This window comes from Azospirillum ramasamyi (assembly GCF_003233655.1).
In the GTDB taxonomy this organism is placed as follows: Bacteria; Pseudomonadota; Alphaproteobacteria; order Azospirillales; family Azospirillaceae; genus Azospirillum; species Azospirillum ramasamyi.
This window is the reverse complement of record NZ_CP029829.1, coordinates 2,592,501-2,650,171: the sequence shown is the minus strand read 5'-3', so window position 1 is coordinate 2,650,171 and position 57,671 is coordinate 2,592,501. Positions and strand designations below refer to the sequence as shown.

The window sequence follows — 57,671 nt, the reverse complement described above, 5'->3', positions numbered from 1 at the left end:
TCCCGGCCACCTGCAGCGGCGAGGCGGAGGCGAACCGGCTGGCCGACATCCTGCTGGACGCGACGGAGCAGCTGCGCGACCGCTGCGGCGACGATCTGGCGAACCTGCTGCCGCTGTCCGTGCTGACGGTGAAGCGCAATTATCCGGTCGCGGCGCTCCATATCCGGCAGAGCGGCGTCGATCCCGGCCGCGGCGATGCGATGACCGCGGCGCTGACCGGCCATTTCGTCGGCGTCACCCGCGCGCTGACCGCGGCGCTGACCGTCATCCTGAAGCTGAACGACCGGGTGCCCGGCTCCGCCATCCGGCCCAGCGCCAAGGAGAAGGCGCGGCTGGAGGCGCTGGTGCAGCGGCTCGACCAGCTGATCCACGCCGCCATCACCGCCGGGCTGATGGAGGACCGGCGCAGCGAGCCGGCCTTCCGCAACGCCTGGACCCAGGCGGCCAGGATCATCGGGGCGCGCGTGGCCGCGGTGGCGATGGAACGTTCCGCCCAGGCCGCCGCCGCCAGGCGCCAGCCGGTGATCGACCATGCCGACGTCGTCTGGCTCGACCGGCTGCTGTGGCGCTGGCAGGCGATGTCGCGCGACTTCGGGTTCGAGACCTACGATCTGGTGAAATGGCGCGAAAACCTGCTGGAGGAGCTGCGCGCCAATGTCGAGAAGGCGATGAAGTTCGAGGATGCCGACCCGCTGGACGAGCGGATGGAGCATCTTCTGCGCATCAACGCCATCGCCGGGGTGTTCGGCCAGCGCGTCAGCGCCTGGATCCCAACCTTCAGCCACAACATGACCCGCCTGCTGTCGCATCGGCTGGAGCGCGGCGGCGAACTGGGCGCGGAAGAGCAGGCGATCATCGACGACCTCGTCGCCACGGCGCGCACCGAGGTGGGCAAGTCCCGCTACTGGAAAAGCAACGAACTGATGGACCTGATCGAGCTGTCGGAGCGGACGCGGCCGGTGGGGTGAGCGGGGGCAGCATTCCTTGCGACGTCAGACCCCCACCTCACCTCCCCCCGCCGACTACATCATCCCCGAAGACCGGTGCCGCGGGTCGAGCCAGTCGCGCAGCCCATCCCCCAGCATCGTCAGCCCCATCACGCTGAGCGCAATGGCGACACCCGGGAACACCGCCTGCAAGGGCGCGGTGAACAGGTAGGTCTGGGCGTCGCCCAGCATCTTGCCCCAGCTGGGGCTGGGCGGCTGGATGCCGAGACCGAGATAGCTCAGCGCCGCCTCGTTGACGATGGCGATGGCGAACAGGACGGTGGCCTGGACCACGACGATGCCGGCGATGTTGGGCAGCACATGCACCAGCGTCACTGACAGCGGCCCCCGCCCCAGCGCCAGCGCCGCACCGACGAAGGGCCGCCGCCACACCGCCAGCGCCGCGCCACGGGTGACGCGGGCCAGCACCGCGGCGTTGAACAGGGCCAGCGCCACCACGACGTTGATGGCCCCGGCCCCCAGCGCCGCGGTCAGCAGGATCGCCGTCAGCACGGCGGGGAAGGCGAAGACCAGATCGCCCAGCCGCGCCATCACCTCGTCCCCCCAGCGCCCCAGCCCGGCGGCCAGCAGCCCGAGCGGCACCCCGCCCAGCAGCCCGAGCCCGACCGCCGCCGCCCCCACCGCCAGCGAGTTGCGGGCGCCGACCATGATCATCGACAGCACGTCGCGCCCGAAATGGTCGGTGCCCAGCCAATGGGCGGCGCTCGGCGGCTTCAGCCGGGCCAGCACGCGCACCTGCTCCGCCGGGTAGGGCGTCCACAGCAGAGACAGCAGCGCCATGGCGACCAGCAGCAGGGTCAGGACGGCGCCGAGATGGAGGGAGAGGGGAAGGCGCCTCATGCGGACTGCCATCGGCGATGCCCCCTCAACTCCTCTTGCGCCCCGATCACGACGCCCCTCCCTTCGGCCGCGGGTCGGCCAGCGCGCAGGCGATGTCGACCAGCGCGCTGACCAGCACGACGAACAGCGCAAGCAGCACGACCACGCCCTGCACGACGATCAGGTCGCGCTGGCCGATGGCCTGATAGAGCAGCCGGCCGAGCCCCGGCAGGGTGAAGACATTCTCCACCACCACCGCGCCGGCGACGAGGAAGGAGATCTGCAGCCCCAGCACCGTCGCCACCGGGATCAGCGCATTGGGCAGGGCATGGCGCAGCAGGACCGCCGTGCGGCCCACCCCCTTGGCGCGGGCGGTGCGGATATGGTCCTCGCCCAGCGTGTCGAGCACGGCGGTGCGGGTGACGCGGGCGAGAATGGCGGCCTCCGGTACGGCCAGCGCCACGGCCGGCAGCACCAGCGCATGCAGCGCCGGACCGATGCCGCCGTCCCAACCCGGAAATCCGCCGGCCGGGAACCAGTGCAGGGTCAGCGAGAACAGCAGGATCAGCAGGATGGCGATCCAGAAGCTGGGCATCGACACGCCGAGCTGAGCGAAGCCCAGCACCGCCCAGTCGCCGCCCCTGCCCCGCCTGGCCGCGGCATAGAGGCCGAGCGGCAGGGCAACCACCGTGCTGATGGCCAGGGACAGCAGGGACAGCGGCAGGGTCACCGTCAGCCGTTCCGCCACCAGCTCCGCCACCGGGCGGCCGTAGGTCAGGCTGACGCCGAGGTCGCCGCGCGCCAGCCCGCCGACCCAGTCGAGGTAACGGGTAAGGATCGGCTGGTCGAGACCCATCTGGCTGCGCAATGCCGCCAGCGTATCGGGCTGGGCATTGACGCCCAGCATCAGCAGCGCCGGGTCACCGGGAACCAGCTGCAGCACGGTGAAGACCACGATTGTGGCCAGCCAGACGGTGACGATCAGGCTGACCAGCCGTCGCAGCAGGAAAGCGGGCACGCGGGGTCTATCCTTACTTGCCTTACTTGCTCGACGCTATTTCCAGGCGGCGTTGGTGACGTCGTTGGCCTGGACCGGGCGGTTGACCCACATGCCGGTCAGGCCGGCTTTCTGCACCGTCACCGACGGCAGCATGAAAAGGAAGCCGTTGACCGCATCCTCGGCCAGAATTTTCTGCTGTTCGCCATAGAGCGCGTTGCGCTTGACCGGATCCTGGGTGCGGTTCAGCTCCTCGTTCAGGGCGTTGAAGCGCTCGCTCTTGTAATTGAAGTAGTAGTCGGGCCGGGCGTAGATGTCGATGTCCAGCGGCTCGGTGTGGGCGATCATCGTCAGGTCGTAGTCCTTGCCCCTGAACGTCTTTTCCAGCCAGGCCGCCCATTCCACCGGCTCGATCTTCGCGCGGATGCCGACCTCGGCCAGCATGGCGGCGACCAGTTCGCCGCCGCGGCGCGCATAGGGCGGCGGCGGCAGGCGCAGGGTGGTGTCGAAGCCGTTGGGATAGCCCGCCTCGGCCAGCAGCGCCTTCGCCTTGACCGGGTCGTAGGGATACATCCCGGTCAGGTCGACATAGCCCTCGCGGTGCGGCGGGAAATGGCTGCCGATGGCGGCGCCGTTGCCGTACAGCACGCCCTCGATCAGCGTCTTGCGGTCGATGGCATGGGCCATGGCGCGGCGGACGCGGACATCGTCGAAGGGTTTGCGGGCGTTGTTGGTGGACAGGACCGTCTCGCCCTCCGTCGAGCCGACCGTCACGGTGAATCGCGGATCGTTGCGGAACTCCGGCAGCGCCTCATAGGTGCTGAACAGGGTGAAGGCGTCGATCTCGCCGGCCTTCAGCGCCGCCACCTGGGCGGCGGGGTCGCTGATGAAGCGGAAGGTGACGCGGTCCAGCTTGGGCTGCGCGCCGTCATAATCGGGGTTGCGGACCAGCACGACGCGGTCGCCGGCGACCCAGCGGTCGAACTTGAAGGGGCCGGTGCCGACGGGCTTCTGCTTGTTGGTCGGCGCCGATTCCGGGGCGACGATGGCGGCGTCGCCGCTCGCCATGTGGAACAGGAACAGGCCGTCGGGGCGCGACAGGGTGACGACCACCGTCTGCGGGTCCGGCGTTTCCACATTGGCGATCGGGGCGAAATAGGCCTTCTGCGCATTCACCGAATCCGCGGCGCGGGCGCGGTCCAGGGTGAACTTCACGTCGGCGGAATCGGCGGTGGTGCCGTCGTGGAACTTCGCGTTGGGCCGCAGGGTGAAGCGGTAGGTCAGCCCGTCATCCGAAACGGTCCAGCGCTCCGCCAGGCCGGGGATCAGCTTGCCCTCGCCATCGACGCGCAGCAGCGGTTCGAACAGGTTGGCGTAGGTGACTTCCTTGATGGCGCCCGCCGCCCCGGCGGTGGGATCGAGATGCGGCGGCTCCAGCGCCATGCCGACGACGAGGTCGGTGCGCGGCTGGGCCAGAGCCGTTTGGGATGCGGCGGCCAGCGCCAGTCCGGCGATGGCGGCCAGGGTGAAGCGCTGCTTGGCGGTCGACATGATGGCAAACTCCCCCGTCTCGTCGTTGGCGACGTTTTCGTTGCCGCGATGATGCGGTGCGGCGGGGGAGAGCGCAAGCGAAGCCCCACCCGCTTTCCGCTCGGCCCATGGGTGGGACGCCTAAAGCGAATTTGCATTCGCTTTGGATTCACATGACCTCATGCGCCGGTCGGGCTTCGGCACATGACCTCTTTCGCCGGTCGGGCTTCGGCCGCATGAGCGGCCGGAGCCGCCGTCGCGGCCCAAAGCGGATTGCAATCCGCGTTAAGGATCAGGCCGCGCCGGGCACGCCCTTGGACGTGGAATACTCGAAATGCAGCGCCTCGCCCGGATAGACCAGCGGGCGGATGGAGTGGGCGGCCTGGGCGGCTTCGGCGAAACCGCAGAGGATCAGTTTCAGCTTGCCCGGATAGGTCGCGATGTCGCCGATGGCGAAGACGCCCGGCACGTTGGTGGCGCAGCCGGGCTGGGCCACCGAAATGTGGCTGCGCTCCAGGTCCAGGCCCCAGTCGGCGATCGGGCCGAGATTCATCGACAGGCCGAAGAAGGCGAGCAGCGCGTCGGCCGGCAGCGCCTTTTCCTCGCCGTCCAGCGTGGCGACGCGCACGGCGGTCAGCTGGCCGTTCTCGCCGTCCAGGCCGGAGAGCTGGTAGGGCACCACCATCTCGATCCGCCCCTCGCGCACCAGCGCGTCCATGCGGGCGACGCTTTCGGGGGCCGCGCGGAATTTGGGGCGGCGGTGGACGACATAGACGCGGTCGGCGACGTCGGCCAGCGACAGCGCCCAATCCACCGCGCTGTCGCCGCCGCCGGCGATCACCACCTTCTTGCCGGCGAAGTCCTGGCGGCGGCGCACCATGTAGAAGACCGACTTGCCCTCATACGCTTCCAGCCCGTCGAGCGGCGGGCGGTTGGGGCCGAAGGCGCCGCTGCCGGCGGCGATGATCACCGCCTGGGTGTCGATCTTCGTGCCGATGCTCGTCTCCACCAGCCAGCGCCCGCTGTCCTGGCGGGTCAGCTTTTCCACCTGCTGGCCCAGGTGATAGGTGGGCGCGAAGGGAGCGGCCTGTTCAGCCAGCCGGTCGATCAGGTCGGCCGCGTCGATCGAGGGGTGGGCCGGGATGTCGTAGATCGGCTTTTCCGGGTAGAGCGCGGTGCATTGGCCGCCGACCATGTCCAGCGCATCCACCACATGGCAGCGCATCTTCAGCATGCCGCATTCGAACACGGCGAACAGGCCGACGGGGCCGGCGCCGACGATGACGACATCGGTGGTGAGGACGTCGTGGCTGGATGCGGTCTGCGACATGGAAGCCAATTCCTTGAGACGGGGTGCCGGGTGGAGGATGCCGGATGAAAGATAAAGGTGGACGAACGGTCTTTCCATTGTCCGCATTTCCCGGCCGGGTCAACCCCCCGCAAGGGGATGGCGGTGCTGTGTCGCGCATGGGTCCGGGTATTGGGCCGGCATGGCAGCGCGGATTTCGCATAAATTCGCTTAAATTTGTCGATTGCGCGCCGGAGAGTGCAAGGCGGACAGTAGGGGTATGCGGCGGATGGCCGGTCCGGACGCCAGTCGGGTGGAGGCCCGGAATGAAGGAACTTCGCTGTCTGGTCTTCACCGACCAGGAGGTTGTGCGGGCCGTGCTCGACCGCCGGCGCCGGGTGAAGGATCCGTTGCCGGTCGGCACCGTGTCCAGGATCGTCTGCCACCGCAGCGAGGGGCCGGAGCAGGAGGGCATCGAGACCCGCCTGTCCATCACCGACGACAATGGCGCGGTGACCGAACTGGTGCTGGCCGAAGCCGAAGTGACGGCGGCGCTGGTCGGCTATTGCATGGGCCGGCGCATTCCCCTGCCGGTGGCATCGGACAAGATGCTGCACCTGATCAACGGCGCGCTGACGCTGATGATCACCATGAACTTCAACAAGGCGCCGCGGCTGGTGGTGGCCGGTGCGGCAGAGGGAGCGGGGGTGGGGGACCGGCTGTCGCCGAAGCGGCGGGTCGGCCGCTGACCCACCCTTCTTTACGGCTTGCGGGCGGATGCCGGCTTCGCACAGTATCCTCGCCATGTCGGACATCCCTCCCTACACCGTCGCCGTATCGCTGCCGGACGAGGCCGCCACCGCGGCGCTGGGCCGCCGGCTGGGCGCCATCCTGCGGCCGGGCGACCTCGTGGCGCTGCGCGGCGATCTCGGCGCCGGCAAGTCGGCGCTGTCGCGGGCATTGATCCGCAGCGTCACCCATGAGGACGCCGAGGTGCCGTCCCCCACCTTCACCCTGGTGCAGACCTACGACACCGAAATCGGCCCGGTCTGGCATTTCGACCTCTACCGCCTGTCGGGACCGGACGAGGTGTATGAACTGGGTTGGGACGATGCGCGGGCCGAGACCGTTTCGCTGGTGGAATGGCCGGACCGGCTGGGTCCGCTGCTGCCTCCCGACCGGGTGGAGGTGACGATGGAGCATGACGGGCCGGATGCCCGCCGCGCCACGCTGACCGGCCTTGGCGCGCTGGCGGCGCGGGTGGCCGCCACCGACTGGACGCTGTGATGACTGCTGCTACCTCCACGCGGGAAGACGAGATCGCCGCCTTCCTGGCGGCCAACGGCCTGTCCGATGCCCTGCGCGAACCGCTGGCCGGCGATGCCTCCGCCCGTCGCTACGAGCGGCTTCGCAAGGCTGATGGCGGAACTCTGATCCTGGTGGACACCCCGACCCCGGCCGACGACCTCCTTCCCTTCATCGCCATCGGTGCCGAACTGGCGGCCATTGGGCTATCGGTTCCCGCCGTAATCGCCTCCGACGCAGAACGAGGCCTGGCGATCCAGGATGATTTCGGAAGCGAAACATTCTCTCGCCTGCTGGCCGACGGTGCCGATCCGCAGCATCTCTACGAGTTGGCGACCGACGCGCTGATCGTCCTCCATCGCGGCTGGCCGGAGGGGGCGGCGGAGCGCCTCGCCCTGCCCGTCTACGATCCGGCGCTGTTCATCGCGCAGACGAGGCTGTTCACCGATGCCTATGTGCCGGTGGCGCTGGGCCGCCCCTTGAGCGATGAGGATCGTTCGGACTTCGATATGGCTTGGCGGAAGGTGCTGGAGCCGGTCTGCGCCGGTGCGCCGTCGCTTCTGCTGCGCGACTATCATGTCGACAACCTGATGCGGCTGCCGCGGCCGGGCGTAGGGGCGGCCGGGCTGATCGACTTCCAGAGCGCGGGCTGGGGGCCTCGGGCCTACGACCTCGTCTCGCTGCTGGAGGATGCGCGGCGCGACGTGGCGCCCGATCTGGCCGAGGCGATGGTCGCCCGCTATCTCGCCGCCTTCCCCGACACCGATGCCGCCGCCTTCCGCCGCGCCATGGCGGTTCTGGGGGCGGCGCGCCACACGCGGATCGTCGCCATCTTCGTCCGTCTGGCGCTGAGCCAGGGGCGGCGGTCCTACCTTGTCCATCTGCCGCGGGTTTGGCGCCTGCTGGAGGCCCAGCTGGCGAAGCCGGAACTTGCGCCGGTCGCCGCCTGGTTCGACCGCCATCTGCCGCCGAATGCCCGCGCCGCCTTCGTCGTTCCGGAGACGATCTGAGATGACCGTGACCATTCCCGATACAGCGCCCCAGATTGCGATGGTGCTGGCCGCCGGCCAGGGCCTGCGGATGCGCCCGCTGACCAACCACATGCCGAAGCCGCTGATCCCGGTGCTGGGCAAGCCGATGCTGGACCATGCGCTGGACCGGCTGGCCGAGGCCGGCGTCGGCCGGGCGGTGGTCAACAACCACTATCTGGGCGCGATGATCGGCGAGCACCTGAAGGACCGGACGGCGCCCGCCATCACCCTGTCGCCGGAGGACACGCTGCTGGAGACCGGCGGCGGGGTGAGGAAGGCCCTGCCCCATCTGGGCAAGGCGCCGGTCTATACGGTGAATGCCGACATCTTCTGGCTGGACGGCCCGGTGCCGGCGCTGCGCCGCCTCGCGGCCCATTGGAACCCGGCGGAGATGGACGCGCTGCTGCTGCTGATGGCGACGACCAAGGCGGTCGGCTATGACGGGCTCGGCGACTATCATATGGACCCGCTGGGCCGCCTGACCCGCAGGGCCGAGCGCGAACTGGCGCCCTTCGTCTATGCCGGGGTGCAGATCGTGAAGCCGGAACTGTTCGCGGCCGATACGCCGGACGGCGCCTTTTCCACCAACCTGATCTGGGACCGCGCGCAGGAGGCCGGGCGGCTGTTCGGCCTTGCCCATGACGGGCTGTGGTTCCACATCGGCACGCCCGCCGGATTGAAGGAGGCCGAGGATCTGCTCGCCATCGGCGGCGTGCGGGCGGTAGCGCATTGAGGGCGGTATTGGGGTATCATCCATTCTGTCGAATGAGTTGCTGCTGAATGCCCCCTCCCCACCCCTCCCCCGCTAGCGCGGGAGAGGGTGCCTTCCGCGAAACGGCGGCAGTCCCCTCCACCGCCAAGGGCGGGGGAGGGTTAGGGAGGGGGCAACCGGCACCAGCACCATCAAGCACCAGTCCGGACACTCCATGACCCACCCCAACGTCTACAGCATCCCCGCGGGTGCGCCCTTCGTCGACATGCTGGCGGCGGGGATCATGGAGCGGGTCGGCGGCGACCCGATGGCATTGGCCGGGGTCACCGTGCTGCTGCCGACGCGGCGCGCCTGCCGGGCGCTGCAGGCGGCCTTCCTGCGCCGTTCGGGCGGACAACCGACCCTGCTGCCGCGGATGGCGCCGCTGGGCGAACTCGACGCCGGCGACCTCAGCCTGACCGAGGAGGAGCTGCCCGACGTCCCGCTCGACCTGCCGGAAGCGATCTCGCCGCTCAACCGGCAGATGACGCTGGCGCGGCTGATCCTGGGCGCCGACGGGCTGTCGGCGACCACGGCGCAGGCGGTGCGGCTGGGCGCCGACCTGGGCCGGCTGATCGACGCGGTGTGGACCGAGCGCGCCGGCTTCGAGAAACTCGAATCTCTGGTGCCGGAGGATTATGCCGAGCACTGGCAGGTCACCCTGAAATTCCTGCGCATCATCACCGAGGTCTGGCCCGCCATCCTCGAGTCGACCGGGGAGACCGACCCGGCCAAGCGCCGCAATCTGGCGTTGGAGACGCAGGCGGCACTCTGGCAGGCCGCCCCGCCGCCGGGCATGGTGATCGCCGCCGGCTCCACCGGCTCCATCGCCGCGACGACGGAACTGCTGGCGGTCATCGCCCGGCTTCCGCAGGGAGCGGTGGTGCTGCCCGGCCTCGACACCGGCGCCGACGACACCATCTGGGACGCCATCGCGGAGGACGAGTCCCACCCGCAGCATGGCCTGTCGCAGTTGATCCGTCTGCTGGGCGTCGAACGCGCCGAGGTACAGCCCTGGACCGACGCGACGGAGCCGCGCGGCGCCCGCGCCCGCCTGATCGCCGAGGCGATGCGCCCGGCGGCGACCACCGAGGGCTGGCGCGAGTTGTCGGGCGTGGACGCCTCGGCGCTGGACGGGCTGACCCGCATCGACGCCGCCACGTCGGAGGAAGAGGCGCAGGTCATCGCGCTGCTGATGCGCCATGCGCTGGAGACGCCGACGAAGACTGCCGCCCTCATCACCCCCGACCGCAACCTGGGGCGCCGGGTCGCCATGGCGCTGGCGCGCTGGGGCATCCTGGTCAACGACTCCGGCGGCCAGCCGCTCGCCCACACCGCTGTCGGCACCTATCTGCGGCTGACGGCGGAACTGGCGGCGAGCCGCGTCCATCCGCTGGCCCTGCTGGCGCTGGCCAAGCACCCGATGGCGGCCGGCGGTCGCGACTCGGCGGATTTCCGCGCCGCCGCCCGCGCGCTGGAGCGTGTGGTGCTGCGCGGCCCGCGCCCGGCGGAAGGCTTCGACGGCGTGCTGGCGGCGCTGGAACAGGCCGAGCGCTTCGATCATGAGGAGCAGCAGGAATTCCTGCGCGACTGGCTGGTCGACATCGGCCGGCGCACCGCCCCCTTCCTGGAGGCGCTGAACGGCGAAACCCCGCTGGCCGACCTCGTGCGCGCCCATGTCGCCTTCTGCGAGGCGCTGGCCGCCGATGATGAGCTCACCGGGGCGGAGCGGCTTTGGCGCCAGGACGACGGCGAGGAGGCGGCGCGCTTCGTCCACGACCTGCTGGACGCGGCGGCGGGCTTCCCGCCGATCCCGGCCAAGGATTACCCGGCGCTGCTCGACGCGCTGATGAGCGCGCGGGCGGTGCGCCCCCGCTACGGCCTGCATCCGCGCCTGTTCATCCTGGGTCCGATGGAAGCGCGTCTCCAGCATCTCGACCTGACCATCCTGGGCGGGCTGAACGAGGGGACCTGGCCACCGACCGCAGCCGCCGATCCCTGGATGTCGCGACCGATGCGGCGCGATTTCGGCCTGCCCAGCCCGGAACGGCTGGTCGGCATGTCGGCCCATGACTTCGCCCATGCCTGCGGCGCGCCCGAAGTGGTGCTGACCCGCGCCGCGCGGGTGGAGGGCACGCCGACCGTGCCGTCGCGCTGGCTGCTGCGGCTGGAAACCGTGCTGAAGGCGGTGAATCTGGACGGCCTGATCGAGGAGCGCGGGGCCTGCTGGCTCGCCTGGGCGCGCGGGCTGGACGAGCCGGACCGGGTGCAGCCGGTGGCGGCGCCGGAACCGCGCCCGCCGCTGACCGCCCGGCCGCGCAAGCTGTCGGTGACGGAGATCGAGGCCTGGATGCGCGATCCCTACGCCATCTACGCCCGGCACGCCCTGCGGCTGCGGGCGCTCGACCCCATCGCCGCCGATCCGGGGGCGTCGGACCGCGGCCAGATCATCCACGACACGCTGGACGCCTTCGTCCGCGAGTATCCCGGACCGCTGCCCCATGATGCGCTCGACCGGCTGATCGCGCTGGGGCGCGAGCGCTTCGGCCCGCTGCTGCGCAGCCATCCCGACGTCTGGGCCTTCTGGTGGCCGCGGTTCGAGCGGGTGGCCGGCTGGTTCGTCGATCTGGAGCGCGAACGCCGCCCCCGCATCCGCCCGCTGGCGACCGAGGTTCCGGGCCGGCTGGAACTGTCCGGTCCCGGCGGCCCCTTCACCCTGACCGCCAAGGCCGACCGCATCGACCGCGGCCCGGACGGGCTGGTGGTGATCGATTACAAGACCGGCACCCCGCCGAGCGCGCGGGAGATCGAGCTGGGCTTCGCTCCGCAGTTGCCGCTGGAGGCCGCCATCGCGGCGGCGGGCGGGTTCAGCGGCGTGGACAAGGGCGCGGTGGCCGAGCTGACCTTCTGGCGCCTGTCCGGCGGCGATCCGGCCGGCGAGGAAAAACCGGTGAAGGGCGACCCGGCGGCATTGGGCGAGGAGGCGCGGACCGGGCTGGAGGCGCTGATCGCGCAGTTCGACAACCCGAACACCCCCTACCGCTCCCGCCCCCGTCCGGCGATGGCGCCGCGTTACACCGACTACGCGCATCTCGCCCGCGTCCAGGAATGGTCGTCGGGCGGCGGGGAGGGCGAGTGATGGGGGGTGGAGTTGGCGTGAAACCGCCTTCTCCCACCCCGGGAGAGGGAGGGGACCCGCGCCGCAGGCGCGGGGAGGGTGAGGGGTGGCCCAAGCCTCCCAAACCGCACGGCTTCTTGCCTCCCCCCTCACCCTTCCCATGCTCCGCATGGGCCCCTTCCCTCTCCCGGGACGGGAGAGGGAGCATTTCGCCCCGGCACCGGAAGCCCCGCCCATGACCATGACCGAACTGCCCCCCCGCAGCCTGCCGCTCGATCCCAACGTGGCGCAGCGGCGGGCGTCCGATCCGACCGCGTCGGTGTGGGTCGGCGCCTCGGCCGGGTCGGGCAAGACAAAGGTCCTGACCGACCGGGTGCTGCGGCTGATGCTGTCCGGCACGCCGCCGGCCCGCATCCTGTGCCTGACCTTCACCAAGGCCGCCGCGGCGGAAATGGCGATCCGCATCAACCGGACGCTCGGCCTGTGGGCCACCCTGCCCGACGAGGCGCTGGAGGACCGGCTGGCCGACCTGTGCGGCGAGCGGCCGTCGATGGAGGCGCGGCTGAACGCGCGGCGGCTGTTCGCCCAGGTGGTGGACTGCCCCGGCGGCATGAAGATCCAGACCATCCACGCCTTCTGCCAGTCGCTGCTGCGCCGCTTCCCGCTGGAAGCCGAGCTGGCGCCGCATTTCGACGTGATGGACGAGCGCACCGCCGACGGGCTGCTGACCGAGGCGCGCGACGCCGTGCTGCATGCCGGCCGCACCGAACCGGACAGCCCGCTCGGCCGCGCCATGGGCCGGCTGACCGGCGACCTGAATCCTGAGGATTTCGCCGAGCTGCTGGCGGAGCTGGCCAGCCAGCGCGGGCAGGTGGAGAAGCTGTTCGAACGCTTCCACGGTTTGGATGGGCTGATCGACGCCATCCACGATACCCTCCAGGTGCCGCCGGGCGTGACCGAGGAATCGATCCTGACCCGGGCCTGCCACGACGATCACTGCGACCCGCCGGCCCTGCGCGAGGCCTGCCGGGCATTGGCGGGCGGCAGCGCCGGCGACCAGGAGCGCGGCATCGCCATCCAGCACTGGCTGGACGCCGCCGACCGCCGGGTGCGGGCGTTCGAGGCCTACAAGCGCCTGTTCCTGACCGCCGAGGGCAGCCCGCGCAAGACGCTGATGACCAAGAAGCCGGCCACCGCCAACCCGCAGGCTCTGCTGTCCCTGCAGAAGGAGGCGGAGCGGCTCGTGGAGATTTCGGAACGGGTGAAGGCCGCCGGCGTCGCCGCCTCGACCACCGCCCTGCTGACGCTGGCGCAGGCGATGCTGGACGCCTACCGCGAGCGCAAGGCGGCGCGCGCCCTGCTGGACTACGACGACCTGATCCTGGCGGCCAACCGGCTGCTCAGCGGCAAGGACGGAACGCCGCGGGTGCCCTGGGTGCTGTACAAGCTGGACGGCGGTCTGGACCATATCCTGATCGACGAGGCGCAGGACACCAACCCCGACCAGTGGGCGATCGTCGCGTCGCTGGCCGGCGAGTTCTTCGCAGAGCTGGAGGCCGCCGCCCCCGACGGCAAGATCCGCACCGTCTTCGCGGTGGGCGACGAGAAGCAGTCGATCTTCAGCTTCCAGCGCGCCGACCCGGCCGAATTCGCCCGCATGCGGCGCCATTTCCAGGACAAGGCGGAGGTGGCGCAACGGACATGGGCGGGGGTGGACCTCGACATCTCCTTCCGCTCCACCGCCGCGGTGCTGGAGACGGTGGATGCCGTCTTCGCGCTGGACCGTGCCCGCGACGGCGTGGCGTCCGAGGCCAGCCCGGTGATCCGCCACCGCGCCTTCCGCCGCGGACAGGCCGGACTGGTCGAGCTTTGGCCGCCGGTGAAGCCGGCCGAGGCGACCGAGACGCCGGCCTGGGCGCCGCCGGTGGCGCGCGAGTCCGCCGACTCGCCGTCCGCCCGCCTCGCCTCGGTCATCGCGGCGACGGTGCATCGCTGGATCGACAGCGGCGAAAGGCTGGAGGCCAAGGGACGGCCGGTGCAGCCCGGCGACGTCATGGTTCTGGTCCGCCGCCGCACCGCCTTCGTCACCGAACTGGTCCGCGCGCTGAAGGACCGCGGCGTGCCGGTGGCCGGCGTCGACCGCATGGTGCTGACCGAACAGCTGGCCGTCATGGATCTGGTGGCGCTGGCCGATTTCCTGCTGCTGCCCGACGACGATCTGACGCTCGCCACCGTGCTGAAGGGGCCGCTGATCGGGCTGAGCGAGGAGGAGCTGTTCCGCGTCGCCCATGGCCGGCGCGGCACGCTGTGGCGCTCGCTGGTGGCGCTGGCGGAAACCGAACCGGAGTTCCGGCCGGCCCGGCGCTATCTGGGCGACCTGCTGGCGCGCACCGACTTCTCGGCGCCGTACGAGCTGTTCGCCGGGCTGCTCAACCGGCCCTGCCCGGCCGACGGGCGGTCGGGGCGGCGCGCGATCCTGAAGCGGCTCGGCCCCGACGCCCAGGATCCGCTCGAGGAGTTCCTCGCCGTCTGCCTAGCCTTCGAGAAGACCGAGCCGCCGTCGCTGCAGAATTTCCTCGCCTGGCTGGCGGCCAGCGACGCGGAGATCAAGCGCGAGCTGGAACAGGGCGGCGGCACCGTGCGGATCATGACCGTCCACGGCTCCAAGGGGTTGCAGGCGCCGATCGTCTTCCTGCCCGACACGCTGGGCAGCCCGACCCAGAGCCCGCCGATCCTGTGGCCGGACGAGGACTGCCCGGTGCCGCTGTTCGCCGCCCGCCGGTCCCAGGAGGACGCGCTGTGCGCCGAGGCGCGGGCGCGGGCCAACCGGCGGCGCGACCAGGAATACCGCCGGCTGCTGTATGTCGCGCTGACGCGGGCGGAGGACCGGCTCTACATCTGCGGCCATCAGGGCAAGCGCGAACCGTCCGACGACTGCTGGTACCGGCTGGTCGAGGAGGCGATGCGCGAGAACGGCGTGCCGCACCCCTTCGACTTCACCGGCCTGTGTGCCGGCGGCTGGGCCGGCGAGGGCTGGCGGCTGGTCGGCGCCCAGACCGCGGCGGTGCCGCGCCATGTCGAAACGGAGGAGAGCGCGTCCGCCGAGCCGCCGCCGCCCTGGATCGCCGAACCGGCCCCGGGCGAGCCGGAGCCGTCGCGCCCGCTGACCCCGTCGCGGCCGGACGGCGAGGAACCGGCTGTGCGCTCCCCGCTGGGCAACGACGACGGCCAGCGCTTCCGACGCGGCCTGCTGGTGCACAGGCTGTTGCAGACGCTGCCCAATCTGGCGGAGAAGGCGCGGGAGACCGCCTGCCGCCGCTTCCTCGCCCGCCCGGCGCACAAGCTGACGCCGGAGCAGCAGGACGCCATCGCGCGCGAGACGCTGGCGGTGCTGAGCCATGCGGAGTTCGCGCATCTGTTCGGCCCGGACTCGCGGGCGGAGGTGCCCCTGGTCGGCGTGGTGGCGCTGGGCGACGGCAGCCGGGCGCTGGCCGGCCGCATCGACCGGCTGGCTCTGACCGGGGATACGGTGTGGATCGTCGACTATAAGACCAACCGTCCGCCGCCAAGGGATCTGGAAGACGTGCCAATGGTTTACCGGAGGCAGATGGCGGCCTACCGCGAGGCGTTGCGTGCGGTTTACCCCGGCCGCCGGGTGCGCTGCGTGCTGCTGTGGACCGATGGTCCCTATACTATGGAGTTGCCGCCATCGGTGCTGGACGCGGCGGCTGCGGGACTGGCCCCGCGGGCGGGGTGAGGGGCGGCCGGCGGGTCCACCGAAAGATGGGGTGACTTGACCGGCCGGGCGCCTCCGCCCTACATTTTGCTCAATTCCACTGACGGGGCGATGGCCGCCGGCCTTCCACAACCGGTCCGCGGCGCTTCCGAATCCAGGCTAGAGGTCACATGAGCACCACCATCAAGGTTACCGACGACAGCTTCGAGCAGGACGTCCTGAAGGCCACCGGCCCGGTCCTGGTCGATTTCTGGGCGGAATGGTGCGGCCCCTGCAAGATGATCGCCCCGGCGCTCGACGAGCTGGCCCGCGAGTATGAGGGCAAGGTCACCGTCGCCAAGCTGAACATTGACGAGAACCCGCTCACCCCGGGCAAGTACGGCGTTCGCGGCATCCCGACGCTGATGGTGTTCAAGGAGGGCAGCGTGGCCGCCACCAAGATCGGCGCCCTGCCCAAGGGTGCGCTGTTCCAGTGGGTCGAGTCGGCGCTGTAAGCGGCCGGACAGCTCCAGGTAAGGAAAAGCCCCGCCCGCGGTTGCCGCGGCGGGGCTTTTTCGTTGAAAACGCTGGCGTTCAGCGCCGACACACCCTACTGCGCCTTCTTCTCCTGCGCCTTATCCTTACCCGCAGCCCCCGCGGCCTCCGCCGTGCGGGCGAGATTGTCGGCGGCGGCGCGGCCCCATTCGCTGTCGGGAGCGACGCGGCGGGCCAGCGCCCAGTCGTCGCGCGCGGCCGGCAGGTTGCCGCCCATCGCCTTGACGTTGCCGCGCAGCAGGATCGCCTCGGGATCGCCGGGCTTCAGTTCAAGCGCATGGTCGATGTCGGCCAGCGCCTGCCGGTAGTTGGACAGCGCCTTGTGGGCGGTGGCGCGGTAGAGATAGGCGTCGGCCCGCCGCGGGTCGCGCGACAGCGCCGCGTCCAGGTCGGCGATGGCGTCCCAGAAGCGTTCGCCCTCGGCGCGGGCGAAGGCGCGGTCGATCAGCAGATCCACGTCGCCCGGCGTCTTGTCGAGCGCGGCGCCGTAAAGCCGCTCCGCCCGGCCCTGGTCGCCGGCCCGCAGCCACGCCCAGCCCGCCCGGCCGAGCAGAGAGGCGGCGGCCTTGGGGTCGTCCCTGCCCAGCGTCGGCACCAGCGCCTCCATCTTGGTGCCGGCCGCCTTGAAGTCGCCGCCATGGAACAGCGCCAGCGCTTCGCAGAGCCTGGCGTAGTCGCCGCCGCCCTGCTCCTGCCAGCGTCTTGCGTCGGCCTTGGCGCCGTCGGGATTCGCCTCCGCCTTGGCGGCGCAGGCCTGAAGCTCGCGGTTGCGGTCCAGGGCGGACGGGGAGCCGGATGCGGCGTGCGCCGCCGGCAGGGCTGCGAACAGCCCGAGGGCCAGCGCGCCGAAAAGGTAAGGATTGCGTCGGGTCATGGTGCCTTTACACTCCGCCATCGCCGGGCGGGGCGCAAGCCCGCAAGCCAAGCCCATAAGCCCACGCCCAGAAGCCGAGCCCCCGGCATTACGCCCCCCTCCTGCCCCAACGGGAACCGCCCGCGATGACCGATCCCCGCCTGTTCGTCTTCGGCCCCGGCTACAGCGCCCGCGTCTTCGCCGACGCGCTGCGCGCCGACGGATGGCGCATCGCCGCCACCTGCCGCAGCGAGGAGAAGAAGGCGGAGCTGGAGGCCCAGGGGATCGAAGCCTTCCTGTTCGACCGCGGCCGGCCGCTGGCCGATGCCAAGGCGGCGCTGGCCGGCACCACCCATCTGCTGGTCAGCATCCCGCCGGATGCCAAGGGCGACCCGGTGCTGGACCAGCATGCCCGCGATCTGGCCGACCTGCGCACGCTGGATTGGGCCGGCTACCTGTCCACCACCGGCGTCTACGGCGATACCGGCGGCGAGTGGGTGAGCGAAGCCGCGTGGCTGAAGCCGACCGGGGAACGTCAGAAGCGGCGGGTGGAGGCGGAACGCGGCTGGCTGAACCTGTACCGCCAGTATGGCGTGCCGATGCATCTGTTCCGGCTGGCCGGCATCTACGGGCCCGGCCGGAGCGCCATCGATTCCGTGCGCGACGGCACCGCCCGGCGGGTCGACAAGCCGGGTCAGGTGTTCTGCCGCATCCATGTCGAGGACATCGCCAGGACGTTGCGCGCGTCGATGGCGCGGCCGACGCTGGGCGCGGTCTACAATGTGGCCGACGATCTGCCGAGCCCCTCGCACGAGGTTGTGGAGTATGCCTGCCGCCTGCTGGGGGTGGAGCCGCCGCCGCTGATCCCCTTCGATCAGGCGGAGATGTCGCCGATGGCCGCCAGCTTCTACGCCGATTGCCGCCGGGTGAAGAACGACCGGATCAAGCGCCAGCTCGGCGTCACGCTGGCCTATCCCGATTACCGCGCCGGGCTGGAGGCACAGCTGACGGCCGGGCTATGACCGGAAATTGGGGAAAGATAAAACTAAGGTTCCAAAGCAAATAATTGGCATATACCGGTAATCATAACATTTAGCCAAAGACACGCATGGAAAAGGCAAAACTTATTTAATAATCTCGCTGGATCATGAGCGTCCGGGTGACGACTATCCCGCGAGGTGTTGGGCGCATGAACAGCACGCCGACGGTCACGACCTTACTCCCCTCCGCCACCCCCGCGGCGGGCGTGGACGGCATCGACTCCAGCGCCTTCCGCCGGCAGATGGACGAGGTCGTCTCCCGCATCCCGATGCATGCCATCCGCTCCGTCCTGGACGCGGTGGAGGGGGCGGCCAGCCCGAACGGCGAGCGGGCGCGGCATCTGCGCGACGCGCTGGTCGAGCATTTCAACCGGCTGAGGCCGATGAAGGCGCGCCGCCTGTTCACCAGCCTGTTCGAACCCTTCCTGGTCGACGACCCCATCCTGTACCGCTCGCCCGAGTCGGTGCCGGCGCTGATCCAGCGGGTCGACATGGGCGGCATCTGGGCGGCGCTGGCGCGCTACGCCTTTCCCGGCCTCGCGGCGGAGGTGCAGAGCCGGTTGGACGCCATGGCGCGCGAGTCGATGCTGGACGCCGTGCTGTCCAGCCCCGACGCGATGGTGATGCGCGAGCTGATGCGCCGGGAAGCGCTGGACTTCCTCTACGCCATGGCCGGCGACCGCAAGCTGACCGACCGCTTCCTGGCGCTGGCGAATGACGAGGCGCGGCACGATGCCGGGCTCCGCACCCAGTATCTCGGCCGCAAGGCGCCGATCGACGGCGATCTGCTGGGCTTCGTCCGCGCCCTGCTGGAGCACAACGAAGCGCTGGTGCCGCTGACCGAGCGGATGCGCCGCGACATCGAGGAGATGCGTCTGGGAGAGACGCAGGGCCCCGGCGACCCCCGCTCCGCCGAGGTGGATTGCCAGTCGGCGCTGATGGTCGGCTTCGTCCGCCGGCTGCGCGATCTCGGCCTGCCCTTCCGCGACCAGTCGCAGGTGCTGGCCTGGTTCGCCCCGCTCTACGGGCTGAACGTCAAGCGGCGCTACGACGTGTTCCTGCGCCATGTGCGCGAGCATGGCGGTCCGGCGGCGGTGCGCGAGTCGCACCCGCTGCTGCGCGCCCTTCTCTGCCATTTCCAGGCCGCCTGCGCCACCATCCGCGAGGTGGTGGACGGCATGTTCGGGGATATGGAGATCCAGCAAGGCGGCGTCCTCTCCGCCCCCGCCCCGACCCGCGCCCTGCTGGGCGAGGCGGTGGAGCGGCTCGACCGCGCGCTGACCGCGCTGTCCGGCACCGGCTTCCTCGCCAGCCGCTCCACCGGCCCGGCGCTGCGGGCGGAGCTGGCGGCGGTCAGCCGCGACCTGACCGGCACGGTGATGCCGGCGCTGGCCGCCCGGCTGCAGGCGGCGATGAACGCCCGCCACGCCCCGGAGCCCGACCATGAGGACATCGTCTGGCTGATCGAACTGGTCTGGCGCTGGGGCCGCTATCTCGGCAATGCCGGCTACGCCAACCCGGAGCTGAAGTCCCTGCGCCTCTACGCGGTGGAAAGCGGCCGCATCGCCTTCCTCCAGGCCATGAAGGCCGAACCGCAGGAGAAGCCGGCCCACCGTATGGCCCACATGCTGCGCATCCGCAGGCTGATGGCGGCGATGGGCGAGACGGTGGACGGCTGGATCAGCCCGGTCAGCCAGGGCCTGCACCGGGTGGTGCACAGCTATCTGGAGGCGGCGGGCGAGATTTCCGACGACGAATGGGCGGTGATCGACGCCTTCGTCGGCAGCGTGCGCGGCGAACTCAGCCGGTCGAGGAATTGGCAGAGCGCGGATTTCGTCGACATTCTGCGGCTGCATGAGGCGCGGCGGCGGGGGGAGTGATCGCTGCGGATGCCCCCATTGGCCAAAGGCCTTAACCGCAACAATTTGGTTCGACGCAACCATCGATGTGGTATGATGCGCGCCCGCTCGGGGCGGGACGGCCGGACAACGGCCCGCAACCCCGGTGGACCCGTTTTCCAGTCACTCCTCCCGCCGAGACGACGCCAGCATGAACATCACCATCGAACGCGCCGCCCTTCTCCGTTCCCTGGGTCACGTGCAGAGTGTGGTCGAGCGGCGGAACACCATTCCGATCCTGTCCAACGTCCTGCTGCGCGCGGGCGACGGCGAGTTGTCGCTGGCCGCCACCGATATGGACCTGGAGATCGTCGAGACGGTCCCGGCCACGGTCGGGCGCCCCGGCGGCACCACGGCGCCGGCCCACACCCTGTTCGACATCGTCCGCAAGCTGCCCGACGGCAGCCAGGTGGAACTGGACATCGGTGGCGACGGCACCATCCTGACGCTGCGTTCCGGCCGGTCGCAGTTCAAGCTGTCCTGCCTGCCGGTGGAGGATTTCCCGCAGCTGTCCAGCGGCGAACTGAAGCACAATTTCTCGGTCGCCGCCGCCGACCTGCGCGCGCTGATCGACCGCACCCGCTTCGCGATCTCCACCGAGGAGACGCGCTATTACCTGAACGGCATCTACCTGCACGCCACCAAGAGCAAGTCGGGCAGCCTGGAGACCTCCGTCCTGCGCGCGGTCGCCACCGACGGCCACCGGCTGGCCCGGGTCGAGATGCCGCTGCCCGACGGCGCCGAGGGCATCCCCGGCGTCATCATCCCGCGCAAGACCGTCACCGAAATCCGCAAGCTGGTCGACGAGGCCGCCGACCGCATCGAGCTGTCGCTGTCCGACAACAAGATCCGCTTCGGCTTCGACAGCGTCGTCGTCACCTCCAAGCTGATCGACGGCACCTTCCCCGACTATGAGCGGGTGATCCCGGTCGGCAACGACAAGGTGATGGAGGTGGACGCCAAGCTGTTCGCCGCCGCCGTCGACCGCGTCGCCACCATCTCCACCGAAAAGAGCCGGGCGGTGAAGCTGTCGCTGGTCCGCGGCGCGCTCACCCTGTCCGCCACCAGCCCCGAATCCGGCAGCGCCACCGAGGAGTTGGAGGTCAATTACGCCGAGTCCCCGCTGGAAATCGGCTTCAACTCTCGCTATCTGCTGGACATCACGCAGCAGATCGAGGGCGAGGGCGCCCAGTTCACGCTGGCCGACGCCGCGTCGCCGACCATCATCCGCGACGTCGCCGACTCCACCGCGCTCTACGTCCTGATGCCGATGCGTGTGTGATGGGGCTGCGGGGATCCTCCCCGCCCCAGGCGGAACGGACCAGTTGCAGCACACGGCAGTTTCGATGAGCGGCGGCGCTTCGGTGCCCGCCGCACCCCTGACGCCGGCCTTGGCCGTGCGACGGATGACGCTGACGCGTTTCCGCGGCTACGAGTCCGCGCGGCTGGAGCCCGACCGCCGCCCCGTCGCCCTGATCGGCCCGAACGGCGCCGGCAAGACCAACCTGCTTGAGGCCGTCAGCTTCCTCGCCCCCGGCCGCGGCATCCGCGGCGCCCGGCTGGCCGAGGTGGAGAAGCTGGGATCGCCCCCCGGCGCCGGCTGGGCGGTGGCGGCGACGCTCGACACCCCCTTCGGTCCGGTGGAAATCGGCACCGGCCGCGAGCCGCATGACGGAAGCCGCGCCTCCGACCGCGACCGCCGGCTGGTCCGCATCGACGGCCACCCGGCCAAGGGCCAGACCGCGCTTGCCGACCACGTCGCCATGGTCTGGCTGACCCCGCAGATGGACCGCCTGTTCCTCGAAGGATCGAGCGGACGGCGCCGCTTCCTCGACCGGCTGGTCTTCGGCTTCGATCCCGCCCATGCCGGCCGGCTGTCGCGCTACGAGCATGCCCTGCGCGAACGCGCCCGGTTGCTGCGTGACGGCCGCTTCGACGAAGGCTGGCTCGGGGCGCTGGAGGACCAGATGGCGACCACCGGCATCGCCGTCGCCGCGGCCCGGCGCGAGGTGGTGCAGCGGCTGCGCGCCGCCTGCGCCCGGTCGGTCGGTCCCTTCCCAGGCGCCGACCTCGCCGTCGCCGGCACGGTGGAACGCTGGCTGGACGAGGGTCCGGCGCTGGCGGCGGAAGATATGCTGCGCGACAGCCTGCGCTCCGGCCGCCGGGCCGATGCCGATGCGGGCGGCGCCACGGTGGGACCGCACAAGAGCGACCTCGCCGTCCGCCATGCGCCCAAGGACATGCCGGCCGCCTTCTGCTCCACCGGCGAACAGAAGGCCCTGCTGATCGCCATCGTGCTCGCCAACGCCCGGCTGCTGGCGGCCGAGCGTGGGGCCGCGCCGATCCTGCTGCTGGACGAGGTGGCCGCCCATCTCGACCCCGACCGGCGCGCGGCGCTGTTCGGCGAAATCCTTGCATTGGGCGCCCAAGCCTGGATGACCGGCACCGACGAGGGGGTTTTCGACCCGCTTGGGGAGGATGCACGCCGGTTCCACATCGAAGACGCCCGAATCCGCCCCGGATAGGGCTGGAAATACGGGCCGAGACCCAGAAAAAAAGCGTGTTCACGCACGCTAAACCGCCGAATCCGCAACCGAATCTGTTATAGTCGACGCATGGCACAGGAAGCACTGAAGAACGACCTCCCGCAGTCGGAGCCCCAGCAGGCGGACTATGGGGCGGAGTCGATCACCGTTCTGCGCGGGCTCGATGCCGTGCGCAAACGCCCCGGCATGTACATCGGCGACACCGACGACGGGTCCGGCCTGCACCATATGGTGTACGAGGTGGTCGACAACGCCATCGACGAGGCGCTGGCCGGCTATTGCGACAAGGTCGAGGTTCTGCTGAACGCCGACGGATCGGTCACGGTGCGCGACAACGGCCGCGGCATCCCGACCGACATCCATGCGGAGGAAGGCGTCTCGGCGGCCGAGGTCGTGATGACCCAGCTGCATGCCGGCGGCAAGTTCAACCAGAACAGCTACAAGGTCTCCGGCGGTCTGCACGGCGTCGGCGTGTCGGTGGTGAACGCGCTGTCCGAAAGGCTGGATCTCCGCATCTGGCGCGGCGGCCGCACCTGGACCATGCGCTTCCGCCATGGCGTCGCCGAGGCCCCGCTGGCCGATGTCGGCGAGGCGCCGATGGTGCCGGAGAAGGGCAAACAGCTGTCGGGCACCGAAGTCACCTTCATGCCCTCGGCCGAGACCTTCACCAACATCGAGTTCGATTTCGCCACGCTGGAACACCGGCTGCGCGAGCTGGCCTTCCTCAACTCCGGCGTCCGCCTGGTGCTGACCGATGCGCGCGGGGTGGAGCCGAAGGTGCAGGACCTGCATTACGAAGGCGGCCTGGAAGCCTTCGTCAACTGGCTCGACCGTTCCAAGACGCCGCTGCACAAGCCGGCGATCACCCTGAAGAACGAGCGCCCGACCGAACATGGCGGCGTGGTGACGGTGGAATGCGCGTTGCAGTGGAACGACAGTTACCACGAGACGACGCTGTGCTTCACCAACAACATCCCGCAGAAGGACGGCGGCACCCATCTCGCCGGATTCCGTGCCGCGCTGACCCGCGCGATCAACAATTATGCGGCCGAATCCGGCATCGCCAAGAAGGAGAAGGTCAACCTGTCGGGCGACGACGCCCGCGAAGGTCTGACCTGCGTCCTGTCGGTGAAGGTTCCGGATCCGAAATTCTCCAGCCAGACCAAGGACAAGCTCGTCTCGTCGGAGGTTCGTCCCGTCGTCGAGGCGGTGGTGGGCGAGGCGCTGGCCCAGTATTTCGAGGAGCATCCGGCCGACGCCAAGCGCGTCGTCCAGAAGGTGGTGGAGGCCGCGGCCGCCCGCGAGGCCGCCCGCAAGGCGCGCGAACTGACCCGCCGCAAGGGTGCGCTCGACATGGCGTCCCTGCCCGGCAAGCTGGCCGACTGCCAGGAGCGCGACCCGGCGGCGTCGGAGCTGTTCATCGTCGAGGGCGACTCTGCCGGCGGCTCGGCCAAGCAGGGCCGCTCGCGCCAGTTCCAGGCCATCCTGCCGCTGCGCGGCAAGATCCTGAACGTGGAACGCGCGCGCTTCGACAAGATGCTGGGCTCGGCGGAGATCGGCACGCTGATCGCCGCGCTCGGCACCGGCATCGGCCGCGACGAGTTCAACGCCGACAAGACGCGCTACCACAAGATCATCATCATGACCGACGCGGACGTGGACGGCAGCCACATCCGCACCCTGCTGCTGACCTTCTTCTTCCGGCAGATGCCCGAGCTGATCGAGCGCGGCTATCTCTACATCGCCCAGCCGCCGCTCTACCGCATCAAGCGCGGCAACGCCAAGGAACGCTACCTGAAGGACGACCGGGCGCTGGAAGAATATCTGGTCGAGGCGGCACTGGGCGACCTGTCGGTCCAGCTGTCCGACGGCAGCCTGCTGATCGGCGAGCAGCTGACCGGTCTGGTCGATCAGGCCCGCACCGCCCGCCCGGCGATCGACACGCTGTCGCGCAAGGTCGGCAACGCCATGGTGGTGGAGCAGGCGGCGGTCGCCGGCACCCTCTCCGCCACCCTTGCCGAGGACAAGGGCGCGGCCGAGGCTGCGGCCAAGGCGGTGGCCGAGCGGATGAACGCGATGGACGCCGATGGCGGCTGGCGCGGCGAAGCCCTGCCCCAGGGCGGCTATGCCGTCATCCGCGCCCGGCGCGGCGTCACCCATCGCCATCTGTTCGACGTCGACCTGCTGAAAAGCGGCGAGGCACGCCGGCTGGACGGGCTGGCCGCCGACCTGAAGCGGGTGTTCGGCACCCCCGGCAAGGCCTTTGAAAAGCAAAAGGAGACTCGCGCGCTGACCGGCCCGGTCGCCCTGTTCGACACGGTGATGGAGTTGGGCCGCCGCGGCGTCACCATCCAGCGCTACAAGGGCCTGGGCGAGATGAACCCGGACCAGCTGTGGGAAACCACGCTGGACCCGACCAAGCGCTCGCTGCTGCAGGTCCGCGTCAGCCACGCCGATCAGGCGGAAGAGGTGTTCTCCACCCTGATGGGCGATATCGTCGAGCCACGGCGCGAGTTCATCCAGGATAACGCACTGAAGGTGTCGAACCTGGACGTCTGATCCACGTAACCTGACACATCGGAAAGGGGCGGCGCCGCAAGGCTCCGCCCCTTTTTCTTTGCAGATGCGTTTGCAGATCAACTGGATTTGCAGATCAGCCGGGGTTCCGCAGATCGTTGTGGATTGCGGTCGCAGCGATCGCCGCCTCCCCCATGGCGACGGCGATCTGGTTGAGGGTGGAGACGACATCGCCGGCGGCATAAAGACCGGGAACCGAACTGCGCTGGTGCCGGTCGACGATCAGGCGTCCGTCAGTGTCCATCTCCGCCCCGACCTGCTCGGCCAGACCGGAGCGCGCGGTGATGCCCAACGCCGAGTAGAGCGTATCGAAATCAAGGATTTGACCGCTTTCCAAGGTCAGGCGGGTGCTCTGGCCCGCGCCGGCCTCGACTGCGGTCACCGGTTCCTCGATCACCGCGATGCCGGCGGTTCCCAATTCGGTGCGCTCTTCCATTGTCAAAGCCATCGGTTCGCCCAGCGTCAGCAGGGTCACGGTCGGGCTGTAGGTGCGGATGAAGCACGCTTCGCCGACCGCCTGCGCGCCATGGCCGAGGACGGCGATCCGCTTATCGATGACCTCGTAACCGTCGCAGATCGGGCAGACCCGGATTTGACCGCGCTGCATCGCCTCGTAAAGATGAGATACCCGCGGCTGGCCGTCGATGACGCCGGTCGCCAGCAGAACGGCGGCAGCGTCCACCTGCCTGCCGTCTCCCAGCTTGGCGCGAAAGCCGCGTTCCACCCGCTCCAGCGCGGCCACCGAACCGGTTTCTATGCGGCCGCCATAGGTCTCGGCCTGGGCGCGGATGCGGGCGAGCAGATCGGTGCCGCGGATGCCCCCCGTGAAGCCGGCGAGGTTGTGGGAGGTCGGAATCCAGGCACAACGGCTCTTCGCCTCGTCCACCACCAGGGCCGACCGGCGATAGCGGGCAAGATAGATGGCGGCGGTCAATCCGGCGGGACCACCACCGACGATCAGACAATCGAGCATGGGCGGCATCGCGCTCCTTGTCTTGAACCAGGAACCGAATCTTACCCTTCGGTTCCTGGAGTGTGATCGGTTCAAGCGGATGCGCTTGAACCGTGAACCGCACGGAAAGCCAAAAGCTCAAGGTCTGCCAGATGCCGCATTCCGCATCTGATGGACTCTAGACAAGCGGAGCGGCCGGATGTCACGCTCGCCATCGGTGAAATGCACAGATGGCCTTCCTCCGGCAGAATGGAGACGAGGTTAAGCAACTCGCAGCTTGGCCTGGTCCGGGGTGATGTAGCCGGGAGCCGAGTGCGGTCGCCGGCGATTGCAATACCCTTCGATGTAGGCGAACAGGCCCCCTACGAGCGGCGTCGCGCGTTTCAGAAGGGCGATTTCCGATGCTTTATCGACGCCAGTGGTCAGGGGGCGCTGCCATTTCCGCAGCACTGATGGCTGCACCGCCAATTCCCGGGCTACCTGTGCAAGGGAGCGGCCGCTGCTGGCCAACAGCGTCAACGCTTCTTGCTTGAACTCATCCGTGAAGAGGCGCCGTGCCGTTCTCCTCCTCATGGGCACTGTCTGCCTTGCCTTTGGCGTTTATATCCTGGGTTGGGGGAGTGGATGCCGACCAATTTGTCGCCGGACACATACTGATCGCCCTCCGCGTTGAACCTGGAAATCGACCGCCGCTACGGACCCGAAGGGAGAGCCCATGCACCATCCAGTTCCAGCAGGCCCCAAATCAACGGGACAGCGGGGGCAAGGGTGGTATCTGGTGCTCGCCATGGTGGTGGGGGTGCTTGCCGGCACGATCGGGTCCCTGTTCCACCTCGCCATCGACGCCCTGCTGCACTGGCCCGCACAGCTGCACGGGCTGGTCGATGGGCCGCTGCTGGTGCTGCTGACCGCGCTGATCACCATGTCGGTGACTGTGGGGGTGATGGCGCTGGTCCGCCGCGCCGCGCCCGAAGCCGGCGGCAGCGGCGTTCAGGAAGTGGAAGGGGCGATGGAGGGCCTGCGCGAAGTCCATGGGGAACGGGTTCTGCCGGTCAAATTTATTGGCGGGGCCGCGGCGATCGGCTCAGGGCTAGTGCTGGGGCGCGAAGGGCCGACGATTCATATCGGCGCCTCGGTCGCGGCGATACTCGCTGCCCGGTTCCAGCTGGACGCAACGAAGCGCAGCGGCTTGCTGGCAGCAGGGGCGGGGGCGGGACTGGCCTGCGCCTTCAATGCCCCCGTATCCGGCGTCTTGTTCGTGATCGAGGAAACCCGGCAGCAGTTTCCCTATCGGTCTGACACATATATGGCTGTCATCATCGCCGCTGTGTTGGCCACCGTCATGACCCAATGGATCGGCGGTACGGCTCCCGATCTTTCACTGCCGGCACCCAAGACGCCTCTGACCATGCTGCCGCTCTTTGTGCTGCTCGGGTGCCTGCTGGGGGGACTCGGCGTCGTGCTCAACGCCGGCATCCTCAAGGCGTTGGCTTTCGCGGCTGCCGTACAGAAAAAGGCGCCCTATCTTTACCCGGCAGCGGTCGGGTTCGTCGTAGGGGCGCTGTTGTCCCTGTTTCCCGCGACGGTGACAGGCGGGGAGGCCGTGCTCCCGGCGCTGGTACGCGAGCCGCCCGGCGTGCTGGTTCTGCTCGCCCTGGCGACGGTTCGGTTCTGCACCTCCATCGGGAGCTACTCGACGGGCGTGCCGGGCGGCATCTTCGCGCCGATACTGTCGTTGGCGGGGTGTGTCGGGCTGGCCTTTGCCGGCCTCGCCGGCATGGTTGCGCCCCACGCCGGGATTATCCCGGCGACCTTCGCCGTTGCGGCAATGGGCGGGTTGTTCACCGCCTCGGTGCGCTCGCCCATGGTGGGGGTGGTGCTGACGCTGGAACTGACCGGCGCCTTTGAGGTAGCCATGCCGCTGCTGGCCACCTGCCTCTCTGCCAACCTCGCCGCGCAATGGCTGGGCGGCAAGCCGATCTACCACCAATTGCTGGACCGCACGTTGATCTTGGCCGGCATTGAGCCACCGGCGAAACCCGCCAAGGGCGAATGAGGCGAGACTTTGGTGCGCAAATCGGCACGACGGCGGAGTCCACCGCTGGGCAACGGTGATCTTTTTGCCGGGCTGCCGCATTGCAGAGATCAAGAGAACGGGGAAATGGCCGCAATGGAGATGATCCGGTCCATGGTCGACCGCGTCGTGCTGTCCCCCTGCCCCAGGCGCCGGGCTGGAGGCGCAGCTTCATGGCGACCTGCTGGCAATCCTTGAGGCGTGTGGCGAAATGAACCTCAAACGCACGAACGCCCCGGCTCTTTCGAACCGGGGCGTCTGGTGTCGTTGGTTGCGGGGGCGCGCAACCACCGAGAATTGACTCTGCCGCCCATAGACGTTTGACGCAGTCGTCCCGCGTAGGTGGCGACCACCACGGCGATGGCGAATGCTATGACGCCGGATGGTTTGATTACGCCCTTGCGTAGGGAACAATTCGCTTTCCCCGACTAAGTCCACAACCCTTCGTAGTTTCGACCCACACCCCCCACATGGGTAGCGACACCCAATAGCCGCGCGAGGCCGCCATACCGGTAACGTTTCGATCCACGCTCCCGTGTAGGGGGCGACGAGCGGCATCGGCCCCGCCGACGACCGAGTAGGTGTTTCGATCCACGCCCCCGCGTAGAGGGCGACGCTTGTCGGCATAGCGCGCGGCCTTGTCGGTCATGTTTTGATCCACGCCCCCGCGCGGGGGGCGACGCGACTTCCTCCTTGCAACGGTGCATGCTCTTGGTATTTCGATCCACGCCCCGCGCGGGGGGCGACACCAACTACCGCGAGCTGTATACGCTGCTGGAGCCGTTTCGATCCACGCCCCCGCGCAGGGGGCGACGTCAGATCGGTGTCGCCCGCCTCGAAGGGGGGCGGTGTTTCGATCCACGCCCCCGCATGAGGGGCGACCTTCAACATCTTTGTCAGCGCCTTCATTCTGACGGAGTTTCGATCCACGCCCCCGCGCAGGGGGTGACCCCTCACCCAGCTGGAACGCGCCGTCGAGCGCTGGTTTCTATCCGCGCCCCCGCATGGAGGGCGACAATCCGCATTACTCGCCCTAGCCGACAAGCTGGAGTTTCGAGCCACGCCCCCGCATGGGGGCGACGGTCATGCGCCTCGACCAGTCCGCCGAAGACCCGTTTCGATCCACGCCCCCGCGTAGGGGGCGACTGCAGTTGCCGCGGGTGCCGGCCTCCTTGTCATGGTTTCGATCCACGCCCCCGCGTAGGGGGCGACACCGCCTATGCCATCGGCCGGCAGTGGGGATGGCTGTTTCGATCCACGCCCCCGCGTAGGGGGCGACCGCGCGCCGGCTGGCCTGATCTGGAGATCGTGTGGGTTTCGATCCACGCCCCCGCGTAGGGGGCGACCAATCGGGACACAGCTTCGATGACTACCGCTAAGGTTTCGATCCACGCCCCCGCGTAGGGGGCGACACGGCATCACCCGCCCCAAGGCGTTCACGATGCTGTTTCGATCCACGCCCCCGCGTAGGGGGCGACCCCTTCGGAGAGGCGCCCGTACCGGTGCCGCGCAGGTTTCGATCCACGCCCCCGCGTAGGGGGCGACGGCCTAGCGCTGCTTCGTCGGCATACCACCGGCAGTTTCGATCCACGCCCCCGCGTAGGGGGCGACTGATCACATCCATCGCGAAGTCGAGAGCCGTCTTGTTTCGATCCACGCCCCCGCGTAGGGGGCGACGCCGCGCTTCAGTTCATCCAAGTCCACTTCGAGTTTCGATCCACGCCCCCGCGTAGGGGGCGACTGGGGCAAGGTCCGCGCTCAGATGCTCGAATACCTGTTTCGATCCACGCCCCCGCGTAGGGGGCGACCGACCGCAGCCGTCCAGCGGGAGGCAGCATGATGGAGTTTCGATCCACGCCCCCGCGTAGGGGGCGACCAATGTTTCCAGCGGGTGGGGCTATTTTTCAGACGGTTTCGATCCACGCCCCCGCGTAGGGGGCGACTCGCCCAACGGTGGGAGCCGGCATGTGCTGGAGGCGTTTCGATCCACGCCCCCGCGTAGGGGGCGACGACGCCGCCTTCAACGAATTGGCGGCCATGGTTCGGTTTCGATCCACGCCCCCGCGTAGGGGGCGACACAATGCGCTCCGCCATCACCATCAGGCGGGCGGGTTTCGATCCACGCCCCCGCGTAGGGGGCGACTGGGAGGATGACAACTGGTGGAGCGGCCAATACACCGTTTCGATCCACGCCCCCGCGTAGGGGGCGACTGGCACGCCGCTGCCGACGTTCATGCTGCTGACGTTTCGATCCACGCCCCCGCGTAGGGGGCGACCCGCACCCTGGTCAGCCGTGGCGCCGTCCGAGCCTGCTCTGACGTTTCGATCCACGCCCCCGCGTAGGGGGCGACACCGCCGCCGCGCAAACCGCCGCAGGCATCGTCCAGGTTTCGATCCACGCCCCCGCGTAGGGGGCGACTCTCAAGCGGTCAGCAGGGTGCCGCTCCGGCGCAGTTTCGATCCACGCCCCCGCGTAGGGGGCGACGGCTCTATCGTCCATCCCCGGCTGGTCCGCCGCCGTTTCGATCCACGCCCCCGCGTAGGGGGCGACATGGTTGGGCGGTAGGGCGCGACCATCACAGCTTGTTTCGATCCACGCCCCCGCGTAGGGGGCGACCAGTACCGACGAGCCGCAGGCAGCACGCCGGGACTGTTTCGATCCACGCCCCCGCGTAGGGGGCGACCCTCCATCGGCTTCAACGGCTCCATTGAGGCGCTGTTTCGATCCACGCCCCCGCGTAGGGGGCGACAGTCGGGTTGATGACCCTGCGAACCCCCGTCTGTGTTTCGATCCACGCCCCCGCGTAGGGGGCGACCGCCTTCAACGAGTTGGAGCTTTACCGCGACGGAGTTTCGATCCACGCCCCCGCGTAGGGGGCGACTCTCACCCGCGCATGGTGGAGCACTCACCCGGTCACGTTTCGATCCACGCCCCCGCGTAGGGGGCGACGGCCGTCCAATGAGCCTGTCCGACTACGATCTGGCGTTTCGATCCACGCCCCCGCGTAGGGGGCGACCCGCCAATCGTGGGGCTGACATGACTGCGACGAACGTTTCGATCCACGCCCCCGCGTAGGGGGCGACCTGGAGGGTGCTGGAGGCACAAGCGCATCGACGCCGTTTCGATCCACGCCCCCGCGTAGGGGGCGACGATCAGTGTGACGAAACTCCACGGGTGGTCATGGTTTCGATCCACGCCCCCGCGTAGGGGGCGACCGTCCGAGGCTATCGCCAACGCGATGCGGAACCAGTTTCGATCCACGCCCCCGCGTAGGGGGCGACATGCGCAGCTTGCCGCGCCCCTCCCAATCGCTCAGTTTCGATCCACGCCCCCGCGTAGGGGGCGACGGTGGTCGTGCCGGCACCAGTCGCCCAGGCACCGGTTTCGATCCACGCCCCCGCGTAGGGGGCGACGTGCCGGCCAGCACCTCACCGATGCCGTAGGCCTTGTTTCGATCCACGCCCCCGCGTAGGGGGCGACTTGTAGTGGGCGAGGTCCAGATGCTCGATGTTCGAGTTTCGATCCACGCCCCCGCGTAGGGGGCGACGCCTACAACAAGCAGTCTGCTTTCGAGACGGCGGTGTTTCGATCCACGCCCCCGCGTAGGGGGCGACTGCAGGGCGGCGGCGTTAACACCATCGCTGCATTGTTTCGATCCACGCCCCCGCGTAGGGGGCGACTCGTCGGCATCGGTTGCCTCCAGCGGCTGCACGACGTTTCGATCCACGCCCCCGCGTAGGGGGCGACCACTCGGACGCAGCCGGTCGGGCGGTGGAGGCATGTTTCGATCCACGCCCCCGCGTAGGGGGCGACGGCCATGACCGTCGAGACCGCGGCCCGCCGGCTGTTTCGATCCACGCCCCCGCGTAGGGGGCGACAGGTCGGACGACAATTGCATGGGGTGGGCCAAGTGGGTTTCGATCCACGCCCCCGCGTAGGGGGCGACCTCGATTTCGGCCGTGGTCGCCCGGGCGCTGATATCGTTTCGATCCACGCCCCCGCGTAGGGGGCGACGGAGGCTGTCCAGCTTGGCAATGGTGGCCTGCATGGTTTCGATCCACGCCCCCGCGTAGGGGGCGACCGCGCGGGTTGCAATGGCTGACGCAAGAATGGCGGTTTCGATCCACGCCCCCGCGTAGGGGGCGACGGAGGCTGTCCAGCTTGGCAATGGTGGCCTGCATGGTTTCGATCCACGCCCCCGCGTAGGGGGCGACCGCCTTGCGCTCCCTGGTCATCGACAGCGGCGTGTTTCGATCCACGCCCCCGCGTAGGGGGCGACCCCAGTACGGCTTCCGCTTCCGATCTCAGTCAGTAGTTTCGATCCACGCCCCCGCGTAGGGGGCGACGTGGTCTTGACGATCTGGACAGGACGACCGCGCATGTTTCGATCCACGCCCCCGCGTAGGGGGCGACATGCGCAGCTTGCCGCGCCCCTCCCAATCGCTCAGTTTCGATCCACGCCCCCGCGTAGGGGGCGACCCGGGCGGCGCCTTCCGACAGGCCGGCAGCAACGTTTCGATCCACGCCCCCGCGTAGGGGGCGACGCCCACGCCAACCGAACCAAACCGCTTCCCGAAGGTTTCGATCCACGCCCCCGCGTAGGGGGCGACCCACGTCGATGTATGACCGGGCTTCGGCGGCGGTGTTTCGATCCACGCCCCCGCGTAGGGGGCGACCATTCTTCCAAGATTTCTGGTATTTTTTCATGGGTTTCGATCCACGCCCCCGCGTAGGGGGCGACGCGCGAGCGGGGCCTGCCATAATGCGGTTGCGCTGTTTCGATCCACGCCCCCGCGTAGGGGGCGACTCCAGCGGCACCTTACGCTCTCCATTGAAGGCAAGTTTCGATCCACGCCCCCGCGTAGGGGGCGACAATCGCCTCGCACAGCCCTGTTGCTGAGGTCCTGTTTCGATCCACGCCCCCGCGTAGGGGGCGACCGATATAATGCGGTGGCGGGGACAAGCGCGGCAAAGGTTTCGATCCACGCCCCCGCGTAGGGGGCGACCTTCGACCGCCCGCATTGCTGGACCGACCCGGAGTTTCGATCCACGCCCCCGCGTAGGGGGCGACCAACGCGCAGCAGGAGATTGTCCGCGATGCGATGTTTCGATCCACGCCCCCGCGTAGGGGGCGACCCGTTGGCTACGACGGCTGGACGGTCGAAGAGTGGTTTCGATCCACGCCCCCGCGTAGGGGGCGACCGCGACGCTTCCCACCGCTTCACCACCTTCATGGAGTTTCGATCCACGCCCCCGCGTAGGGGGCGACGCAGATGTCATTGCTCCGGTCTCACGTGCCGGATGTTTCGATCCACGCCCCCGCGTAGGGGGCGACGACCGGGTTGGCGGGCACCATTTCGTTCAACCTGTTTCGATCCACGCCCCCGCGTAGGGGGCGACCGGTTCCGCCTGTATCGGACGCTGCTAAACGAGGGTTTCGATCCACGCCCCCGCGTAGGGGGCGACCAGTGGGCTTTCATCACCTGCACCGGTGCTGCATGGTTTCGATCCACGCCCCCGCGTAGGGGGCGACCCGCTGACCAAGGCCGCTGTGGTCGCGTGGCAGGCGTTTCGATCCACGCCCCCGCGTAGGGGGCGACGATCCTGGTGGCGCGCTGCCAGCACTATGCCGGGGTTTCGATCCACGCCCCCGCGTAGGGGGCGACTGTCGCCTCTGTCGCCGACACGGTGGCGTCGATGTTTCGATCCACGCCCCCGCGTAGGGGGCGACCAGACGATGCCCGGTCTCGATTGACCAAGGGCCGTTTCGATCCACGCCCCCGCGTAGGGGGCGACCCCGATCCCCCCAGCGCCCCGACGCGCCCCCTGCCGTTTCGATCCACGCCCCCGCGTAGGGGGCGACAGACCATGCTCGCAGCCTCGATCAGTCATGCGCTGTTTCGATCCACGCCCCCGCGTAGGGGGCGACCGAAGGCCAAGCGTGGAGCCAAGAGCGCGACGGAGTTTCGATCCACGCCCCCGCGTAGGGGGCGACCGCGGAGTGTCACCGACACAAACTTGAATGAAGGGTTTCGATCCACGCCCCCGCGTAGGGGGCGACGAACGCGACCGCCTGATGATGGGCAACAACAAGCTGTTTCGATCCACGCCCCCGCGTAGGGGGCGACCCCTGTACGGGACATCAGTCCATCCATCCGGGAACGTTTCGATCCACGCCCCCGCGTAGGGGGCGACGCTGCAGGCGGGCGGCGTGTTCCGGGTGATCGTCCGTTTCGATCCACGCCCCCGCGTAGGGGGCGACCCACATGGACGCAGCCTGGAGCGCCATCGCGCTTGTTTCGATCCACGCCCCCGCGTAGGGGGCGACGCTCGGGTCTACGGCGACCGGATCGACGTGAACCAGTTTCGATCCACGCCCCCGCGTAGGGGGCGACTTGCGGTAATCGGCCTCCGGCTTCAGCTTGAAGTCGTTTCGATCCACGCCCCCGCGTAGGGGGCGACTGGCAAGGGCGGCGCGGCCGGCGTCGGTGATGGTGTTTCGATCCACGCCCCCGCGTAGGGGGCGACGATGAACTCCACTCCTTCGGCCTCTAGCACGTCCTGTTTCGATCCACGCCCCCGCGTAGGGGGCGACGCGGGCTTTTCTTTTGCCCCAAGGAGACCAGCAATGTTTCGATCCACGCCCCCGCGTAGGGGGCGACCTCTCGACATGGCGAAGGAGCTTGCCATGGTCGAGTTTCGATCCACGCCCCCGCGTAGGGGGCGACCATCGACCACGTCATGCACGCGCTGAAGTTCCTGTTTCGATCCACGCCCCCGCGTAGGGGGCGACCGCGGCGCGTCGTATGTCGAGTGTGCCGCCAAGGTGTTTCGATCCACGCCCCCGCGTAGGGGGCGACGCGCGCCGTGTCGGGGTTGAGGTTCTGCGGGATCGGTTTCGATCCACGCCCCCGCGTAGGGGGCGACCCGTCCGGCCAAGGCAAGCGACGAACTGGAATGGTGTTTCGATCCACGCCCCCGCGTAGGGGGCGACAGCCAAGCGGACGTCGGCGCCGTCCTGTCTGGCCTGTTTCGATCCACGCCCCCGCGTAGGGGGCGACTGCCAGTCAATATCCACTTGTTCAGGAACCCACAATCCCGGATCGAGCGCGAACCACTCGTGCGCTCCACTCTGTCGGGCGTCGCTCACTATGCCATTGAAGCTAAGTCGTTGACAGCGCTGCGGTGCGGACCTCCCAGGGGTTTCCTGTCCGCTTCGGGTTCGCGCACGCTCAGAACACCAGCGTCCCGTCGAGGTCCAGCGCGGGCTTGGCGCCGGCATGTTCAATGCGGCGGCTCGCATTGGCGCCAAGATGGTAGAAGCGCAGGCTGTCGGTGCTCTGGTCGATTTCACCGAGCAGGCGGGCACGCAGCGCAGTCCATTGTGCCGGATCGACCTCACATTCGAACACAGAAAACTGAACCCGCTGGCCGAAATCCCGGCATGCCTTCGCAACCCGGCGCAATCGGCGGCGGCCGGCCGCATCCTGGGTGTTCACGTCATAGGTGATCAACATCAGCATCGCCGGTCATTTCCAAAGGAACGGCGGGTAACCGTCGAGGTCGCCGCGCAGATGGCGGGCAAGCAGCTGCGCCTGAATGTGCGGGACCAATCCCAGGCTGACCTTCTCGTTCAGGAACGGATGGGTGATCTCATCCTTCTTGCGCTCCTGATAGGCAGCAAGGACAGCCTTGCGGGAGTCGTCGCGCAACAGGACGGCACCGCCTTCCATGTAGGTAAAATCCTTCGGCCCGATCTGCTGCCGGTTGATCAGAGTCAGAACGACCCGGTCGGCCAGCACAGGGCGGAACTCCTCCATCAGGTCGAGGGCGAGGCCGGCACGGCCGGGACGGTCGCGATGCAGGAAGCCGACCTGCGGGTCCAGACCAACGGATTCCAGCGCCGAGCGGCAATCGTGCCCGACCATGGCGTATAAAAAGGATAGCAGGGCATTGCAGGCGTCCAGCGGCGGACGGCGGCTGCGACCGCGGAAGCGGAAGACATCATCGTCACGACGGATCAGGTGGTCGAACGCACCGAAATAGGCATTGGCGGCATCTCCCTCATGGCCGCGCGCGACGTCGATGCTCCCCGCCTCTATCACCCGGCGTGCCACGTCTCCCAAGCGGCGCTGAGCATCGTCCAGTCCAGCCCGACCGGTCTCCGCCATCGAAGACCCATGGTCCCGTAGCGCGCGGCGCAGCACCGCACGTTGGTTTGCCGTCTTCGCCGTCACGATGGCGCGGACGATGACGAGCCCGGCGTCCGGATCGTCGGCCACCCGATACTGGCGCCGGCGCAGCAGCACATTTCCACTGCATGGCCCCTCCACCCGCGCCAGGAACTTGCCGTGTTCGGTCAGGAAGGAGACCGTCACTCCAGCTTCGGCACAGGCCCCCATCAGCGGCGGCGACATGCCGACCCGGCCGAAGCAGACGATGCCGCCCATCATGTGCATGGGCACGCGGCCGATTTCCCGCCGCTCCACCTCCACCACGATGTTGGCGCCGTCCTTGGCCAGCCATGCGCCTTCGGTCGTGACGAACATCGTATTCAAATGCTGGCGCATGGAATCAGGAGTCTCCCCGGTCAGTGTCTCCACGGTCATCGGGCGGCATCGCGTCCTCGCCATCTTCCAAGTGCCGGACAAGCCAGTCGGCAACCGGCGGCGGACGGCCCAGCCGGCGCGGCCGGCAAAGCTCGATCATCGAGCAGTTCCGGCATTTGGCCGCCTCGTACACCGGCGGCGGGGTGCGGCCCGACTCGATCATGGAGCGAACGGCGGCCGCCGTCCGTTCGGTCAGCTCCCGCAACTCATCGTCGAGCCGGACAACGACACGCCGCCGGTTCTCCCCATAGAAGAGCGCCCCCTCGGCGATGTCCGTGTGGAACATCTCCTCCAGACAGATGGCCTGGGCGCAGAGCTGGACCTCGTCCGCCCGGTGGGCCTTGGGCCGGCCGCGCTTGTATTCGACCGGGTAGGGTCGCTGCTCGGGACCATGCAGCTCGACCAGATCGGCAACCCCGGCAAGGCCAAGCCTCTGCGAGCGCAACGGCATCGACCGCACCGTGCGGACGGTGCCGCGCCTGTCCCGGCCGCCCGCATCCACAGCGTCATGCAGCAGCCGGCCTTCGACGGTGAAGGTGTTCTCCTGCCACTGCCGCTCGACATGGATCAGGGCGCATTGGCGGGAACAAAACAGCTGGTGCTGCAAGGCCGACAGGGGAAGAAGATCATCGTCGTCCATACCGCGCCCCCTTCCCCGGCTGGCTGTCCCCTTCGTTCAGAACTTCTCGATCATCGTTACCCCGGCGGGCACGCGGGCCGCATCCAGGGCAATCCGGTAATCGGCAAAGCGGCGGGCCGGCGGCAGGTTGCCGGTGCCGGGGCCGTCCAGCTCGTAATCCTCGCCCTGGAAGTGCCGCTTCACCGTGACGAGGTCGAATAGGCGGTGGGCCGGAGCGTTGCCGAGCGCGCTGTCATGGCGGAACAGGACCAGCTTGCGGCCGGCCATTTCGCCGCGGGCGGCCGAGCGGTCATGGTCGAACATCCCCTCCAGCGCGGTCCACAGCAGGTCCAGGTCGTCCTCGTCGAAACCGGTCCCCTCCGCCAGCTTGGCGGAGATGTAGCCATGACAGCGATACAGGCCGTAGGGGACGACATGCTTGCGCCCCATGGTACGGTTGTCGCGGCGCCCATCATCCGCCGGGTCGCCGTCCTTGCGCTCCTTCGCCTCCTTCTCCGAGGTGGCGGCCATGCGGGTGATCGAAATCTCCAGCGGCAGGATCGGCTCCACCGAATGGGCGAAGGACAGCTGGACTGGCCCACGCACCTGCCCACAGTTGATGCTGGTGCTCATCACAGCGCCAAAGCTGCGGACGTCGAAGAAGTTGTCGCACATGAACTGCCGGACGGCCTTTTCCTCCGCTTCCTTAGGCGACAGCTTCTTTGCGCTCTCGACGTCCTTGTCGTCCGGACGGACGGCGCGGTAGGCGGCGCGGTGCTTCTCGTTCAGGATGGCCCCTTCCTGGACATAGATGCCGTAGCGCGGCTCGCCGTCACGGCTGAGTGCGGCGAAGTTGCGGATCTTCCGCTTCAGGCAGACGTCTGTCACCAGACCCTTGTTGGTTTCCGGATCGAGCCGCGGCAGGTTGCCGGCGTCGGGATCGCCGTTCGGGTTTCCGTTGGTGACGTCGAACAGATAGACGAACTCATAGCGGTTCTGGATCGCGGACATGGCTCAATCCTCGGAAACGGTCTGTTCAGTGGCGCCGGGCCGGTCGGTGGAAGCGGCGGCCTTGCCGGAATAGCGCTGGTGGTAGTAGCCGATGGCGAAGCGCCCCTGATCCTCGATGCGCAGCGAGCGCGGGAAGCCGCTGTCCAGCCCGCCGAGGATCTGGCCGATTTCCCCCTCGAACCAGCCACCGAGACGGGGCTTGTCGCCCTTGCGCAGCACCGCCAGATGGTGGTTGCTGTTGCGCAGCAGCATCGGGAAGACGCTCGCCGGGGTGGCCGATGCGGCACCAAAATAGCGGTCGCGGATGCTGGCGTTCACGTCCCCCAGGGCCGCCCGCTGGGCACCCTCCAGCACGGCGAACAGGCGGCCCAGCCGGTAGGCCGGGTTCGCCTCGTCTCGGTTCAGGCTCACGGGTATCTCCTCCGTCTTCTTCGTTCCCAGGCGGGAGTCGCGGTTCAGGCAGGCCCGGCAGATCGCAGCCTTCACGCCGTTCACCGGGTCGCCGGCCCGCATACGGGTGATGACCGCCGCCAGCAGGCTGCGGGGATAGCGGCCGCCGGTCAGGATGGCGCGCATCACCTCCCCGGCCAGTTGCGGCGCGATGTTCTCGGTCTTGCCCAGCGGGGCGGTCTCGCGCAGCAGCATCCAGACCGCCGGCGCGGTGCGCCAGGGCGCGGGATCGATCCGCAGATCCTCCCAATGGCGCCCGACGCGTTCGGCGATGGCCGCGAAGCTGTCCTCCAGCCAGAAACGCACCGACAGCCGGGCAATGTTCGGCGACAGGCCGAGCACATAGAAGCGCGTCCGCTCGTCCAGTTCCGGCGCAATCTCCCGCACCGGCCGCCCCTGGCTGACCGGTAGCAGGGCGTTGCGAATCGCCTGCGCCTCGTCGGCATCTTCGGCCGGCGGTGGACTGAGCAGGTCGTGGAACAGCACCTCCGCCCTCTGGGCAGACTCCTCGCCACCGGAAGCATCGGCCCAGAACACGGTGGTCGCGTCGCCGATCACCAACCGGTTTCCACTGCCCCGCGCCAGCAGCGCATTCAAGGCGGCGCCATACCCGAAGGCCGCCGCCTCCGACACCGGCGCGTTCAGCCCCTGCTCCTTGCCGTAGGAGGTGAAGGCGTCGTTGTTGAAGGAGACGATGGAGGCGCCGGAACTCTGCGCGTCCATCACCCCCTTGATCGCCGGGTGCAGGCGGGCGATCGGCTGGCGCGTTCCCGTTACCAAGCAGATTCCTTCACCCCCGGCACCCTCGGCCACCGCGCGCTCCCAGATGCGCCGGGCGGCGGGACGGTCGTGCAGGAAGCGCGGCTCCCCCCGATCATTCCGGTCGCCGTCGAGCATGAACATGAAGTTCTGGTCGAGCATGGCGTCGGTGAAACCGCAGGCGTCGAAACGGTCGGCCGACCAGCCATCGAGGAAGCGCAACAGGGCGGCCAGCCCGGCATCCTCGGTTCCGGCCAGCAGCCGACGGTGCAACTCCTGGAAGGCTGCATGGTTGGCCGGATGGGCAACCCGCTGCCGCGTCACCTTGTCCACCCCAAGGCCAAGCACGAACTTGCCGTTGTCCCACAGGAAGAAAGAGCGCGGTGTGGTTCCCGGACGCTTGAAGGATTGCGGCACCGCCGTCGGGCGTGGTTCCGCCTTTTTCCCCGACAGGCTCTGCCAGGGCAGAATTTCCACCGTCTCGCCTTCGGGCGACAGGACGATGATGTGGGCGATCCGCTCCGTCGAATAGCCGAAGGGCGGCACCTCGCCACGATCGGCCAGCCGGTCATAGTAGCCGTTGAGCGCGGCAAGGACGGTCATGACCGCACCTCCACCGAGTTCAGCGGCGGCACTGCCATCACTCCGTCGCGCAGCGCCGCGCGGAAGAACAGCGAGGTCATGTCGTTGGCATGGTCAATGTCGAGCAGCATCCAGCCGAGGTCGCGGTCACGCTGGTCCAGTGGCAGTTCCGACACCGGTGCGGCGCCATCCTCCAGCAGGGCGAAATTCGCCGGGAACTCCCGCACGCCCAGGCAGGGCTGCTGGAAGCACTGTCCGCTGGCCGCACGGCGGTTGAACATCGACAGATGCTTGGCCTCGCTGTCGCCCGGTCCGGCGCGCTCCGTCAGTTCGAAATGGGCGTGGATGACATAGGCAACGTCGACCAGCAGGGTCGCGGCGCGCTGCTGCCGGTTCTCCTCCGCCACCATGCGTAGGTCCTCTACCGCACCGGCCTTCATCGCCTTGCGCACCGCCGCGGTCGGCACGCGCGATCCCACCTCGTTGCGGCGGATCGACTGGAAGCGGATCGGCTTCAGCACCTCGATGGCGTCGATTGCCCAGCGGATCGCCGGCTTCCAATGGATCGCCTCCAGGATGCCGCGCGCGGCCGAGGGTGTCATGACGTCGTAGGACACCCGCTCGACCTTCATTTCCGGCCGGGTGAAGCAAGCGCGGTCGCCCCACACGTGAAGTTTCACGCCGTAGGCCATGGCTCTCCCTCAAAAAATGCTGGTTTCGAACCGCCGGAAGGTAGGATCCTCCCAATCCAGCCCGACGTCGGGGTGGTAGAGGTCGCCGTTGACCAGCGCGACGAATTGGTCGCCGAACTCGCCGCTCCGGATGCACTCCGCCGCCCCGGCCTTCAGCAAGCCGGCACGGGCCGAACGGGGAACCTGGACCAGATAGGGCTGCAGGGCGCGGGCAATCCCCCCGGTCTTGTCCGCCGGAGCGTGGCGCAGGGCGTCTAGCAGGCGCGGGACGGCGTCCGGCTCACCGGCAGGACGATAGGGTACGATCACCGGCACCAGCGGCGACTCGATGATCCGGAACGCCTTCGCAATGTCGGCGAAGGGGAAGTCGTGCTTACGCCGATGAAGGCGTAAGGCGTTCAGGATGCCGCGGATGGCGTCCGGCCCCTCCCCCACCGGGGCAGCGTCCAGATCCTCGTCGCCACGCAGCCAGTAGACCTGCCGGAAATAGGCGCGCAACGTGTCGAGAGCCAGCGGGTCGTCATGGGCGCGGAGAACGCTGGCGGCTGTCTGAGCAAACAGCGCCAACTCCACCGGCGGCCGGTGGCCTTCATCCTCTGGGCTGTCGAAGACGAAGACGCGCCCCAGCTCGGGCAACTCGCCGTTCCGGTTGCAGCGGCCCGCCGCTTGGGCGATGGAGTCGAGGCCGGCCATCGCCCGGTAGACGACGGGAAAGCTGAAATCCACCCCAGCCTCGACCAGGGAGGTCGAAACCAGCCGGACGGTCTTGCCATCCTTGATGTCCTGGCGGATGGCCGCCAATTCCGCCCGGCGGTGCTTGGCGCACAGGCAGGTGGACAGATGTCGTGCTCCCTCGGCCACTGCGATCCGCCGGTGCAGATCGCGGGCATGCCGACGGCTGTTGACGATGCACAATGCTTGGGGTTCGTTCAGCAGCCGTTCGGCAAGCGCCTCGTCGGACACCGGTTCGGCGATGGTGCTGACCGTCACCCGTTTCAGCCGGCGGTACAAGTCCGGCGGGTCGGGCGCCAGTTCCCGCACCCTGTCCAGCCCGCCCCTGAAGCCGGCATCCGTCGTCACCGCCGGCTGGGTCGCCGTACACAGAACCACGGAACTGCGATAGCCGCGCGCCAGCTCGCGCAACGCCTCCAGACATGGCCGCAGCACCTTCAGCGGCAAGGTCTGCGCCTCGTCCAGGATCACCACCGACCCGGCGATGGCATGCAGCTTCCGGCAAGCCGACGGGCGGTTAGAGAACAGGCTTTCGAAGAACTGCACCGCGGTGGTGACGACCACCGGCCGGTCCCAATTTTCAGCGGCGAGTCTCAGCTTGCGGGCACCGTCCTTGCCTTCATCGTCGGGCGCGCTGCCGTCCGCCGGTCCGAAATCGAAACCGCTGTGATGTTCGAGCACGGCGTCGTCGCTGCCCAGCGCGTCGCGGAAGACCGCTGCCGTCTGCTCGACCACGGAGGTGAAGGGGATCACATAGATGACCCGCCGCAGCCCATGCCGAACCGCATGGTCCAAGGCGAAGGCCAGCGACGACAGGGTCTTGCCGCCGCCGGTCGGTACCGTCAGCGAGAACAATCCCGGCTCATCGTCTGCTCTCGCCCGAACCGCAGTCAGCACCTCCGCCCGCAAACTATTGACTGCGCTGGTCCGTCCCTCAAATTGAGCCAGATGCGCATTCAGCCGGTCACGAAGATCGGTGACCGTGAGCGTGCATCCCCGCTCGACCGGCTCATCAAGCAGATCGGCATAAAATCGCTCCGTCTCCAGCCGATCGGCATCGACGAGACAGGAAAAGAGCATGCGAATGAGAAAGGCGGCGGAGAACTCGTGCGTGAACCCCTCGGACAGCACCGGCGCAGCCAGAGCGACCGACGTCGGCGCAATGTCGAGGTCAGGCGTCAGACAGCGTACCGGCAGGAGCGTAGCGGCCCCGGCTGCCAGCCGGTCTTTCAGCGACGATAATCCGCTGCCAGCAATGCAGCCGTTGGCCAGTCCGGCATGATGGCCGGCGATCCCATAAGCCATCATCCGGCCATACGGCGCAGGGTAGTTGCGCTCAGCGATGACGGCGCCCGCGGTCGAATGGTCGACGCTCGTCCCTTGGCCCCGGATATAGGATTGGAATGCGTCCCGAGCCTTGCCGATGTCATGGAGCGCGCCCATGACTCGTGCAAGCTCTTGGCCGCCGAACGTGGCAGCAAGCCTCTCCGCCCGATCGGCGACCTTGGTCAGGTGAGCCGCCAGCGGCTCCCATAGCACTTCATCCCGGCCGGGAACAGAATGCGCGTATACCACTGCACTCATGAGATGACCCGCGATCCATCAACTCTTTTGAGAGTTGTCAGCATGCGTCACGATCCGGATTTGATCAAGATTTTACGTTTTATCTCGCAAAAGAAGTTATTTGTGTACGTGCCCAGTCTCCTTAATGGCCGCAGCAAGAGTCAGCCACTGTTCAGTCCCTTCCCTATCGCTGGTAACCGATCGGGCATAACCGGAACCCAGCGCCAAGAGTAGGCACCTCAACACCCTTGGGAGCCTATCTTGCCCGCTATCAGCCTGCTCGACAAATTTCGCCTTCTGGATGCAGTTGCCTGCGACCCTGATCGTAGCCGCATCGAAATCGGCATCGTCGCCTGCGTCCTCCATTGCCTCGACAACAACAGCGGCCTCGCTCGCGTTGGTTTTGAGCGCCTATCCGAACGGACGGGCGCCAGCAGGAGCGGCGTTCAACGAGGACTTAAAAATTTGGAACGCACTGGAGTCTTGCCGGTCCACAGGCGCGGTGGATCGAACAAGGAGGGCGATCGCATGGCGAATGTCTATCGCCCGAATTTGTCCTATCGTCCTGCCCATCTTCAGACCGCAGGCGATGCGAATGAGGTTTCTGGCAGCACCAGCAGCGCGGACGCTACCAGTAGCGCAGACGCCGTCGACCAGGAGCGTCGGCGCACCAGACTGGTAGCGTCCACGCTCCCCCTTCCCTCTTCTCTCCCCGGGTTTAACCCCGGGGGAGAGGAAGAGGGGGTTACCCCACCGCCGCCCAGCGCCGTCACCGCCGTTGGCGGCGCCGTCGACGGCGGGGTAACGGATGGAGACGACGCCCATATGGAACGCTTTGACGAGTTCTGGTCAGCCTGCCCCAAACGGGAGCAGCGGAAGCAAGCCATGGAAGCTTACCGAGATGCCTTGGCCTCTGGTGTCGCGACACCGTCTGTTTTGATCGCGGCCATGCAGCGGTATGCGATCGCTAAGGCCCACTTTACCGACCCCAAATACCTCAAGTTCCCGCACAACTGGCTGCGTGGGGAGTGCTGGCTTGAAGACCCTCAGCCGCCGCAGGCGAAGACAGTTAAATCTTCCGGTTCCTCTGCAAGCAAACGAGCCAAATTGGACAACAGCCCAACAGAGGCGGCGGAAAGGCAACGCCCCTCAAAGAAGAATGCTGATCAGTCGACGTCTATGAAGCGTTCGTCAAAACCTACGAAGAAAAGAAATGTCCTGAACGCACCTTCCGTCGAACCTGCCAGAACAGAACCGCACAAGCCGATTTTTTCAGTTGGCGATAGCGTCAAGCACAACCGCTATGGGGAAGCAAAAATTGAAGGTGAATGGACTACAGACGGATACGTCAAAATCCGTATAAGAGATCAGACAATTAAATATGCTTATGAAAGCAATCTGAAGCCTAGCCGCGTTCCACGATGGGCCTTCTGAGTATTAAAAATAATAAACGGCTTTTATAATTTCTCTGAAAATCTATGAAGTCGACTTCTATAAAATAGATTGCCGACTTCATATTTTTTCGCTTCTTAAGTGGAATTTCTACTATTGAACCCTAGCTTTAAATCTAATAAATACTTTGAGCTGTTCAACTGCAATTTCAAGATCTTCTAAAGACAACTGCCGCCCAATATCTCGCAATTTTCCCTCCAAAATATATCTCTGATCATCAACATTCGGTTCAGCACCTTCGAAAAACTGCTGCACTGGCACCCCAAGGCTGTAGCCGAGCTGCTCCAGCGTCTCAATCGTCGGGAAGGTGCGGCCTCGTTCGATGTTGGACACTGCCTCAACCGTCCGGCCGACCAACTCCGCCAATGCCTCTTGGGTGAGGCCGCGGGCCACCCGCGCCTCCTTGACCCTCAACCCGACACGCTGCTTCAAGCTTAGTGGCATGAGCCGGATCATTACGCCGTTATAGCGCCTTGACCACGGCCTGACAGATCGGTATTTCTTCGTGAAGACGAACCAATGGATCGGCATGAGCCCATGCAAGCCGACGGACACCTCAGCGGCGGACACTTCCCTATCAGCAGAGCACCCATCAGCCGCGGCGGCGCGATTTGCCCGCGGCCCCGCCGGTTACGCCGCTTACCTCGCCAGTCCTCAATGGCGCGCTCTGCGGCGTGATGCGTTCGCCCGCGATGGCGGGCGGTGCGTCCTGTGCAACGCGACAGACCGGCTGGAAGGGCACCACCGCATTTATCCGCCCCGCGGCGACTGGACCCAGGACCGCCTGGAGGCCGTGACGACGCTGTGCGCGCCCTGCCACGAGACCGTGACCAGCATGCTGCGTGGCCGCCGCTACGCCAGGGCCATGGTCACCCTCCCCGACACCAAGCCGAGCCGCCCTCGTCCGCGGCTGGAGTGCCCCGATGTATCAGCTCCTGAGCTTCCAGATCACCGGCGTATCTCCCCTTCTCATGCACAACGGCCGGCTTGCCGATCCGCTCGACCCGCTGGTCAAGGACATCAAGAAACTGAGCAGCAAGCGGCCGAAGACGGAAGCTGACCTGGAGCGGATGGCCAAGCTTGAGTTCCTTGGCTCACTTTATCTGCATGGTGGCGAACCCTGCCTCCCGGGCGAGTTGATCGAGGCGGCGCTGATCGACGGCGCCAAGCGCAAACGCCGCGGGCCGCTGGCCAAAGCGGGCATCCTGTGTGACGGCAACATCCCGCTTCAGTATGACGGCCCCCGCGAGCCGGAGGCGTTGTGGGATGATGGCCGCTTCCGCTTTCGCACCGGCGTCCGGGTCGAACGCCTGCGGGTGATGCGAGTCCGGCCGCGCTTCGACGACTGGAGCGCTGCAGTCACCATCCAGTTCATGCCGTCGCTGCTGAGCGAGGATGATGTCCTGGACATCATCCGCACCACCGGCGAGGTGATCGACCTTGGAGATTGGCGCCCGAAATTCGGGCGCTTCACGGTGCATTGAGGGGCCGACTGGCGCCTCAATGCAGCCTTGGCGTGGCATGGATCGGCGTGGCATGGCAAGGCTGGGCATGGCGGGGGAAGGGCGGCATCAGCCGCCCTTCATGCCGCCGAATGGTCCCGGTATGATCCGACGCGGTACCGCGGCACTATCCCCCTTCGACATCACAGCGAGCCATCATGACGGAACAGGCACCTCCGCCGACGGAAATGCAGGATGAGCCATGGCGGCCATTGTTCGATGCTGTCGTCGATCGGCTGCAGTTGTCTGATCCCATCAAGATTGCGGCATGGCGCCTCTACGTCGAGCAACTTCCGGCCTTGGCAGCGTCCCAGGCAGCCATCAACCAGACGCCCGCCCCCAGCGCCACCCGCGACCGGATGAAGCGCATCATGACGGCCTGCAACGCCCTGCTGGAGGCCATCCAGGATGATACGCCGCAAGGTGGGCACCTCCGACCTGTCCCGCAGCTCCTGTGGGGCTTGGCCGCGCAATTGACGCCGGACGACCCTAACTCCGCCATCATCGATGGGCAGGCAGACCACGCGCTTGAAGATGCCTTCAGCGGCGTGCTGATGCTGCGGGCTGCGGCCGAACTGGTGCGCGATGCGGAAGCGGACCGCGTTGCTTCCGGCGTCGGTGGAACGCGCCACAAGGCCGCGGCCGGGTACCACATGACTTTCGACTTCCTGCTGGACATCTATGAGGCGATCAGCGACCGGCCGCCCGGCACCTCCTGGGACGACATGAGCGGGGCCGCCAGCGGACCGCTGGTCCACTTCCTCCAGCTCTGCCTGCAGGCGCTGGGCTACACGCCAACCAAGAACGCCCTGCGCACCGCAGTAAGGCGCGCCATAAAAGCCCGGCGAACCGACCCGAACAAATCAGCTGCGCCGCAAAGCTGATCTGGCCCTTTCGGCACAAGCGTCCAGCTTTGGCACGAAGAGGGGATGACCCACCATGTCCTCTCCCCCGACACCGCCACCCCCTGCACCCCTCCCGAATCCGAGGTTGCGGTCGAGCGCCTGCGTGCGCTGGCGCGCCTGCTGGGCCGCATGGCGGCGCGGGAATACCTGGCGGCTTCGGGCGAGGCGACGCAGCCCCCGAAGCCGGAATGAGCAAGCCCCCTTCCCGTCCCCCCGCCCTGCTGACCATCCCTGAGGTCGCCGAGCGCCTGCAGGTCAGCATCAAGACCATCCGCCGCTGGATTACGTCGGGCAACCTGCCCACCGTCCGCCTCGGCCATCAGATCCGCATCCAGCCGAAGGACCTCGACATCTTCCTCAGGCAGCGCTGGATCAACTGACCACCTCTGTCCATTCTTGTCCAGTAGCGGCAAGGACTTGGACGATCATCGGGAAGAGGTGGCCCTCGTATTTTCGAACCAAAAACGTGCTACGTCTTCCCAATCAGGACTTCCTGTCCACTCCTGTCTTCTTGAGCCCACGGATGACCATCGCCACCACTTCCCAGTTTCCGCTCAGCCCGCCTGCGGTGCTTGATATGCCGCCGGTGCGTTCCCTGGCCGACCTGCTGACGCGCGTCCTGGCCGACCCCGCCCTGCCGCCGGAGCGCGCCCGGGATCATGCCTCGTCCCTGCGCTGTTTCGGCCGCATCGTCGGACGCGACCTCGCCGCCATCCCGGCCAGCTTTGACGCCCTGCGCCCGCTGGTTGCCGTCGTGCATCCGACGGCTCACGGCCTGTCGCTCAAGCGCTGGCAGAACATCCGCTCCGCCGTCAGCACCCTGCTGCGCCGCTACGGTTCCGCCGCGGTCCACCGGCGCCTCGCCTGCCACTTGCCGGAGCCTTGGTACAGCCTCCGCGCGGTGGTCACCGACCCGGCGATGCAGCGCGGTCTCGCCCGCACGATCCGAACGCAATCCATCATTGCCCGCCGCGAGCGGGTCACGTCCAAGCGGCGGTTCGCGCAACGGGATGACATGGCGGATCTCCAGGCTGTTCTCGTGGACGATGACGCGCTCGACGACGAGCTGCAAGATCGCCTGCCGCTCCTGGAAGGTGGCCTCATCAAGACGACCACGGATTCTTTTGCAGAACGCCTCCAGGTCGGCCAGCACCTCTTGAGCCTGCGCGTGATGTTGGGCGAGCACCCGCCGTTGCTCCAGTTGCTTTTCCAAGTCGTGGCGCTGCTCAGAAAGCCGCCTACGACGGTCAGTCAGCTCGCCCAGTTCGATGACTTCAGCTTGGTAGGCATCGAGTAACCGGTCCTCGGCTCGGGCAATCCGTTCCAGACGACCGCGCAGGCCACGCTCAGCGATCTCCTCGCGAGTGGCATCCCGATCCGGATCGCTCGCCAAGCGGCGAAACTCAGCGATCAGTCGCTCAGGGTCGCCGAGCAGACCACGGACATGAGCCCATACGGCCTGTTCCAGCTCCTCGCCCCATACCGGAGCACGGGGGCAGGGAGTTTCGCGTGCCCGCAGGACGGTATCCTTGCCAGAACAGGCATAGAGATGTCGATCGCCTGAAGCCATCCGTCTGGTGACGCCGAACATGGCGAGACCGCACGTTCCACAGGTCAGCAGGCAGCGCAGCAGGTAATCGTGTCGCTTGTTATTCCGGAATGATAGGGTGGCGTTTCTTGCCAGTTGTGCCTGCGCACGGTCCCAAGTGTCTTGATCTATCAACGCTGGAACCGGGATGGCGATCCACTGGTCCTTTGGCCGCAATCGGCGGTGCCCTTTACCGTGGTAGTTGGGCTTGCGGCTTCGAGGTTTCTGAGCCGGAACATACTCGTAGCGGTTCGCGTAGGCAGTGCCAGCGTAAACCGGATCGGCGAGAATATGATGCACCGTCGAGGACGACCATGAGCGGCGACCACACCGCGGGAACCACGGCCCCAGGTTCAGGCGCTTGATGATCTGGCGCACGGTCATGCGCTCCTCGACCAGCCAGCCATACATCAAGCGCACGAGTTCGGCCTCGGCTTCCTCAACAACCAAGCGACCGCCGCCCTCTTGGGAGCACGGCAGATAGCGGTAGCCGTATGGCGGGCGCACGCCGAGGAACTGACCGGCCCGGGCCTTCTGGAGCTTGCCACGACGAAATCGTTCACCGAGCAGGGCGCGCTCATACTCGGCGACGGCGCCCTGAATCTGGAGCAGGAGCTGGTCGCCGGGATCGTCCGAGATGGCGCGGTTGCAAAAAGCGATATTGCAGCCGACGCGCCGGAACTCCTCAAGCACGAGTACTTGGTAGGCGTAACGGCGGGCGAGGCGGTCGGGGGCAAGAACGCCGACGATGTCGACCTCGTGATCGCGCACGGCGTCGCGCAGTGCATCAAGACCAGGTCGGTCGAGACGGGCTCCACTGTAGCCTTCGTCACGGAAGACATGGGCCTCATTCAGGTCGTGTCCTGCGTTGCGAGCCCAGGCGCGCAAGGCGTCGAGTTGGCTGTCGATGGTTTGCTGGCGCTCCTGGCGCTCGGTCGAGACACGGGCGTAGATGGCGGCGCGCATGGCGGTTCTCCCTCGGTCACGGGAACGGGATCAAGCAAGCTGCGGTAGGCGAGGTCGAGGCGCTCTGGCCCACCTCGGGTGCGGACAAAAACCGACCGCACGGACCAGCACTGTGTAGGGGGGCATGGATCTCGGGGCATCGGGCACCTTCCTGGAGAAGTGCCCCGATCAACAGCCACGCTCGACGGCTACCGGAGGCGGCGCCCCTTCGTCCCGGAGATGCTCGCCCAATGGAACTCAAGGGAGATGGTAAAGCGGACCCGGTCGATTGCGTTCGGACCGTGCACTTCCTGCGGTACTGCGTTGACCACGGCATCGCGCCGGACGCCGTGTCGGACGCCACCTTCACCGCCTTCGCCGCTTCGCTGGCGTCCGGTACGCTGGTCGCCAAGCCGCAGCGGGTCGAGCGGATGGCGCGCCAGCAGTGGAACCGCGCCGTCGCCGCCGCCCTGCCCGGCTGGCCGGTTGCGCCGGTGCCGGTCACCAGCAACCGGGACGACTACCAGCTGCCGTTGGACCGCCTCCCGCCGTCCTTTGCCACCGATCTGGCGGCATGGATGCGGCGGCTGTCCGGCGCCGACCCGCTGGACGAGTTCGGCCCGGCCCGCCCGTTACGCCCCAGTTCGCTGAAGACCGCTCGCGGCCATGTGCTGCGTTTCGCCGCTGCCCTCGTCCATGCCGGCGAAGACCCCCAGGCGTTGACCACGCTGGCGGCGCTGGTGGTGCCGGAGCGCTTCAAGGCCGCCCTGCTGTGGCTGATGACCCGGCGGTGCGGAGCCAGCCCCGGTCTGATCGAACAGGCGAAGTGCCTGCTCTCTGTCGCCCGCCACTGGGTTCAGGCACCGAAGGCCGACCTGGAGCGGCTGAACAAGCTGGTCGCCAAGCTCGGTGTCCGCCGCAAGGGCATGACCGCCAAGAACCGCGCCCGCCTGCGCGCCTTCGACGATCCCAAGCACCTGCTGGCCCTGCTTACCCTGCCGGTGCGGTTGATGGACAAGGCCGACCGCGTGGCGGCGCCCAGCCGCCGGGAAGCCCTGATGGCGCAGACCGCGGTGGCAATTCAGATTCTGTTGCTGGTGCCGCTGCGCCGCCTCAACCTGCTGCGGCTGGACGTCCATCGCCATCTCTGCCGCAGCCGCTCCGGCCGTCACGCCGTCGTCCATCTCGTCATCCCGGCGGAGGAGACCAAGACCAGCCAGCCGATCGAGGCGGTGCTGCCGGAGCCGCTGGTGCGGATGATCGACCACTTCATGACGCGCTATCATCCGCTGCTGACGTCGGACACCGACGGCTTGCTGTTCCCCGGGCGCGATGGCGGCTGCAAGCACATCACCGCTTTGACGGCGCAGATCGAGCGGGCGGTGCGCGACCACACCGGCCTTGCCGTCAATCCGCACCTGTTCCGCCACCTCGCCGGCAAGCTCAGCCAGCAGTTCGATCCCGGCAATTACGAGCTGTCGCGCCAGCTCCTCGGCCATCGCTCCACCGATACGACGGTGACCTACTACACCGGCCAGGACACCGCCGCCGCGGTCGCCCGCTATGACGCCAACATCCTGGAACGCACCAGCTCACTCCGCGGCAAGGTCGTGGGGCGCTGAGGCGATGAGCAAGACCTCCGCGACCATCGACCGCCGCAGCATGCCGGTCAGCGCGTGGCCTGAGCAGGACCGCGCCTTGTGGCAAACCGCCTGCGAAGCTGGCGGGCCGCTGGATGACGCCGGTGCCGCCGCCGACTGGGCGCCTGCCACCCGTCGCGGCCGCGGCGCCAACTATGGCCGCTGGCTCACCTTCCTCGATCAGCAGTATCTGCTGATGCCGGATGCTGGTCCTGGCGACCGCGTGACGCCGGACATGGTGCGCAGCTACATCGACCTGTTGCGTCCGACCCTGGCGCCGCTGTCCTTGTGGACCACCATCGACCAGCTCGCCGCCATCATGCCGGCCCTGGCGCCCGACGCCGATTGGGGGTGGCTGCGCCGCACCGCCGGTCGCCTGAAGCGCGGCGCTGCCAACCGGCGTCCGATTGCGCCGCGCATCCGCAACGCTGCCGACCTTTACCAGCGCGCCCTCGCCGCCCTTGCCGGAATCGACGGCAAGCCCGAAACCCGGCCGTTCGCCCATGCCACCGGCTTCCGCGACGCCCTGATGTTCGCCCTCACCATTTCACGGCCGATCCGCCGCCGCACGTTGGCCGGTTTGCGGGTGGGGCAGCATCTCCGGCCGACCTCCGATGGCTTCTTGATCCAGCTGGAACGCGAAGACCTCAAGTGCGGCGGTCCGATGAGCTTCCCGCTGCCGGCCAGCTTGGTGCCCCACATGGCACGTTATCTCGACCAGCACCGGCCGCGGCTGCTGCAAGGCCACGCCTATGATGCCCTGTGGATCACCCGCGAGGGGCTGCCGATGACCCTCAATGGCGTCTCCAGCCGCTTCGAGCGCGCCACCCCAGCTGTACTCGGCGAGCGGATCAACCCGCACCTGCTGCGCCACTGCGCCGCGACCAGCATCGCCCTCGACGACCCACAGGGTGCCCGGCTGACGGCGGCGCTGCTCGGCCACAGCACGCTGCGGACGAGCGAGCGCCACTACACGATGGCCAAGGGGCTGGATGCCAGCCGCCGCTATCAGGCCACCCTAACTGACCACATCACCCACCTGCGCCGCGCCGTCCGCGGCGAGCGCCCGTAGGAGCTCATGATGCGTGCCGTCATCTACGCCCGCTACTCCAGCGACCAGCAACGTGAAGCCTCCATCGCCGACCAGATCGAGGTCTGTCGGCGCTATGCCGAGCGCCAGGGCTGGACTGTCGTCGACCACTACAGTGACGCCGCCCTCAGCGGCGCCAGCCGTCACCGTCCGGCCTTCCAGAAGCTGCTGCGCGAGGCCGGACAGCGGCGCTTCGACATCGTGCTGTGCGAGGCGATCGACCGCCTCGGCCGCCGCCTCGCCGACACCGCCGACCTTCAGGACCGCCTCGCCTTCCACGGAGTGCGACTGTTCACCCCGCAGCTCGGCGAAATCACCACCATCCACGTCGCCGTCATGGGCATGATGGCCCAGGTCGCCTTGAAGGATTTGGCGGACAAGACCCGCCGCGGCCAGCTCGGACGCGCCATGGCTGGCCGCATGCCGGGCGGCAAGGCCTTCGGCTATGATACCGCCGAGCGTAAGTCCTGACTTATGCTCGGAGGTAAAGGCCGCGACTGCGGCCCCGCAGGCCCATGCCTGCGAAGGCAAGCGGCCGGACGGCCGCGCCCGCCGTCTGAGGGCGAGCGTAAAGTCTGATGTGTCAGAATTTACGCTCGATGATATGATGTGCTGGAGGGCGACGCTGACGGTCGTGGCAAGCGGCGGATCAACGGGGCCGAAGCCGAAGTCGTCCAGCGCATCTTCCGCCTGTTCGCTGAAGGCGTCAGCCCGCGCGCCATCGCCAAGCGCCTCAACGCCGACGGTGTGCCCGGTCCGGAGGGCCGGCTCTGGCAGGACACCACCATCCGCGGTCAGGTCGAGCGCGGCACCGGGATCCTCAACAACGCGATCTATGCCGGCCGGCTGGAATGGAACCGCTGCTCCTACGTCAAGGATCCGGAAACCGGCAAGCGGGTTGCGCGGCCCAACCCGCCAGAGGCATGGGAAGTGGTGGAGGTGCCGGAGCTGCGCATCGTCGACGCGGCACTGTGGGAGCGGGTCAAGGAGCGGCAGGCATCGATCAGCTTCGAAATCACTCGTGATGACCAGGGCAATGCGCTGAACCGGGCGCACCGGCGCAAGTTTCTGCTGTCGGGGCTGCTGACCTGCGGGTGCTGCGGCGCCGGCTACACCATCATGGGCAAGGAGCTCTATGGCTGCAGTGGTCGCCGCCGCAAGGGCAATTGCGCCAACGACCGCACCATCAGCCGCTTTGACATCGAGCGGCGGGTGCTCACCGGGCTGAAAGAGCGCCTGCTCGCGCCCGAGCTGGTCCGGGAGTTCGTGGACAGCTTCCGTGCCGGCGTCGAAGCGGCAACGGCCGACCGCGAAGCCAACCGCCGCACGCGCGAGCGCGAACTGGCGGCGGTCGAGCGCAAGATCGCCGGCATTCTCAAGGCGATCGAAGACGGGCTGTACCACGAGTCGATGAAAGAGCGCCTGACCATCCTGGAGGCCGACAAGGCACGACTGCTTGCGGAAGCCGAGGAGTCCGATGCGGACCTGCCGTCGGTCCTGCTGCACCCCCAGCTGTCGGACCGTACGCATCCGGTGAGTGCCGCAGTCAGATTGCCTTCCAGTTCCAGGGCAGCAGTTCGGGCAGGCGGTTCTGCGGCAGGTCGGCGATGCGGGCCAGCACGTCGGCCAGCCACGCCTGCGGGTCAACTTCGTTGAGCTTGGCGGTGGTGATCAGGCCGTACATGATCGCCGCCCGCTGCCCGCCGCGATCGGAGCCGCAGAACAGCCACGCCTTTCTGCCCAGGGCGATCCCGCGCAGGCCGCGTTCGGCGGCGTTGTTCGTGAGACACAGCCGGCCGTCGCCGAGGAAGCGCGTGAAGCCGTCCCAGCGCGTCAGCATGTAGTCCATCGCCTTGGCCACGGGGGCATGGCGGGAGAGCCGGGCGCGCTCCGTCCGCATCCAGTTCTCCAGCGTGGCCACCAGGGCGACGCCGTGCTCCTGGCGGGCCGCCAGCCGCTCGGCCGCGGGCTTGCCGTTCAGGGCGCGCTCGAGATCGAAGAGGGCGTCGATGTGGGTCACGGCTTCCAGGGCCAGCGGTGAGATCGGCGGGGCATCCTTGCCGCGTCTGGTGTTCGCGGCGATGTCGGCCAGCTTGAAGAAGCCGCGCCTTGCATGCGCCCAGCACAGTGCGGCGCTGATCGGCCCCGGTCGGCGCTCAGGTTCGTACAGCCGGTTATAGCCGGCGAACGCATCGGCCTGCAGCCAGCCCGTGAAGCCGGCCAGGTGCCGTTCGGGATGCTCGCCCTTGCGGTCTCGCGAATAGTGGAACAGCGCTGCCGGTGGGGCTTGGCCGGCAAACGGCCGGTCATCACGCACATACACCCACAGCCGCCCGGTGTCGGTCTTGCCTTTGGCCAGCACGGGCACGGGCGTGTCGTCTCCATGCAGCCGCTCGGCTGCCAGTACATGCGCGGCGATCAGGTCGTGCAGCGGCTTCAGCACCGCGGCGGCGGCGCCCACCTGGTCGGCCAGGGTGGACAGGCTGAGCGGCACGCCCTCGCGCGCAAAGCGTTCGGCCTGCCGGTTCAGCGGCTGATGCTGGCCGAACTTCTCGAACAGGAGGGTGGCCAGCAGGTTGGGGCCGGCCCAGCCCCGTGGGGTGGCGTGGAACGGCGCCGGCGGCTGGCTGATCGTCTCGCAGGCCCGGCAGGAGAACCGTTCCCGCACCGTCTGGATCACCTTCCACTGGCGCGGGATCACCTCCAGCGTCTCGGTGATCGTCTCGCCCAGCTTGCACAGCTTGTCCGAGCCGCAGCACGGGCAGCTCGCCGGTGCCGGCACAACGACGCGCTCGCGCGGCAGGTGGTCGGGGAAGGGTTGGCGTGATGGCCGTTTGCGGGTAAAGGCCGCCACCGCGGTGGTTTTGGCAGCGGCCTGCTCGGCCGCCAGTTCGTCCTCGCTGGCCGTCGCTTCCAACTCTTCGAGCTGGAACTCCAACTGGTCCAGCAGACGCGCCTTGCGCTCGGAGCGCGTCCCGTAGAGTTCGCGCCGGAGTTTCTCGATTTCCAGCTTCAGGCCGGCGATCAGCGCCTCGGTGTTCGACGCCATCGCCTTGGCCCGCGCCGCTTCGGCTTCCGCCGCATCCGCCCGCGCCTCGGCCTGCGCCAAGGCAGCGCGCAAGTTGGCGACGTCGTCGGCCGAGGTGGAGGGGAGCGGGGCGGCGGTCATGGCGCCAGTTTACCTGGGAACGCGCCGTCGAGCCGCCGCAATCGCCCCTGAACCGGTGCGTCGATTCACCGTGTCGCAGTCACCCCGCGGCCTCGGGACGCCAGGTCTTCTGCGGGTTGCGCCAGTCGATGCCTTCGAGCAGATAACCCATCTGCCCAACCGAGATCGACACCGCGCCGTCCGCCGGCGTGGGCCAGATGAAGCGGCCCCGCTCCAGCCTCTTCATGAACAGGCAACTGCCCTGGCCGTCATACCAGATGATCTTCACCAGATCGCCGCGGCGCCCGCGGAAGATGAAGAGATGGCCGCTGTGCGGGTCTTGGGCGAAGCGTTCCTGCACCAGAAGCGCCAAGCTTGCCCAGCCCTTGCGCATGTCGGTGTGTCCGCTGGCCAGCCACACCCGCACGCCACTCGGCACCGGGATCATGCCAGAGCACCGATGACGGCCGCCGCCAGAGCCGGATCGACCGGCCCTTCCAGACGCAGGCGTGCCCCGCCGGGCAGGATGACCTCGAGGATCGCTGGGCTCGTGGCCAGCGTCGCTGGAGGCGGCAATGGTTCAGGGGGCTCCAAGACCGGCGGTTCTGTTACGGTCGGCTCCGGCGTGATGGTCACTGCGACGAAGCTGGACGGTTCGGCCACCGCGCTCCCGCTCGCCTGCATCAGCCCTCGCCAGCGGTATAGCAGACTTTCGTGCACGCCCAGCCGGCGGGCCGCTTCCGTCACCACCACGCCGGGGCGGAACGCCTCCTCGACCATTCGGACCTTCTCCGCCGGCGTGTAATTCCGCCGCCGCTCCGTCCCCGTCAGAACCTCGACCCGCTGGTAAGCCATGACGTTTGCAACTCGTTTGCGTCCGCGCAATGACGCGCCACGCAAATCTCAGACGTCGGACCCTATTTTGCCAAGGCGGCACTCACCGGAGGCGTACCTTCATGGCGACCTGCTGGTGATCCTGGAGGCGTGCGCCAAGGTGGAGCCGAAACGCCGACAGCCCGCCTCGTTGGAGGCGGGCTGTCAACTGTCGGTGGTTGCGGGGGCAGGATTTGAACCTGCGGCCTTCAGGTTATGAGCCTGACGAGCTACCGGGCTGCTCCACCCCGCGGATGTCTCGATATGGGGTGATGGATGTCGTGCCGATGCCTGCGGATTTGCTTTGGTTATGGCGTCTCTTGAGCCTGAGTGACCTGGCGGCGACCTACTCTCCCACGTCTTAAGACGCAGTACCATTGGCGCGGAGGCTTTTCACGGCCGAGTTCGGGATGGGATCGGGTGTTTGACACCTCGCCATGACCACCAGGTCACCAAGGCTCAAGACCGACGCTTTTCCCAAAGCATATCGCGGGTTCAGTGCAAGTGAGGGCGAGGATGTATCGAACTGCGGTGCGTGCGTCAAGCAGGCTTGCTGCTGCGCATGGCGCGGTTTGTGTGGGGTCGAGATCAAGCCGATCGAGCGATTAGTAAGGCTTAGCTTCAGGCGTTGCCGCCCGTCCACATGCCTCCTATCGACGTGATGGTCTGTCACGGCTCTCAAGGGAGCTCTGGTTTAGAGGTGGGTTTCCCGCTTAGATGCTTTCAGCGGTTATCCCGTCCATACTTAGCTACCCGGCCATGCCACTGGCGTGACAACCGGTGCACCAGAGGTATGTCCATCCCGGTCCTCTCGTACTAGGGACAGATCCTCGCAAAACTCCGACACCCACGGCAGATAGGGACCGAACTGTCTCACGACGTTCTAAACCCAGCTCACGTACCACTTTAATCGGCGAACAGCCGAACCCTTGGGACCTGCTCCAGCCCCAGGATGTGATGAGCCGACATCGAGGTGCCAAACGACTCCGTCGATATGGACTCTTGGGAGTCATCAGCCTGTTATCCCCGGCGTACCTTTTATCCGTTGAGCGATGGCCCGTCCACGTGGAGCCACCGGATCACTATGGCCGACTTTCGTCTCTGCTCGACTTGTCAGTCTTGCAGTCAGGCGGGCTTATGCCATTGCACTCGACGAGCGATTTCCGACCGCTCTGAGCCCACCATCGCGCGCCTCCGTTACACTTTGGGAGGCGACCGCCCCAGTCAAACTACCCGCCATGCAGGGTCCCGGACCCGGATCACGGGCCACGGTTAGATGCCAGAGACTTCAAGGGTGGTATTTCAAGGTTGGCTCCACCCGGGCTGGCGCCCGGGCTTCCAAGCCTCCCACCTATCCTACACATGAAGTCCCTAGCACCACTGCAAAGCTGTAGTAAAGGTGCACGGGGTCTTTCCGTCTGACCGCGGGAACTCCGCATCTTCACGGAGAGTTC

At 67.8% G+C, this 57,671-nt stretch carries 42 protein-coding genes, 1 tRNA gene, 2 rRNA genes, 1 pseudogene and 1 CRISPR repeat array (2 of these 47 cut by a window edge); of the genes and pseudogenes, 23 read left to right on the top strand and 23 right to left on the bottom strand.

Annotated features, from left to right (window positions below; genetic code table 11):
• Positions 1–968: the 3' portion of a hypothetical protein gene (locus tag DM194_RS12420; RefSeq protein WP_111067582.1), read on the top strand. Its footprint begins 685 nt before the window's first position; only the last 968 of its 1,653 coding nucleotides appear in the window; the start codon falls outside the window, past its left edge; it ends in the stop codon at positions 966–968.
• A 54-nt stretch (positions 969–1,022) separates the two neighbouring features.
• Here DM194_RS12420 and DM194_RS12415 read toward each other — a convergent pair whose 3' ends face one another.
• From DM194_RS12415 to DM194_RS12400, 4 genes are all read right to left on the bottom strand, one after another.
• Positions 1,023–1,847 (bottom strand): ABC transporter permease, encoded by an 825-nt coding sequence (locus DM194_RS12415; RefSeq protein WP_246024220.1) that lies wholly within the window; start codon positions 1,845–1,847, stop codon positions 1,023–1,025.
• Between the two features lie 46 nt (positions 1,848–1,893).
• Positions 1,894–2,844, bottom strand: coding sequence for an ABC transporter permease (locus DM194_RS12410; RefSeq protein WP_111067580.1), 951 nt, complete (start codon positions 2,842–2,844; stop codon positions 1,894–1,896).
• Between the two features lie 36 nt (positions 2,845–2,880).
• Positions 2,881–4,374 (bottom strand): ABC transporter substrate-binding protein, encoded by a 1,494-nt coding sequence (locus DM194_RS12405; protein WP_111067579.1) that lies wholly within the window; start codon positions 4,372–4,374, stop codon positions 2,881–2,883.
• A gap of 271 nt (positions 4,375–4,645) precedes the next feature.
• A complete protein-coding gene (locus DM194_RS12400) occupies positions 4,646–5,683 on the bottom strand; it encodes an NAD(P)/FAD-dependent oxidoreductase (RefSeq protein WP_111067578.1) in 1,038 nt (345 codons plus the stop codon).
• 284 nt (positions 5,684–5,967) lie between these two features.
• Between DM194_RS12400 and DM194_RS12395 the strand changes: the two genes are divergently transcribed.
• The 7 genes from DM194_RS12395 to trxA all read left to right on the top strand — a co-directional run bounded on the left by DM194_RS12395 (position 5,968) and on the right by trxA (position 16,076).
• Entirely contained in the window at positions 5,968–6,390 is a 423-nt protein-coding gene (locus DM194_RS12395; RefSeq protein WP_111067577.1) for a hypothetical protein, read from the top strand.
• 55 nt (positions 6,391–6,445) lie between these two features.
• On the top strand, positions 6,446–6,928 hold the full coding sequence (tsaE, locus tag DM194_RS12390; protein WP_111067576.1) for a tRNA (adenosine(37)-N6)-threonylcarbamoyltransferase complex ATPase subunit type 1 TsaE: 483 nt from the start codon (positions 6,446–6,448) through the stop codon (positions 6,926–6,928).
• Entirely contained in the window at positions 6,928–7,956 is a 1,029-nt protein-coding gene (locus DM194_RS12385; RefSeq protein ID WP_111067575.1) for an aminoglycoside phosphotransferase family protein, read from the top strand. Before tsaE ends, DM194_RS12385 begins: the two co-directional genes overlap by 1 nt.
• 1 nt (position 7,957) lies before the next feature.
• On the top strand, positions 7,958–8,710 hold the full coding sequence (locus tag DM194_RS12380) for a nucleotidyltransferase family protein (RefSeq protein ID WP_111067574.1): 753 nt from the start codon (positions 7,958–7,960) through the stop codon (positions 8,708–8,710).
• 193 nt (positions 8,711–8,903) lie between these two features.
• On the top strand, positions 8,904–11,867 hold the full coding sequence (addB, locus tag DM194_RS12375) for a double-strand break repair protein AddB (RefSeq protein WP_111067573.1): 2,964 nt from the start codon (positions 8,904–8,906) through the stop codon (positions 11,865–11,867).
• Positions 11,868–12,081: 214 nt separating this feature from the next.
• Positions 12,082–15,603, top strand: a complete 3,522-nt coding sequence (gene addA, locus DM194_RS12370) for a double-strand break repair helicase AddA (protein ID WP_111067572.1) — start codon at positions 12,082–12,084, stop codon at positions 15,601–15,603.
• A 149-nt stretch (positions 15,604–15,752) separates the two neighbouring features.
• Positions 15,753–16,076, top strand: a complete 324-nt coding sequence (gene trxA / locus DM194_RS12365) for a thioredoxin TrxA (protein WP_111067571.1) — start codon at positions 15,753–15,755, stop codon at positions 16,074–16,076.
• A 95-nt stretch (positions 16,077–16,171) separates the two neighbouring features.
• Here the strand turns inward: trxA and DM194_RS12360 are convergent, their stop codons facing one another.
• The gene (locus DM194_RS12360; protein WP_111067570.1) at positions 16,172–16,990 is read right to left on the bottom strand and encodes a tetratricopeptide repeat protein; all 819 of its coding nucleotides are present in this window, start codon (positions 16,988–16,990) and stop codon (positions 16,172–16,174) included.
• 125 nt (positions 16,991–17,115) lie between these two features.
• Here DM194_RS12360 and DM194_RS12355 point away from each other — a divergent pair, with 125 nt between their 5' ends.
• From DM194_RS12355 to gyrB, 5 genes are all read left to right on the top strand, one after another.
• Positions 17,116–17,991 carry an SDR family oxidoreductase gene (locus DM194_RS12355; RefSeq protein ID WP_111067569.1) on the top strand — a complete coding sequence of 292 codons (876 nt, stop codon included), beginning with the start codon at positions 17,116–17,118 and terminating at the stop codon, positions 17,989–17,991.
• Between the two features lie 167 nt (positions 17,992–18,158).
• Positions 18,159–19,889, top strand: a complete 1,731-nt coding sequence (locus tag DM194_RS12350) for a hypothetical protein (RefSeq protein WP_111067568.1) — start codon at positions 18,159–18,161, stop codon at positions 19,887–19,889.
• A gap of 169 nt (positions 19,890–20,058) precedes the next feature.
• Entirely contained in the window at positions 20,059–21,189 is a 1,131-nt protein-coding gene (gene dnaN, locus DM194_RS12345; protein WP_111067567.1) for a DNA polymerase III subunit beta, read from the top strand.
• Between the two features lie 64 nt (positions 21,190–21,253).
• Positions 21,254–22,432 (top strand): DNA replication/repair protein RecF, encoded by a 1,179-nt coding sequence (gene recF / locus DM194_RS12340; RefSeq protein ID WP_111067566.1) that lies wholly within the window; start codon positions 21,254–21,256, stop codon positions 22,430–22,432.
• A gap of 90 nt (positions 22,433–22,522) precedes the next feature.
• Entirely contained in the window at positions 22,523–25,012 is a 2,490-nt protein-coding gene (gene gyrB / locus DM194_RS12335) for a DNA topoisomerase (ATP-hydrolyzing) subunit B (RefSeq protein ID WP_111067565.1), read from the top strand.
• A gap of 94 nt (positions 25,013–25,106) precedes the next feature.
• On the opposite strand, the gene DM194_RS12330 is transcribed toward gyrB, so the two are convergent.
• Positions 25,107–26,003 carry an NAD(P)/FAD-dependent oxidoreductase gene (locus DM194_RS12330; RefSeq protein ID WP_246024219.1) on the bottom strand — a complete coding sequence of 299 codons (897 nt, stop codon included), beginning with the start codon at positions 26,001–26,003 and terminating at the stop codon, positions 25,107–25,109.
• 240 nt (positions 26,004–26,243) lie between these two features.
• Positions 26,244–26,555: a transposase gene (locus tag DM194_RS12325; protein ID WP_111067563.1), complete on the bottom strand. Its 312-nt coding sequence runs from the start codon at positions 26,553–26,555 to the stop codon at positions 26,244–26,246.
• A gap of 214 nt (positions 26,556–26,769) precedes the next feature.
• On the opposite strand from DM194_RS12325, the gene clcA reads away from it, so the two are divergent.
• A complete protein-coding gene (clcA, locus tag DM194_RS12320; protein ID WP_246024330.1) occupies positions 26,770–28,038 on the top strand; it encodes a H(+)/Cl(-) exchange transporter ClcA in 1,269 nt (422 codons plus the stop codon).
• Positions 28,039–29,169: 1,131 nt separating this feature from the next.
• Positions 29,170–35,118: a CRISPR direct-repeat array (repeat unit 32 nt; unit sequence GTTTCGATCCACGCCCCCGCGTAGGGGGCGAC).
• Positions 35,119–35,289: 171 nt separating this feature from the next.
• Here the strand turns inward: clcA and cas2 are convergent.
• From cas2 to DM194_RS28675, 8 genes and pseudogenes are all read right to left on the bottom strand, one after another.
• Complete coding sequence (gene cas2, locus DM194_RS12310; RefSeq protein ID WP_111067561.1) at positions 35,290–35,580, bottom strand: CRISPR-associated endonuclease Cas2; 291 nt, start codon at positions 35,578–35,580, stop codon at positions 35,290–35,292.
• Between the two features lie 6 nt (positions 35,581–35,586).
• The gene (cas1c, locus tag DM194_RS12305) at positions 35,587–36,627 is read right to left on the bottom strand and encodes a type I-C CRISPR-associated endonuclease Cas1c (protein WP_111067560.1); all 1,041 of its coding nucleotides are present in this window, start codon (positions 36,625–36,627) and stop codon (positions 35,587–35,589) included.
• A 4-nt stretch (positions 36,628–36,631) separates the two neighbouring features.
• The gene (gene cas4, locus DM194_RS12300) at positions 36,632–37,306 is read right to left on the bottom strand and encodes a CRISPR-associated protein Cas4 (RefSeq protein ID WP_111067559.1); all 675 of its coding nucleotides are present in this window, start codon (positions 37,304–37,306) and stop codon (positions 36,632–36,634) included.
• 36 nt (positions 37,307–37,342) lie between these two features.
• On the bottom strand, positions 37,343–38,296 hold the full coding sequence (gene cas7c / locus DM194_RS12295) for a type I-C CRISPR-associated protein Cas7/Csd2 (protein ID WP_111067558.1): 954 nt from the start codon (positions 38,294–38,296) through the stop codon (positions 37,343–37,345).
• Between the two features lie 3 nt (positions 38,297–38,299).
• Positions 38,300–40,108, bottom strand: a complete 1,809-nt coding sequence (gene cas8c / locus DM194_RS12290; RefSeq protein WP_111067557.1) for a type I-C CRISPR-associated protein Cas8c/Csd1 — start codon at positions 40,106–40,108, stop codon at positions 38,300–38,302.
• Positions 40,105–40,779, bottom strand: a complete 675-nt coding sequence (gene cas5c, locus DM194_RS12285) for a type I-C CRISPR-associated protein Cas5c (RefSeq protein WP_111067556.1) — start codon at positions 40,777–40,779, stop codon at positions 40,105–40,107. Before cas5c ends, cas8c begins: the two co-directional genes overlap by 4 nt.
• A gap of 9 nt (positions 40,780–40,788) precedes the next feature.
• Positions 40,789–42,366, bottom strand: coding sequence for a CRISPR-associated helicase/endonuclease Cas3 (locus tag DM194_RS12280; RefSeq protein WP_246024329.1), 1,578 nt, complete (start codon positions 42,364–42,366; stop codon positions 40,789–40,791).
• 243 nt (positions 42,367–42,609) lie between these two features.
• A pseudogene (locus tag DM194_RS28675) lies at positions 42,610–43,095 on the bottom strand (CRISPR-associated endonuclease Cas3''); the annotation flags it as partial.
• 240 nt (positions 43,096–43,335) lie between these two features.
• On the opposite strand from DM194_RS28675, the gene DM194_RS28110 reads away from it, so the two are divergent.
• Complete coding sequence (locus DM194_RS28110) at positions 43,336–44,508, top strand: helix-turn-helix domain-containing protein (RefSeq protein WP_162630012.1); 1,173 nt, start codon at positions 43,336–43,338, stop codon at positions 44,506–44,508.
• 111 nt (positions 44,509–44,619) lie between these two features.
• Here DM194_RS28110 and DM194_RS12270 read toward each other — a convergent pair whose 3' ends face one another.
• Positions 44,620–44,919, bottom strand: a complete 300-nt coding sequence (locus tag DM194_RS12270; RefSeq protein WP_211110592.1) for a helix-turn-helix domain-containing protein — start codon at positions 44,917–44,919, stop codon at positions 44,620–44,622.
• A 530-nt stretch (positions 44,920–45,449) separates the two neighbouring features.
• Between DM194_RS12270 and DM194_RS12265 the strand changes: the two genes are divergently transcribed.
• The 4 genes from DM194_RS12265 to DM194_RS12255 all read left to right on the top strand — a co-directional run bounded on the left by DM194_RS12265 (position 45,450) and on the right by DM194_RS12255 (position 47,313).
• Positions 45,450–46,010 carry a hypothetical protein gene (locus DM194_RS12265; RefSeq protein ID WP_111067553.1) on the top strand — a complete coding sequence of 187 codons (561 nt, stop codon included), beginning with the start codon at positions 45,450–45,452 and terminating at the stop codon, positions 46,008–46,010.
• Between the two features lie 176 nt (positions 46,011–46,186).
• Positions 46,187–46,912 carry a hypothetical protein gene (locus DM194_RS12260; RefSeq protein ID WP_162630011.1) on the top strand — a complete coding sequence of 242 codons (726 nt, stop codon included), beginning with the start codon at positions 46,187–46,189 and terminating at the stop codon, positions 46,910–46,912.
• Between the two features lie 45 nt (positions 46,913–46,957).
• Positions 46,958–47,125: a hypothetical protein gene (locus tag DM194_RS28105; protein WP_158282116.1), complete on the top strand. Its 168-nt coding sequence runs from the start codon at positions 46,958–46,960 to the stop codon at positions 47,123–47,125.
• A complete protein-coding gene (locus DM194_RS12255; RefSeq protein ID WP_111067551.1) occupies positions 47,122–47,313 on the top strand; it encodes a helix-turn-helix domain-containing protein in 192 nt (63 codons plus the stop codon). The genes DM194_RS28105 and DM194_RS12255 overlap by 4 nt, the downstream gene beginning before the upstream one ends.
• Positions 47,314–47,402: 89 nt before the next feature.
• On the opposite strand, the gene DM194_RS12250 is transcribed toward DM194_RS12255, so the two are convergent.
• A complete protein-coding gene (locus DM194_RS12250; protein ID WP_111067550.1) occupies positions 47,403–49,487 on the bottom strand; it encodes a recombinase family protein in 2,085 nt (694 codons plus the stop codon).
• Between the two features lie 281 nt (positions 49,488–49,768).
• Here DM194_RS12250 and DM194_RS12245 point away from each other — a divergent pair, with 281 nt between their 5' ends.
• The 4 genes from DM194_RS12245 (at position 49,769) to DM194_RS12230 (ending at position 53,852) form a co-directional block, all read left to right on the top strand.
• Entirely contained in the window at positions 49,769–51,088 is a 1,320-nt protein-coding gene (locus tag DM194_RS12245; protein ID WP_162630010.1) for a tyrosine-type recombinase/integrase, read from the top strand.
• A 4-nt stretch (positions 51,089–51,092) separates the two neighbouring features.
• Positions 51,093–52,178 (top strand): tyrosine-type recombinase/integrase, encoded by a 1,086-nt coding sequence (locus tag DM194_RS12240; protein ID WP_162630009.1) that lies wholly within the window; start codon positions 51,093–51,095, stop codon positions 52,176–52,178.
• Between the two features lie 6 nt (positions 52,179–52,184).
• Positions 52,185–52,667 (top strand): recombinase family protein, encoded by a 483-nt coding sequence (locus tag DM194_RS12235; RefSeq protein WP_111067547.1) that lies wholly within the window; start codon positions 52,185–52,187, stop codon positions 52,665–52,667.
• 138 nt (positions 52,668–52,805) lie between these two features.
• Positions 52,806–53,852, top strand: coding sequence for a recombinase family protein (locus DM194_RS12230; RefSeq protein WP_211110591.1), 1,047 nt, complete (start codon positions 52,806–52,808; stop codon positions 53,850–53,852).
• On the opposite strand, the gene tnpC is transcribed toward DM194_RS12230, so the two are convergent.
• The 6 genes from tnpC to DM194_RS12200 form a co-directional block, all read right to left on the bottom strand.
• Positions 53,743–55,365, bottom strand: a complete 1,623-nt coding sequence (gene tnpC, locus DM194_RS12225; RefSeq protein ID WP_111067546.1) for an IS66 family transposase — start codon at positions 55,363–55,365, stop codon at positions 53,743–53,745. The two genes, DM194_RS12230 and tnpC, sit on opposite strands and share 110 nt — an antisense overlap.
• A gap of 79 nt (positions 55,366–55,444) precedes the next feature.
• Positions 55,445–55,792, bottom strand: coding sequence for an IS66 family insertion sequence element accessory protein TnpB (gene tnpB / locus DM194_RS12220; protein WP_111065522.1), 348 nt, complete (start codon positions 55,790–55,792; stop codon positions 55,445–55,447).
• On the bottom strand, positions 55,789–56,199 hold the full coding sequence (gene tnpA / locus DM194_RS12215) for an IS66-like element accessory protein TnpA (protein ID WP_111067545.1): 411 nt from the start codon (positions 56,197–56,199) through the stop codon (positions 55,789–55,791). The genes tnpB and tnpA overlap by 4 nt, the downstream gene beginning before the upstream one ends.
• A gap of 194 nt (positions 56,200–56,393) precedes the next feature.
• Positions 56,394–56,470: transfer RNA gene (locus DM194_RS12210), tRNA-Met, on the bottom strand.
• Between the two features lie 80 nt (positions 56,471–56,550).
• Positions 56,551–56,666, bottom strand: a 5S ribosomal RNA gene (gene rrf / locus DM194_RS12205).
• Positions 56,667–56,801: 135 nt separating this feature from the next.
• Positions 56,802–57,671: ribosomal RNA gene (locus DM194_RS12200) — 23S ribosomal RNA — on the bottom strand (it continues 1,877 nt past the right edge of the window).

What these genes read in the sequence shown, in the direction of transcription:
- cas1c (WP_111067560.1), bottom strand. Translation starts at nt 36,627, where the DNA reads ATGCGCCAGCATTTGAATACGATGTTCGTCACGACCGAAGGCGCATGG.
- DM194_RS12385 (WP_111067575.1), top strand. Translation starts at nt 6,928, where the DNA reads ATGACTGCTGCTACCTCCACGCGGGAAGACGAGATCGCCGCCTTCCTG.
- DM194_RS12250 (WP_111067550.1), bottom strand. Translation starts at nt 49,487, where the DNA reads ATGCGCGCCGCCATCTACGCCCGTGTCTCGACCGAGCGCCAGGAGCGC.
- DM194_RS12240 (WP_162630009.1), top strand. Translation starts at nt 51,093, where the DNA reads ATGAGCAAGACCTCCGCGACCATCGACCGCCGCAGCATGCCGGTCAGC.
- clcA (WP_246024330.1), top strand. Translation starts at nt 26,770, where the DNA reads ATGGTGGTGGGGGTGCTTGCCGGCACGATCGGGTCCCTGTTCCACCTC.
- DM194_RS12415 (WP_246024220.1), bottom strand. Translation starts at nt 1,847, where the DNA reads ATGAGGCGCCTTCCCCTCTCCCTCCATCTCGGCGCCGTCCTGACCCTG.
- DM194_RS12400 (WP_111067578.1), bottom strand. Translation starts at nt 5,683, where the DNA reads ATGTCGCAGACCGCATCCAGCCACGACGTCCTCACCACCGATGTCGTC.
- DM194_RS12380 (WP_111067574.1), top strand. Translation starts at nt 7,958, where the DNA reads ATGACCGTGACCATTCCCGATACAGCGCCCCAGATTGCGATGGTGCTG.
- DM194_RS12395 (WP_111067577.1), top strand. Translation starts at nt 5,968, where the DNA reads ATGAAGGAACTTCGCTGTCTGGTCTTCACCGACCAGGAGGTTGTGCGG.
- DM194_RS12330 (WP_246024219.1), bottom strand. Translation starts at nt 26,003, where the DNA reads ATGCTCGATTGTCTGATCGTCGGTGGTGGTCCCGCCGGATTGACCGCC.
- addB (WP_111067573.1), top strand. Translation starts at nt 8,904, where the DNA reads ATGACCCACCCCAACGTCTACAGCATCCCCGCGGGTGCGCCCTTCGTC.
- tsaE (WP_111067576.1), top strand. Translation starts at nt 6,446, where the DNA reads ATGTCGGACATCCCTCCCTACACCGTCGCCGTATCGCTGCCGGACGAG.
- addA (WP_111067572.1), top strand. Translation starts at nt 12,082, where the DNA reads ATGACCATGACCGAACTGCCCCCCCGCAGCCTGCCGCTCGATCCCAAC.
- cas2 (WP_111067561.1), bottom strand. Translation starts at nt 35,580, where the DNA reads ATGCTGATGTTGATCACCTATGACGTGAACACCCAGGATGCGGCCGGC.
- cas5c (WP_111067556.1), bottom strand. Translation starts at nt 40,779, where the DNA reads ATGGCCTACGGCGTGAAACTTCACGTGTGGGGCGACCGCGCTTGCTTC.
- DM194_RS28105 (WP_158282116.1), top strand. Translation starts at nt 46,958, where the DNA reads ATGACCCACCATGTCCTCTCCCCCGACACCGCCACCCCCTGCACCCCT.
- dnaN (WP_111067567.1), top strand. Translation starts at nt 20,059, where the DNA reads ATGAACATCACCATCGAACGCGCCGCCCTTCTCCGTTCCCTGGGTCAC.
- DM194_RS12260 (WP_162630011.1), top strand. Translation starts at nt 46,187, where the DNA reads ATGACGGAACAGGCACCTCCGCCGACGGAAATGCAGGATGAGCCATGG.
- DM194_RS12235 (WP_111067547.1), top strand. Translation starts at nt 52,185, where the DNA reads ATGATGCGTGCCGTCATCTACGCCCGCTACTCCAGCGACCAGCAACGT.
- DM194_RS12350 (WP_111067568.1), top strand. Translation starts at nt 18,159, where the DNA reads ATGAACAGCACGCCGACGGTCACGACCTTACTCCCCTCCGCCACCCCC.
- DM194_RS12255 (WP_111067551.1), top strand. Translation starts at nt 47,122, where the DNA reads ATGAGCAAGCCCCCTTCCCGTCCCCCCGCCCTGCTGACCATCCCTGAG.
- cas4 (WP_111067559.1), bottom strand. Translation starts at nt 37,306, where the DNA reads ATGGACGACGATGATCTTCTTCCCCTGTCGGCCTTGCAGCACCAGCTG.
- DM194_RS12265 (WP_111067553.1), top strand. Translation starts at nt 45,450, where the DNA reads ATGTATCAGCTCCTGAGCTTCCAGATCACCGGCGTATCTCCCCTTCTC.
- DM194_RS12360 (WP_111067570.1), bottom strand. Translation starts at nt 16,990, where the DNA reads ATGACCCGACGCAATCCTTACCTTTTCGGCGCGCTGGCCCTCGGGCTG.
- DM194_RS12325 (WP_111067563.1), bottom strand. Translation starts at nt 26,555, where the DNA reads ATGAGGAGGAGAACGGCACGGCGCCTCTTCACGGATGAGTTCAAGCAA.
- tnpC (WP_111067546.1), bottom strand. Translation starts at nt 55,365, where the DNA reads ATGACCGCCGCCCCGCTCCCCTCCACCTCGGCCGACGACGTCGCCAAC.
- gyrB (WP_111067565.1), top strand. Translation starts at nt 22,523, where the DNA reads ATGGCACAGGAAGCACTGAAGAACGACCTCCCGCAGTCGGAGCCCCAG.
- cas8c (WP_111067557.1), bottom strand. Translation starts at nt 40,108, where the DNA reads ATGACCGTCCTTGCCGCGCTCAACGGCTACTATGACCGGCTGGCCGAT.
- recF (WP_111067566.1), top strand. Translation starts at nt 21,254, where the DNA reads ATGAGCGGCGGCGCTTCGGTGCCCGCCGCACCCCTGACGCCGGCCTTG.
- DM194_RS12355 (WP_111067569.1), top strand. Translation starts at nt 17,116, where the DNA reads ATGACCGATCCCCGCCTGTTCGTCTTCGGCCCCGGCTACAGCGCCCGC.
- tnpB (WP_111065522.1), bottom strand. Translation starts at nt 55,792, where the DNA reads ATGATCCCGGTGCCGAGTGGCGTGCGGGTGTGGCTGGCCAGCGGACAC.
- trxA (WP_111067571.1), top strand. Translation starts at nt 15,753, where the DNA reads ATGAGCACCACCATCAAGGTTACCGACGACAGCTTCGAGCAGGACGTC.
- tnpA (WP_111067545.1), bottom strand. Translation starts at nt 56,199, where the DNA reads ATGGCTTACCAGCGGGTCGAGGTTCTGACGGGGACGGAGCGGCGGCGG.
- cas7c (WP_111067558.1), bottom strand. Translation starts at nt 38,296, where the DNA reads ATGTCCGCGATCCAGAACCGCTATGAGTTCGTCTATCTGTTCGACGTC.
- DM194_RS12405 (WP_111067579.1), bottom strand. Translation starts at nt 4,374, where the DNA reads ATGTCGACCGCCAAGCAGCGCTTCACCCTGGCCGCCATCGCCGGACTG.